The sequence below is a fragment of the Aquimarina sp. AU474 genome (assembly GCF_900312815.1).
Classification (GTDB): Bacteria; Bacteroidota; Bacteroidia; order Flavobacteriales; family Flavobacteriaceae; genus Aquimarina.
Genome location: NZ_OMPE01000005.1, coordinates 115,343 through 173,013, shown reverse-complemented (window position 1 = coordinate 173,013; position 57,671 = coordinate 115,343). Strand labels below are relative to the sequence as shown.

The 57,671-nt window shown below is 34.0% G+C and carries 50 protein-coding genes and 3 tRNA genes (2 of these 53 running past the window's edge); 25 read left to right on the top strand and 28 right to left on the bottom strand.

Annotated features, from left to right (window positions below; all coding sequences use genetic code 11):
- Positions 1–108, top strand: the 3' end of a protein-coding gene (locus DK508_RS03555) for a S8 family serine peptidase (protein WP_160114548.1). The gene continues 1,161 nt to the left of window position 1, outside the view; the window shows 108 of its 1,269 coding nt (coding positions 1,162–1,269); its start codon lies beyond the left edge, outside the window; it ends in the stop codon at positions 106–108.
- Positions 109–178: 70 nt separating this feature from the next.
- On the opposite strand, the gene DK508_RS03550 is transcribed toward DK508_RS03555, so the two are convergent.
- Complete coding sequence (locus DK508_RS03550) at positions 179–568, bottom strand: Fur family transcriptional regulator (protein ID WP_109299370.1); 390 nt, start codon at positions 566–568, stop codon at positions 179–181.
- Positions 569–779: 211 nt separating this feature from the next.
- On the opposite strand from DK508_RS03550, the gene DK508_RS03545 reads away from it, so the two are divergent.
- Positions 780–1,289 (top strand): hypothetical protein, encoded by a 510-nt coding sequence (locus DK508_RS03545; RefSeq protein ID WP_109299369.1) that lies wholly within the window; start codon positions 780–782, stop codon positions 1,287–1,289.
- 276 nt (positions 1,290–1,565) lie between these two features.
- On the opposite strand, the gene DK508_RS03540 is transcribed toward DK508_RS03545, so the two are convergent.
- A tRNA-Arg gene (locus DK508_RS03540) sits at positions 1,566–1,639 on the bottom strand.
- A gap of 282 nt (positions 1,640–1,921) precedes the next feature.
- Here DK508_RS03540 and DK508_RS03535 point away from each other — a divergent pair.
- Positions 1,922–2,434 (top strand): adenine phosphoribosyltransferase, encoded by a 513-nt coding sequence (locus tag DK508_RS03535; RefSeq protein ID WP_109299368.1) that lies wholly within the window; start codon positions 1,922–1,924, stop codon positions 2,432–2,434.
- 58 nt (positions 2,435–2,492) lie between these two features.
- Here DK508_RS03535 and DK508_RS03530 read toward each other — a convergent pair whose 3' ends face one another.
- From DK508_RS03530 to DK508_RS03515, 4 genes are all read right to left on the bottom strand, one after another.
- Positions 2,493–3,311: a hypothetical protein gene (locus DK508_RS03530; RefSeq protein ID WP_109299367.1), complete on the bottom strand. Its 819-nt coding sequence runs from the start codon at positions 3,309–3,311 to the stop codon at positions 2,493–2,495.
- A gap of 116 nt (positions 3,312–3,427) precedes the next feature.
- On the bottom strand, positions 3,428–3,580 hold the full coding sequence (locus tag DK508_RS21410) for an SsrA-binding protein (RefSeq protein ID WP_109299366.1): 153 nt from the start codon (positions 3,578–3,580) through the stop codon (positions 3,428–3,430).
- Between the two features lie 182 nt (positions 3,581–3,762).
- Complete coding sequence (locus DK508_RS03520) at positions 3,763–5,400, bottom strand: M56 family metallopeptidase (RefSeq protein WP_109299365.1); 1,638 nt, start codon at positions 5,398–5,400, stop codon at positions 3,763–3,765.
- A 3-nt stretch (positions 5,401–5,403) separates the two neighbouring features.
- Positions 5,404–5,760, bottom strand: coding sequence for a BlaI/MecI/CopY family transcriptional regulator (locus DK508_RS03515; protein WP_109299364.1), 357 nt, complete (start codon positions 5,758–5,760; stop codon positions 5,404–5,406).
- Positions 5,761–5,932: 172 nt separating this feature from the next.
- Between DK508_RS03515 and DK508_RS03510 the strand changes: the two genes are divergently transcribed.
- Positions 5,933–6,886, top strand: a complete 954-nt coding sequence (locus tag DK508_RS03510; protein WP_109299363.1) for a calcium/sodium antiporter — start codon at positions 5,933–5,935, stop codon at positions 6,884–6,886.
- A gap of 112 nt (positions 6,887–6,998) precedes the next feature.
- Here DK508_RS03510 and DK508_RS03505 read toward each other — a convergent pair whose 3' ends face one another.
- Positions 6,999–8,024: a glutamine synthetase beta-grasp domain-containing protein gene (locus DK508_RS03505; RefSeq protein ID WP_109299362.1), complete on the bottom strand. Its 1,026-nt coding sequence runs from the start codon at positions 8,022–8,024 to the stop codon at positions 6,999–7,001.
- Positions 8,025–8,243: 219 nt separating this feature from the next.
- Between DK508_RS03505 and DK508_RS03500 the strand changes: the two genes are divergently transcribed.
- The 8 genes from DK508_RS03500 (at position 8,244) to DK508_RS03465 (ending at position 18,483) form a co-directional block, all read left to right on the top strand.
- Complete coding sequence (locus DK508_RS03500) at positions 8,244–10,430, top strand: glutamine synthetase III (protein WP_109299361.1); 2,187 nt, start codon at positions 8,244–8,246, stop codon at positions 10,428–10,430.
- A 331-nt stretch (positions 10,431–10,761) separates the two neighbouring features.
- The gene (locus DK508_RS03495; RefSeq protein ID WP_109299360.1) at positions 10,762–12,276 is read left to right on the top strand and encodes a hypothetical protein; all 1,515 of its coding nucleotides are present in this window, start codon (positions 10,762–10,764) and stop codon (positions 12,274–12,276) included.
- 98 nt (positions 12,277–12,374) lie between these two features.
- Positions 12,375–12,899 (top strand): hypothetical protein, encoded by a 525-nt coding sequence (locus tag DK508_RS03490; RefSeq protein WP_109299359.1) that lies wholly within the window; start codon positions 12,375–12,377, stop codon positions 12,897–12,899.
- Positions 12,900–12,922: 23 nt separating this feature from the next.
- Entirely contained in the window at positions 12,923–13,651 is a 729-nt protein-coding gene (locus tag DK508_RS03485; RefSeq protein WP_109299358.1) for a CsgE family curli-type amyloid fiber assembly protein, read from the top strand.
- Positions 13,652–13,696: 45 nt separating this feature from the next.
- The gene (locus DK508_RS03480) at positions 13,697–14,098 is read left to right on the top strand and encodes a curli production assembly/transport component CsgF (protein ID WP_109299357.1); all 402 of its coding nucleotides are present in this window, start codon (positions 13,697–13,699) and stop codon (positions 14,096–14,098) included.
- A 6-nt stretch (positions 14,099–14,104) separates the two neighbouring features.
- Positions 14,105–15,580, top strand: a complete 1,476-nt coding sequence (locus tag DK508_RS03475; protein ID WP_109299356.1) for a CsgG/HfaB family protein — start codon at positions 14,105–14,107, stop codon at positions 15,578–15,580.
- 102 nt (positions 15,581–15,682) lie between these two features.
- Positions 15,683–17,173 carry a carboxypeptidase regulatory-like domain-containing protein gene (locus DK508_RS03470; protein ID WP_235016268.1) on the top strand — a complete coding sequence of 497 codons (1,491 nt, stop codon included), beginning with the start codon at positions 15,683–15,685 and terminating at the stop codon, positions 17,171–17,173.
- 128 nt (positions 17,174–17,301) lie between these two features.
- Positions 17,302–18,483, top strand: coding sequence for an AIR synthase related protein (locus DK508_RS03465; RefSeq protein ID WP_109299355.1), 1,182 nt, complete (start codon positions 17,302–17,304; stop codon positions 18,481–18,483).
- A gap of 2 nt (positions 18,484–18,485) precedes the next feature.
- Here DK508_RS03465 and DK508_RS03460 read toward each other — a convergent pair whose 3' ends face one another.
- The 3 genes from DK508_RS03460 to DK508_RS03450 form a co-directional block, all read right to left on the bottom strand.
- Positions 18,486–18,977, bottom strand: a complete 492-nt coding sequence (locus DK508_RS03460) for a peptide-methionine (S)-S-oxide reductase (protein ID WP_109299354.1) — start codon at positions 18,975–18,977, stop codon at positions 18,486–18,488.
- A gap of 70 nt (positions 18,978–19,047) precedes the next feature.
- Entirely contained in the window at positions 19,048–19,245 is a 198-nt protein-coding gene (locus tag DK508_RS03455) for a hypothetical protein (RefSeq protein WP_109299353.1), read from the bottom strand.
- A gap of 102 nt (positions 19,246–19,347) precedes the next feature.
- On the bottom strand, positions 19,348–19,737 hold the full coding sequence (locus DK508_RS03450) for a hypothetical protein (protein WP_109299352.1): 390 nt from the start codon (positions 19,735–19,737) through the stop codon (positions 19,348–19,350).
- Positions 19,738–19,855: 118 nt separating this feature from the next.
- Between DK508_RS03450 and prfA the strand changes: the two genes are divergently transcribed.
- The 4 genes from prfA (at position 19,856) to DK508_RS03430 (ending at position 32,334) form a co-directional block, all read left to right on the top strand.
- Complete coding sequence (gene prfA / locus DK508_RS03445) at positions 19,856–20,932, top strand: peptide chain release factor 1 (RefSeq protein WP_109299351.1); 1,077 nt, start codon at positions 19,856–19,858, stop codon at positions 20,930–20,932.
- A gap of 389 nt (positions 20,933–21,321) precedes the next feature.
- Complete coding sequence (locus DK508_RS03440) at positions 21,322–29,343, top strand: PKD-like domain-containing protein (protein ID WP_109299350.1); 8,022 nt, start codon at positions 21,322–21,324, stop codon at positions 29,341–29,343.
- A gap of 60 nt (positions 29,344–29,403) precedes the next feature.
- A complete protein-coding gene (locus DK508_RS03435) occupies positions 29,404–30,351 on the top strand; it encodes a type IX secretion system membrane protein PorP/SprF (protein ID WP_109299349.1) in 948 nt (315 codons plus the stop codon).
- 15 nt (positions 30,352–30,366) lie between these two features.
- Positions 30,367–32,334, top strand: a complete 1,968-nt coding sequence (locus DK508_RS03430; RefSeq protein ID WP_109299348.1) for an OmpA family protein — start codon at positions 30,367–30,369, stop codon at positions 32,332–32,334.
- Between the two features lie 24 nt (positions 32,335–32,358).
- On the opposite strand, the gene DK508_RS03425 is transcribed toward DK508_RS03430, so the two are convergent.
- A complete protein-coding gene (locus DK508_RS03425) occupies positions 32,359–32,787 on the bottom strand; it encodes an Lrp/AsnC family transcriptional regulator (protein WP_109299347.1) in 429 nt (142 codons plus the stop codon).
- 105 nt (positions 32,788–32,892) lie between these two features.
- Between DK508_RS03425 and DK508_RS03420 the strand changes: the two genes are divergently transcribed.
- A complete protein-coding gene (locus tag DK508_RS03420) occupies positions 32,893–33,609 on the top strand; it encodes a sulfite exporter TauE/SafE family protein (protein ID WP_109299346.1) in 717 nt (238 codons plus the stop codon).
- Between the two features lie 39 nt (positions 33,610–33,648).
- On the opposite strand, the gene DK508_RS03415 is transcribed toward DK508_RS03420, so the two are convergent.
- The 5 genes from DK508_RS03415 to folE form a co-directional block, all read right to left on the bottom strand.
- Complete coding sequence (locus tag DK508_RS03415; protein WP_109299345.1) at positions 33,649–34,695, bottom strand: glycoside hydrolase family 5 protein; 1,047 nt, start codon at positions 34,693–34,695, stop codon at positions 33,649–33,651.
- Between the two features lie 67 nt (positions 34,696–34,762).
- Positions 34,763–35,698 carry a prolipoprotein diacylglyceryl transferase gene (gene lgt / locus DK508_RS03410; RefSeq protein WP_109299344.1) on the bottom strand — a complete coding sequence of 312 codons (936 nt, stop codon included), beginning with the start codon at positions 35,696–35,698 and terminating at the stop codon, positions 34,763–34,765.
- Positions 35,699–35,754: 56 nt separating this feature from the next.
- Positions 35,755–36,003, bottom strand: a complete 249-nt coding sequence (gene yidD, locus DK508_RS03405; protein WP_109299587.1) for a membrane protein insertion efficiency factor YidD — start codon at positions 36,001–36,003, stop codon at positions 35,755–35,757.
- A 24-nt stretch (positions 36,004–36,027) separates the two neighbouring features.
- Entirely contained in the window at positions 36,028–37,524 is a 1,497-nt protein-coding gene (gene cysS / locus DK508_RS03400) for a cysteine--tRNA ligase (RefSeq protein ID WP_109299343.1), read from the bottom strand.
- 35 nt (positions 37,525–37,559) lie between these two features.
- Positions 37,560–38,237, bottom strand: coding sequence for a GTP cyclohydrolase I FolE (gene folE / locus DK508_RS03395; protein WP_109299342.1), 678 nt, complete (start codon positions 38,235–38,237; stop codon positions 37,560–37,562).
- A 341-nt stretch (positions 38,238–38,578) separates the two neighbouring features.
- Here folE and DK508_RS03390 point away from each other — a divergent pair, with 341 nt between their 5' ends.
- Positions 38,579–40,030: a T9SS type B sorting domain-containing protein gene (locus DK508_RS03390; protein WP_160114547.1), complete on the top strand. Its 1,452-nt coding sequence runs from the start codon at positions 38,579–38,581 to the stop codon at positions 40,028–40,030.
- Positions 40,031–40,103: 73 nt separating this feature from the next.
- On the opposite strand, the gene DK508_RS03385 is transcribed toward DK508_RS03390, so the two are convergent.
- Both DK508_RS03385 and DK508_RS03380 read right to left on the bottom strand, forming a co-directional pair.
- Entirely contained in the window at positions 40,104–41,618 is a 1,515-nt protein-coding gene (locus DK508_RS03385) for an OmpP1/FadL family transporter (protein ID WP_109299340.1), read from the bottom strand.
- Between the two features lie 100 nt (positions 41,619–41,718).
- A complete protein-coding gene (locus tag DK508_RS03380) occupies positions 41,719–42,813 on the bottom strand; it encodes a hypothetical protein (protein ID WP_109299339.1) in 1,095 nt (364 codons plus the stop codon).
- Positions 42,814–42,912: 99 nt separating this feature from the next.
- Here DK508_RS03380 and proS point away from each other — a divergent pair, with 99 nt between their 5' ends.
- The 4 genes from proS to rpsT all read left to right on the top strand — a co-directional run bounded on the left by proS (position 42,913) and on the right by rpsT (position 44,967).
- The gene (gene proS, locus DK508_RS03375) at positions 42,913–44,391 is read left to right on the top strand and encodes a proline--tRNA ligase (protein WP_109299338.1); all 1,479 of its coding nucleotides are present in this window, start codon (positions 42,913–42,915) and stop codon (positions 44,389–44,391) included.
- An 80-nt stretch (positions 44,392–44,471) separates the two neighbouring features.
- A tRNA-Glu gene (locus tag DK508_RS03370) sits at positions 44,472–44,543 on the top strand.
- 68 nt (positions 44,544–44,611) lie between these two features.
- Positions 44,612–44,683: transfer RNA gene (locus DK508_RS03365), tRNA-Glu, on the top strand.
- Positions 44,684–44,718: 35 nt separating this feature from the next.
- Positions 44,719–44,967 (top strand): 30S ribosomal protein S20, encoded by a 249-nt coding sequence (gene rpsT, locus DK508_RS03360; RefSeq protein ID WP_109299337.1) that lies wholly within the window; start codon positions 44,719–44,721, stop codon positions 44,965–44,967.
- Between the two features lie 138 nt (positions 44,968–45,105).
- On the opposite strand, the gene DK508_RS03355 is transcribed toward rpsT, so the two are convergent.
- From DK508_RS03355 to DK508_RS03345, 3 genes are all read right to left on the bottom strand, one after another.
- Positions 45,106–46,347, bottom strand: a complete 1,242-nt coding sequence (locus DK508_RS03355) for a glycosyltransferase (RefSeq protein WP_370443815.1) — start codon at positions 46,345–46,347, stop codon at positions 45,106–45,108.
- A 225-nt stretch (positions 46,348–46,572) separates the two neighbouring features.
- Positions 46,573–47,349 (bottom strand): zinc ribbon domain-containing protein, encoded by a 777-nt coding sequence (locus DK508_RS03350; protein WP_109299335.1) that lies wholly within the window; start codon positions 47,347–47,349, stop codon positions 46,573–46,575.
- Positions 47,350–47,352: 3 nt separating this feature from the next.
- Positions 47,353–48,447: a Nif3-like dinuclear metal center hexameric protein gene (locus DK508_RS03345; RefSeq protein ID WP_109299334.1), complete on the bottom strand. Its 1,095-nt coding sequence runs from the start codon at positions 48,445–48,447 to the stop codon at positions 47,353–47,355.
- A gap of 81 nt (positions 48,448–48,528) precedes the next feature.
- Here DK508_RS03345 and lpxK point away from each other — a divergent pair, with 81 nt between their 5' ends.
- Complete coding sequence (gene lpxK, locus DK508_RS03340) at positions 48,529–49,545, top strand: tetraacyldisaccharide 4'-kinase (protein ID WP_109299586.1); 1,017 nt, start codon at positions 48,529–48,531, stop codon at positions 49,543–49,545.
- A 91-nt stretch (positions 49,546–49,636) separates the two neighbouring features.
- Here the strand turns inward: lpxK and DK508_RS03335 are convergent, their stop codons facing one another.
- The 3 genes from DK508_RS03335 to lipA are packed head-to-tail and all read right to left on the bottom strand — an operon-like array spanning position 49,637 to position 53,794.
- The gene (locus tag DK508_RS03335) at positions 49,637–51,859 is read right to left on the bottom strand and encodes a response regulator (protein WP_109299333.1); all 2,223 of its coding nucleotides are present in this window, start codon (positions 51,857–51,859) and stop codon (positions 49,637–49,639) included.
- 30 nt (positions 51,860–51,889) lie between these two features.
- Positions 51,890–52,894 carry a type I glyceraldehyde-3-phosphate dehydrogenase gene (gene gap, locus DK508_RS03330; RefSeq protein ID WP_109299332.1) on the bottom strand — a complete coding sequence of 335 codons (1,005 nt, stop codon included), beginning with the start codon at positions 52,892–52,894 and terminating at the stop codon, positions 51,890–51,892.
- Positions 52,895–52,921: 27 nt separating this feature from the next.
- Positions 52,922–53,794, bottom strand: a complete 873-nt coding sequence (gene lipA, locus DK508_RS03325; protein ID WP_109299331.1) for a lipoyl synthase — start codon at positions 53,792–53,794, stop codon at positions 52,922–52,924.
- A 281-nt stretch (positions 53,795–54,075) separates the two neighbouring features.
- On the opposite strand from lipA, the gene DK508_RS03320 reads away from it, so the two are divergent.
- Both DK508_RS03320 and DK508_RS03315 read left to right on the top strand, forming a co-directional pair.
- Positions 54,076–54,732 carry a hypothetical protein gene (locus DK508_RS03320; protein ID WP_109299330.1) on the top strand — a complete coding sequence of 219 codons (657 nt, stop codon included), beginning with the start codon at positions 54,076–54,078 and terminating at the stop codon, positions 54,730–54,732.
- 154 nt (positions 54,733–54,886) lie between these two features.
- Positions 54,887–55,117, top strand: a complete 231-nt coding sequence (locus tag DK508_RS03315) for a hypothetical protein (RefSeq protein WP_109299329.1) — start codon at positions 54,887–54,889, stop codon at positions 55,115–55,117.
- Between the two features lie 27 nt (positions 55,118–55,144).
- Here DK508_RS03315 and DK508_RS03310 read toward each other — a convergent pair whose 3' ends face one another.
- The 4 genes from DK508_RS03310 to DK508_RS03295 all read right to left on the bottom strand — a co-directional run.
- Positions 55,145–55,717 carry an RNA polymerase sigma factor gene (locus DK508_RS03310; RefSeq protein WP_235016267.1) on the bottom strand — a complete coding sequence of 191 codons (573 nt, stop codon included), beginning with the start codon at positions 55,715–55,717 and terminating at the stop codon, positions 55,145–55,147.
- A 32-nt stretch (positions 55,718–55,749) separates the two neighbouring features.
- Complete coding sequence (locus DK508_RS03305; protein ID WP_109299327.1) at positions 55,750–55,956, bottom strand: membrane or secreted protein; 207 nt, start codon at positions 55,954–55,956, stop codon at positions 55,750–55,752.
- 147 nt (positions 55,957–56,103) lie between these two features.
- Positions 56,104–57,117: a UDP-N-acetylmuramate dehydrogenase gene (murB, locus tag DK508_RS03300; protein ID WP_109299326.1), complete on the bottom strand. Its 1,014-nt coding sequence runs from the start codon at positions 57,115–57,117 to the stop codon at positions 56,104–56,106.
- A protein-coding gene (locus DK508_RS03295) for a pyridoxal phosphate-dependent aminotransferase (RefSeq protein WP_109299325.1) crosses the window boundary here: on the bottom strand, positions 57,117–57,671 show its 3' end. Its footprint extends 636 nt past the window's final position; the window shows 555 of its 1,191 coding nt (coding positions 637–1,191); its start codon lies beyond the right edge, outside the window — the gene reads right to left on this strand; it ends in the stop codon at positions 57,117–57,119. The genes murB and DK508_RS03295 overlap by 1 nt, the downstream gene beginning before the upstream one ends.

Here is a 57,671-nt window from a genome sequence, read left to right as displayed (position 1 = left end):
ATGGCATCTCCGCATGTAGCAGGAATTATGCACGCAAGAGGAAATGGACCAAGAACTTCAGGTTCTGTAAATAATAGAGGAGAAAACTATCCAATAGCTGTAAGATAAAAGGTATTTGTCATCTTACTTACGTCGAGGATGTGTAGTTACGAAACCACTAGCTGGAGAGCTGGTGGTTTCACTTTTCTTTACATTTATTGCATATACCAATAACTAAAAACTGAGTTTCCTGTATGGTAAACCCTTTTAAGTTTGGTACATGTAAAGTATTTGGTTGACATGTTACTTCTTTACAATTTTTACACTCAAAATGTATATGGTTATGAATTTGATGAGATGTACCACAATTATTACAAAGTGCATAATATGCTTTTCCATTTTTACCAGTAATGAAATGAACTTCACCTTTTTCTGAAAATCGATCTAAAATCCTGTAAATGGTTGTTTTATTAACTTTTATAGGCATAGCAGCTATAATATCTTCGGCAGACATGGTATGTTCGGTTTTAGATAAAATATCTCTTACAAGATTTTGCTTTTCGGTATTTCTTGTCTTCTTAATTTCCATAATACAGCACTCGAATTCATTTACTTTTATCTAAATTAATATTTTTTTATCCATTCACCATATTTTAATTAAATTGAAAGCATAGTTTTTTTTAAAGATTTGAACCGTTCCTTTTATCATGACAGATATTTTTAAGTCATTTAAGGAAATATTTTATAAAAAAAATAGTTTTATATACATCTAAATTTTAAAACCAGTTAACTAAAAAATCATGAAAACACGTAGTCTATTAACAGTAATTGCAGCAATTTTTTTCTTTGTTTCATGTAAACAAAATCCAGCAGAAACTCCCGAACACAAAACAATGGTAGAGAAGCATGCAGAAATGGAAGAGTCTCATAGCAAAATGGAAGCAGAACATGGCGCTATGAAAGATGATCATCAACAAATGGTAGATAGTCATAAAGCCGTAGAAAATGATTCTCTGCACGTATTAACGGAGCAAAATCATAAAAACATATTAACGAAGCACGGAGAACTTATTACAGCTCATAAAACATTATTAGAAAAACATGCCGAACTAGAAACAAAACATGCTTCAGGAGAGATTACATTAGAACAGATGACATCAGAACATGAATCTATGAAAAGTGAGCATGACAATATGGAGAAGGAGCATCAACAAATATCGACCGAGCATAAGCGTATTACAGAAGAAGATCAAAAAATGATGAAAGAAGATAAAGAAAAAGCTTCAGAAGAAGAATCTGATCAAAAGTAAATCATCATACTAGATTTAGTTATTAGCATGAAAAGGCCGAGTTGAAAATTGAAAGTTCAACTCGGCCTTTTCGTAATACTTATTTTAAGGGTTCGATAATTTCTACTCTATACCATAAAATAAAATCCTATTAGAAAAATTACCCAGGAACTACGTGTTTTTTATATTGTAGTAATAATGCAAAATTCAAGTAATTAAGCGTTTGAAAAGAAACATCAATTCAAATAAATAAAAAAACCTGTAACTACTTAAGTTACAGGTTTTCTAGAATTTTTGTGACCTCGGCAGGATTCAAACCTGCAACCTCTTGAGCCGTAATCAAGTGCACTATTCAGTTATGCTACGAGGCCGTTTTGCGGGTGCAAATATAAACGTTTTTTATAATGTTGGCAAAATTTATATAGACTTTTTAATAACTAAAAAAAGACACTCTGCGCACTCTCAAAAAATAAACATAAAGATATAGTTATGTTGTTATGTGTAATGTGTTAGTAATAAGTGTCTAAACCGAGATGGTTGTCTTTGGGTAAGCTTAGTTTTATCTTTATTTTTTTGGTAATATGTACTAAGCAAAGGCAATAACCCCAAGTGCTCTTTTGGGTTTGTTTTTTTATTTTCATTACTTTCGGCCGATGAATTTACAAGATTTTATTAGAGATATTCCTGATTTTCCTAAAGCGGGAGTTTTGTTTAAAGATATAACACCATTACTATCTAATCATGAAGCTTTGATTAAATGTGCGGATACATTGGCAGGGTATTGTCCTAGTGATATAAAAATTGATAAAGTAATAGGTATTGAGGCAAGAGGTTTTATTTTGGGCGGAATGATTGCAGAGCGTTTGGGAGCTGGCTTTATACCCGTGAGAAAAAAAGGGAAGCTTCCTTACGAAGTGGTTTCAAAAAGTTATGGTCTGGAGTATGGTCAAGATACTTTAGAGATACATATTGATGCTATTAAACCGGGAGAGCATATTTTAATACATGATGACGTATTGGCAACGGGAGGTACGGCTCAAGCTGTATATCAATTGATCGAAGAGGTAGGTGGAATAGTAGTGCAATGTAATTTTATTATGGAATTAGATTTCCTTAATGGGAGAGATAAACTCAATGCCCCGGTAGTTTCAGTGCTAAATTATTAAAACAAAAAAGGCCTTCAATAGAAGACCTTTTTAACACAATAAATATAAAGAATACTACCTACTTTTTGGTAGTTGCGATTATAGCTCCGTCCTTGGCCTTTTCCCCATACACACTTATAGCGGTTTCCGGTTTAAGAAAATCTACTTCTGCTAACTCATCTGATTTTGCCAAGGTGTCTAATGTATTGAAATCGGCTTCTTTTCCATCAATAATAATTAATTTTTCAATATCTGGATTGTCTATGAAATTATATCGTTGACGCATATTATTTCTAAAAGAAGGAACTTGTTGCCCATTAAAAAAGAAATTTCCTTTTTCATCTTCTTTAAAAGTGAAAGATCTTAAGATTTGATCTTTAAATCTCTTGATGTCCATATTTCCTTTAAAAAATAAAGAATCTTTATCCTTGTCAAAATTAAAATTAAAAGCAAAGCCGTGCTTTTTTGTAATACTATCCATATTCATAAATTGATGAGGTAGATTTGATTGACCGCTCCATGCGGTAATATCAAACATGCCAGAATTTGTTATGTATAGATTATCATTTTTGTATCCAAGTTCTATTTCTGAAATTGGAGTATTTGATGAAGATGAATATTGACTTTTTGTATCTCCTTTTTTGAGTATAATACTTAAACTTACAATTTCGTTTTGATCATTATATGCTATTTTTTTGATGACAAGTTCAATGTTGTTTTCAGAAAAAAAAGTTTTTAAATCATCAAGTTCTTGTTCCGTAGTATTTTTATTAATGATAGCAGTGATCTCGTCTGACTGATTGTTATCTAAAACAAAATGTCTATCGGGATGATTGGTAAATGAAGTTAGGGAAAGCATACCTAGTATACCGACTCCCAAAAAGATCCATTTTTTCATGCTAAATATTTTTGGTTATTCATTATATGGGATATTAGATGTTCACCTTAATTACGAAAATTTGTAACCGGTGTTGCAAAATGAAAGTTTTTAAGAAATAAAATATACAAGAAGTCTTAGGATAGAGCTCTTTTGGTAACATACAATCTCCAACCAAATATGAGAAGTTGTAATTTTGAAGCTTTGCTAAGATCTAATCGTCTTTTAGTAAAACTCGGCAGGATGAGTTTGTTTAATTTGGCTAGTATAGAAAACAGTGTTTTTTTCATGTTTCAAAAATACACAAAACCCACCATAATCAGGCGGGTTTAGATTTAAAAAAAATATGATAAATTTATTTTTTTGTCCTGTAAAATCCATACTTCGGACTCGGAGCAATCAATTATAGTGGTCAAATGTTTTCTTAAATATATGAACCAGGAAATCTTCCATTCGTTGTTTTGAGTATTGATTAATCTTTTTTGGTAATCACTACAATCACTCCATTTTTTGCTTCTTTTCCATATTTTTCTACAGCATTCTTACCTTTTATTACATTAACGCTTTCGATCTTATCTGAGTCCAATTTTTCCATTTCTTTTTTGGTGGATTTTTCACCATCAATAATAATTAGTGGATCTCCTTCATGATCTCCAGTTACAAAAGCAAAAGTTTTGTGATCCTCAGTATGTACCTCAAAAGTATTGTCATCATCATCTCCATGAAATTCTTCTATAATCACTTCTCCATCTTTAACAATTTTTGTTTTAGTACCATTAGTGAATATGAATTTGTGTTTTCCGTCATGATCTTCATCTTCGTCTTCGTCATAATTCGTATGAATTTTGATAGATTTGCTATTGCTATTGCTATTGCTATTGCTATTGCCTTTGCCATTGCTAGTTACCGAAACAAAACTGTGTGTGTCAATCGATTGAGTGCTAATTTTAGTTTTGTTAGTTTTTGTGTCGTATGAGATAATAAAGGGTTTGATAGGGGTGTTATTCGAGATTTTATAATTGGTATTACTGTTTTTTGAAACCAAAACTACTTTTATACTAGTAATCTCATTATTCGAATTTCGTTTTATACTTGAAAACTTTACTTTAACATCGTATTCATTTTGTAACGTTGTCTTTATTTTTTCTAGTTCAGCCTTAGAAGAATTTTTGTTGACCATAAATTTTGTAGTCTTTTCTTCTCCTTTATCAGACGCGTAATTAGTTTCATATACAATAGGGTCATTAGGCTGAAATTTGATTATTTCTTTGGTGTTAAAACCCCATAAAAATAAACTTAACATAGGGAGAACAACAATTGTTTTCCAGGCATTTTTCTTTTTAGAATTTGTTTTGTTTAACATAACGATTCGTTTTTTGATTAATGATTGATAAAAATTATTTACAATGGTAGAGTAGTTGTTTGCAGATACTCTTACCAATGTAAGTTGATATTCTTTTTTAGAATCTACTTCGTTTATAGCGCCTCGATCGGCAATAAATTCTAAGTTTTGTTCCAAACTCCTTTTGTATAACCAAACAAGAGGGTTAAACCACTGCGTGATCATAAGTAGATTAACCATTAATAAATCAATTGTGTGGTATTGTTGGGCATGGATTTTTTCATGAGAAATAATCATTTCCATTTCTTGAGTACTGTGCAGATCTCGATTATACACGATGGTGTTAAAGAACGAAAAAGGGGATATATTTTCTTTTACTTCTACCAGAGTAAATCTTCCTTCTTTGATGGTTGGGTTATGAATTAATAACTTTTTTAAAGAAAACAATTGAATTCCAAAACGTATTAAAAATACCATAACTCCAAGACCATAAACTAACGCTCCTACTTGCCACCAATTAATAATTTCGGTAACTATAGCGATTTGGTTTATGTCTGTAGCTTGTATTGTATAAAAGTTAGGACTTTCAATAAGCTTTATGGTTGTAAATTCTATGAAAGGTAAAGCAAAAGAGGTAAGGATACCTGTGAGTAAGAAATGCCTGTTTGTAGTAAAAAAAGTGTCTTTTCTGAGCATGAAGTGATAAACTATATAAAATATAGAGAGTACAGCACTTGCCTTACATATATATAATAAAAGAGCATCCATAGCTTATTTTTTTTGTTCAATTACTTGTAAAATTTCTCTTAGCTCTTCTGCTGTGATTTTTTCTTCTTTTGCAAAAAAGGAAACCATATTTTTATATGAGTCGTTAAAATATTCTTTCATTGCCTTGCTCACAAAACGACTTCTATAGGCCTCCTTGGTAATCACAGGATAATATTGATGTGTTTTGCCAAATGCATCATGCTTTATATACCCTTTTTCTTCTAGGTTACGAATTATTGTGGATACCGTATTGTAATGCACTGTATTGCCTAACTCGGCTTGCACTTCTTTGGCAAAAGCTTTTTCTAGCTTCCATAATGCTTGCATGATTTCTTCTTCCTTATTTGTAAGTTTTTCCATGAGAAAAATATTAAGTGTTGTCAAATCTATAACTATATTTTTAGTTTTACAACTATTTTTTTAGTTATGTAACTATTTTTTTAGTTTTTAACGAGAGGATTGTATAAAAATATTTCGTTTGCTGTGAGCTAACAGATACATATTATATATATTCGCAATCAAATAATAGGCAATGATATTAAGTATATTTTATGTGTTAATTGGGTTCGTACTTCTTGTGGTAGGTGGAGAATTTTTGGTACGATCATCTGTAGCGTTATCCTTTAGGTTAAAGCTCTCTAAAATGGTAATTGGATTAACTGTAGTTTCATTCGCTACATCCGCTCCAGAATTATTAGTGAGTGTTCAGGCTGCCTTAGGCGGGCTATCTGATATTTCTTTGGGAAATGTGGTAGGTTCTAATATTGCTAATATTGGTTTGGTACTTGGGATTACTGCTATTATAGGCCCACTGGCAATTGATAGAGATTTTTATAAGTTTAACTGGCCGGTAATGCTGTTGTTGTCATTTGCTCTTTATTTCGTGTTGGATAATGATGGAGTCTTAAGTCGATTAGAAGGGCTTATATTCTTTTTGTCACTACTTCTGTATCTTTTCTTATTGATTAGAAGGTCAAGAAAATTATCTGGTGCTGTGTCGGATGAAGTAGACGATGCACTTGAGAAGACATCCAACTTTAAAATTTTTATTTGGCTACTTATCGGGGGGTGCGCATTATATTTCGGATCTGAGCTGCTGGTTAACGGGGCAGAGCATATTGCCTTAAAAATGGGGGTGAGTGAGGGTGTTATTGCAGTAACACTTATTGCTGTAGGAACAAGTGTTCCGGAGTTGGCAGCATCGGTTATAGCGGCATTAAAACAGGAAAAAGCAATCTCGTTAGGAAATCTTATAGGATCTAATATCTTTAATATTGCATCAGTATTAGGTATTACTGCAATGATACAACCAATAGCTGTAAAAGATGAAGCTTTGATGGGAGTTAATATTTATTGGATGTTGGGTTTTGCAATGATTTTACTTCCTTTGGCGTTTATCCCTAAAAAAATGATTTTAGGCCGTCCTAAAGGGCTTTTAATTTTTGTAGGATACTGTGTTTTTATCGCATTAGTATTTTTAAAATAGAAAGTACATAGTAGAATAAGATTAAAAACGAATAATAATAAAAAAACCTCTAAGAATTTTCTTAGAGGTTTTTTGCGTTTAACTAACAATCTAGGTTAGTTCATGTATTATATTATGCTAATAATGCTTCTACGTTAGCAGTCTTAACTGTAGTAACAATTCTTGCAGCAATTTTATATGGATCTCCATTAGAAGCTGGACGACGATCTTCTAACCATCCTTTCCATCCGTTTTCTACAGTGATAATAGGAATTCTTATTGATGCTCCTCTATCAGACACACCAAATGAGAATTCATGAATAGATTGTGTTTCGTGCTCTCCAGTTAATCTTTGATCATTAAACTCACCATATACTGCGATATGCTCTTTGGTAACAGGTCTAAAAGCTTCACAAATTGTTTCATATATTTCTTTAGAACCGCAAGTTCTTAATACTTCATTAGAGAAGTTAGCATGCATACCAGAACCATTCCAATCACCTTTGATTGGCTTAGGGTGGTATTCAATATAGTATCCATATTTTTCGGTAAGACGATCTAATAAGTAACGAGCTACCCAAATTTCATCTCCTGCTTTTTTGGCTCCTTTAGAGAATAATTGAAATTCCCACTGTCCACTTGCAACTTCTTGATTGATACCTTCAAAATTAAGTCCAGCATCTATACATAAATCTGCATGTTCTTCAACAAAATCTCTTCCATGAGTATTTCTACCCCCTACAGAACAGTAGTACATTCCTTGAGGTCCAGGATAACCACCAACAGGAAATCCTAAAGGTAATTGCGTATTTCTGTCCATGATAAAGTATTCTTGCTCAAAACCAAACCAGAAATCATTATCATTATCATCAATCGTTGCTCTGGCATTAGACTCATGAGGTGTACCATCTGCATTTAAAACTTCTGTCATTACAAGAAATCCGTTTCTTCTTGTAGGGTCAGGGTAAATAGCAACTGGCTTTAATAAACAATCAGAAGAACCACCTTCTGCTTGTCTTGTCGAACTACCGTCAAAAGACCATACAGGACAATCCTCAAGCTTTCCACTAAAGTTTTCCTCAACTTTTGTTTTACTTCTTAGATTAGCAGTTGGTTTATAACCATCTAACCAAATGTATTCTAATTTAGCTTTACTCATAATTAATACTTTATAAATTAAACTCTTAAGGGTGCAAAACTACTTTTTCTTTTTGTATAACCAAAAAAAATAGGGGTGTTATCGTTTAATTTATCGTCATTTTTATCAACACCCTACTTTTTTAGGGGGTATTTTTAATTATATTCATTTTTAAAAGAATATAATTTTCATATTTACAATCTAAACTTGTTTTATATTTGTAATAAAACTTACTCAATTATGTCTACACTCCGATTTCAAGCTTTAAAAGAGACGTTAAATCGTGATTCTGTTATAGTTAAAGAAACAGAACGCAGATCTGTGCTATTTGGCGAAAATGTGTTTAATCAAACAACAATGATGCAATCGTTAACCACTGATGCTTATAATAGTGTAATGAATGCTATAGAACATGGTTCTAAAATTGATCGTAGGATTGCTGATCAAATTGCTTCTGCTATGAAAGATTGGGCCTTAGCAAAAGGAGTAACTCATTATACACATTGGTTTCAACCGCTTACAGGAGCTACTGCCGAAAAACACGATGCTTTTTTTGAAACCATTGGTAATGGGCAAGCTATAGAGAAATTTGGAGGAGGTCAGTTAGTACAACAAGAACCAGATGCGTCCTCTTTCCCTAATGGAGGAATCCGGAATACTTTTGAAGCAAGGGGATATACGGCTTGGGACCCTACGTCTCCTGCATTTATCTACGGTACGACTTTGTGTATACCTACTGTATTTGTAGCATATACCGGTGAAGCATTAGATTATAAAACACCTTTGTTAAGAGCATTGCAAGCGGTCGATAATGCAGCTACCGCTGTATCTAAGTTTTTTGATAAAAACGTAAAAAAAGTAAATGCTTCTCTAGGTTGGGAACAAGAGTATTTTTTGATCGATAGTGCCTTGGCATATTCTAGGCCTGATATCGTAATGACTGGTAGAACTCTTTTAGGGCATTCATCGGCAAAAGGACAACAATTAGACGATCATTATTTTGGTAGTATTCCAACAAGGGCGCTCAACTTTATGATGGATTTAGAAGTCGAATGTATGTTGTTAGGTATTCCGGTCAAGACACGTCATAATGAAGTTGCACCTAATCAATTTGAATTAGCTCCGATTTATGAAGAAACTAATTTGGCTGTTGACCATAATTCTTTGTTAATGGATATTATGGGTAAAATAGGAGCAAGGCATAATCTTAGGGTATTACTTCATGAAAAACCTTTTGCTGGAGTAAATGGATCTGGTAAACACAATAATTGGTCGTTGGGTACTAATACTGGAGTCAATTTGTTAAGTCCAGGAAAAACACCAATGAGTAATCTTCAGTTTTTAACATTTTTTGTAAATACTATTAAAGCAATTAATGATAATGAAGAGTTGATGAGAGCAGGAATTGCTTCGGCTAGTAATGATCATAGGCTAGGCGCAAATGAAGCACCTCCTGCGATAATGTCGGTGTTTATTGGAGAACAGTTAACTGCAGTGCTTAAAGAGTTAGAGGGTGTTACAGATGGGAAATTGTCTCCTCAAGAAAAGACTGATCTTAAATTAAATGTTGTGGGTAAAATCCCTGAAATCCTATTAGATAATACAGATAGAAATAGAACATCTCCTTTTGCTTTTACGGGTAATAAATTTGAATTCAGAGCTGTGGGATCTAAAGCTAATTGTGCTAATCCTATGACTATCCTCAATACAATTGTTGCAAAACAGTTGGTTGATTTTAAAAAAGAAGTAGATGCATTAATCGATAAAAAAGGACTCAAAAAAGATGAAGCGATCTTTAATATATTGAGAGAATATATAAAGAAATCTAAAAATATTCTTTTTGAAGGTAATGGGTATAGCCAGGATTGGGAGAAAGAGGCAAAAAAGAGAGGATTGAGTAATAATAAAACAACGCCCGAGGCTCTTAAAGCCAAAGTGTCTGAAAAAAATATTACCCTTTTTGAAAATATGGGGGTAATGAATAAGATTGAAGCCGAGGCCCGTTATGAAATTGAAGTCGAAGAATATGTAATGAGAATTCAAATTGAAGGTAGAGTTTTAGGAGATATTGCTAGAAATCATGTTATTCCCACTGCAATTCGATATCAGAATATGCTAATTAGTAATGTTTCGGGTTTAAAAGAACTTTACGAAAAAGATTTCAAAAAATATGCTCAGGAACAAATGGAGATTATTGAGGAAATTTCTCAGCATATTGGAAAAATAAATACTAAGGTTAATAAGATGACCGAAGAAAGAAGAAAAGCAAATAAATTAGAAGACTTAGAGAAGAAAGCTTCGGATTATTGCAAAAAAGTAAAACCTATATTTGACGAAATACGTTATAGTTGTGATAAATTAGAGTTGTTAGTCGATGATGAGTTATGGCCATTGACTAAGTATCGTGAGCTTCTGTTTACTAGATAGGTAAGAAATAACTTACAGACCTAATATTAGTGCCATTTTTAACATAATAATAATAACTGTTAAACTATTAATAAAACCGTAGGAAAAGTTAATTTCTACGGTTTTTACGTAATGTATTTTGTCGAATTCTTAAGAAACCTTTAAAATCGCCTTAATATTTTTATAAATTTGTCAACGTCAAAATAGATGTATTTTGATGAAAAACCCCCTAGAGTCCCCAAACATACTTTTATACTTACTGCCTAAAAGGATTAGGATATTCTAATCATATATTGGTTTGTGCTAAAAGATAAATAAGTAACTCACATTAATCATTTTAATTATATTACGTATGAAAACAGTAATTCTTAGTCTAGCAACTTTATTAAGTGCTACAGTGATGGTTGCGCAGTCAAACTCAAGCGACGTTAACCAAACAGGGGACGAAAATTTAGCTACTATTACTCAAGTAGGAGCAACCAATTCTTCAATAACAGTACAAGAAGGAATGGGAAACAATGCGACGGCACTTCAAGGAAGTGAAGATTTTAGTTCTACAAGCGGAACAGTTCAGCAAACGCAAATAGGAAACAAAAATACCGCTTTTGCTCAACACGAAGAACTTTTAAACTCAGTTACTCAAGATCAAATCGGTGACGGAAACTCTGCAAGTGCTACACAAAATTTGGCATTTACAGGTGGAGGTAACCAAGCAACACAATTACAAGAAGGAAATGGTAATACAGCTGTTATTTCTCAAGAAGGGATTTTAAACACAGCATTCCAAACTCAGATTGGAGATGGTAACTCTGCTACTGCTTCTCAAGAAGGAACTTTTAATGTTAGTGATAGTAACCAAGATGGTGTATTTAATACCGCTACTATTACGCAAGTAGGAGACAATAACTCTTCTAGACAAAATCAACTAGGTGAAGCTAACTTAGCAGCCGGAGAGCAATTTGGACCAGATAACGTTTTGATCCAAGATCAAGATGGTGGTGGTAACACGGCTACTTCTATTCAAGGAAGCAGTATTTTTGAATCTAGAGGTGGTGAAGTACAACAAATTCAAATTGGTGATGAGAATAATGCATTCGCTAACCAGGAAGAAGATAACAACACAGCACTTCAAGGACAAGCTGGAGATGCAAATGATGCAAGTATTACTCAAAACTTAGGTTCTTTTGGTGGAGATAACTTTGCAATCCAAATCCAAATTGGTAACGGTAATATTGCTGCAGCTTCACAAAACGGAAGTACTAACTCTTCTGATCAATCTCAAAGTGGAGACGAAAATGTTGCTAATGTAACGCAATCAGGTACAGATAATGTAGCTGTTCAAAGCCAAACAGGAGTAGGAAACAATGCAGAAGCTGTACAAGGAGGTCTTTTCTTTACTTCTAGAGGTGGTTCTATAAACCAAAATCAGACTGGTGATAGTAATGATGCATTTGCAAGACAAGAAGAAGATAATAACGTAGCTGCACAAACTCAAAATGGTGTTGGTAACAGTGCTTCTTCTACTCAAAACATTCTAACTTTTGGAGGAGAAAATGTTGCAGATCAGTTTCAATTTGGAAACGGTAACATTTCTGAATCTTCACAAGAAGGATCTGGAGCTATATCTGGAGAAAGTAACTTAGTAATTCACTTCCAATTTGGAGATGAGAACATCGCTAACTCTGATCAAAATGGAGCTACGAATACAAGTGATATCTTCCAATTCGGAAATGGAAACTTAGCTGAAGATTTACAAACTGGTGTAGATAACAATACTTTTGTTACTCAGTTAGGAGATCTTAACACAAGTACTATTATTCAAGCAGGAACAAATAACTCTGCTGTAGTGACTCAAAATGGATTTTAATCAAACAAATCTGATTAAAATTTAATATCTTTAGAAAGAGTTATGCTTGTGTAAAAATAAGCATAACTCTTTTCTCCATTTTTTAATTCTGATAAACAATGAACACGAATACTATATATATTAAGATTTTCGCATTGTTGATGTTTTCTTCTACGGTATCATTCGCTCAAGACAATGATAAGGAAGATGAGATTTTGATTACAGATCAAGATAAATTCATAACCCTGTCACAGTTAAATGCTGTAACATCTCAAGATACAAGAAGTTTGCCTTCTGTTGCAGAGAGAGGGAATTCTGTTTTTATACAACAAATAGGTACAAATAATGTTGTAATTTCTAATGTTGTTTCTCAATCTTCTGATATTAAGATATTTCAAGATGGAACAGAAAATAATGTTGAAATAAATGAAACTGCAAGAGAAATTGATAAATTGATTACGCAAACAGGAAACAATAATAGCGTTGTTGATTTTTCATTTAACCCTAACATATCTACCAATTTAGAACTAATTCAAGAAGGAAACAACCTTATTTTTGAACGTTTTGGAACCAATGAATTGTCAAAAAACCTAAAATTTAAGATGACTGGTGATGCCAGAACTATTGTTATTAGAAGTTTTTAACCTTCTCAATTAGATTATATTTTATGAAACCAAAAATTATCTTTTTTTTTATTTTGGTTTTCCAGATGGTCAGTGGTCAACAACACACAAATACGGATGTTGTTGCTAAAATAAAATTAGAAAAAATAGATGGTACGATCTCATTAACCGGTACAGCTGCTAATACTACAGAAGTATATAAAAGTTTAAAATATACTTTTACTGTTTTTAGAACAAATGCTCAAAACAACCTTTCGAAAAACAATCAAGAAGGTAGATTTACTTTAGAAGCCAACGAGACTAAAGAGTTATCGGTAACATCTATAAATATTGAAGAGACAGATAAAATCATAGTGCTTTTATTGATTTATGAAGAGGGTACTATCGTAGGCAAAGATCGTATAGCATTTAATGAAGAAATCAAGAAAAAGCCAGAAAAAGTTGAGGAAGAATCGTCTGATGATGGAATAGAACTTAAAGGGATCGTCATAGAAGAAACCAAAACGAAACCTGGAAGGGATTTTTACGAGTTTTTCTATAGTTCTTACACACTTAATCAAATAAATGGAAATAAAATAGTAGGCATATATGAAACATTAAGTTTTGGCCGTACTACAATACTACAGGTAAAAGTAGAGGACAACATTATTCATCAATTTATTGGGAAACCGGATTTGGAATATTTAGAACAAATGTCGAAACTTGCAATTCGAAAGGTGTACAAATATTTTAAAGATCTTAAGAAACAGAAAAATGATATTTTTCAGTATTAACTAAGGTACTGTGCTATTCGATGGCTGAAATAATTATAAGAACACATGAAATCATTTGCAATAACAATATTTTTTGCTTTTTTCGCCTATAACTTTTCTTTTGGACAAGATTTAGTCTATAGACCTAAAAACCCTGCTTTTGGAGGGGATACGTTTAACTATCAATGGTTGTTAAGCTCTGCAGAAGCTCAAAATAAATTTACAGATGAAGATGCATCTGGAGATGATCGATCTGATTTAGAAAGGTTTACTGAAAATTTAAATAATCAATTGTTAAACCAAATATCCAGAACGTTGTTTAATCAACAATTTGGAGATGGTCTTACAGAAGGTACTTTTAGTTTTGGTACATTATTTATAGAAATCTTTCCCTCAGGAGAAGGCCTAGTGATCAATATCCTTGATACAAGTACAGGAGATCAGTCTCAAGTAATAATTCCTAATTAATTTTTAATGTACTATAGATTTTATAGAATAATCGCAGTTATTTCTTGCGTGCTTTTGTTATCCGGATGTGGGGCATATTTTAATCAACCTTTTACTATTGAAAATGCTAGAATCGGTGAGGATACAGATGCTACTAAAACACTTAGAGATTTCCCTGCACCGGTAGAACCGGTTGTTGTAGGAGTATACAAATTTAGAGATCAAACGGGTCAATATAAACCAACAGAAAGCGGAAGTACTTTTAGTACTGCAGTTACCCAAGGTGCGACTACAATATTAATAAAGGCCTTAGAAGATTCTAAATGGTTCGTCCCGATAGAAAGAGAAAATCTAAGTAATTTATTAAATGAACGTAACATTATTCGTTCTACACGTAAAGAATACAGGAAAACAAAAAACCCTAATGAACCTCAATTACCACCTTTACTATATGCTGGTATAATTCTAGAGGGAGGTATTGTTTCTTATGATTCTAATATAATTACAGGAGGGTTAGGAGCAAGATATTTTGGTGTGGGAGCATCAACGCAGTATCGCCAGGATCGAATAACTATCTATTTAAGGGCAGTTTCTACTTCGAGCGGTAAAATCTTGAAAACAGTCTACGTATCAAAAACAATTTTGTCGCAGGCTCTGGATGCCAATTTCTTTAGATATGTTAGATTTAGAAGATTGCTTGAAGCCGAAACAGGATTTACGAAAAATGAGCCTGCTCAATTAGCAGTTTCTGAAGCAATTGAAAAAGCTGTAGAATCCCTTATTGTAGAAGGAATAGAAGATAAATTGTGGGCAGTAAAAGCATCACCCGATGTGGTAAACAATTTGATACTTGATTATCGTGCAGAAAAAGAAGAAGCCCAAAATACAGCTCTATACGACAGGTATTTTAAAGAAAGAAGAGGAAAGAAATCCATATATCTACAGGGAGGAACAGCATTAATTGGAGGGGATTATAATAACTCAGAATTATCATATTTTGCTAAGGCAGGTGGTCGATGGTATTTTAATCCGTACTTAAGCGCTAATGTTGGTATAAGTAAATTTGAACTCAATAATGAAGCTGCTTTTTCTGAAGGGTTTAATGCAATAGATCTTAATGCCGAATTAACCTTGTTGCCTTTTGAAAAACTCTCGCCTTTTTTCTTTGGAGGTTTCGGAAACGTGAATAGTGATTCTTTTGATAGAACATTTTTTAAACTTCAATACGGTGGAGGGTTAGAGTATTTAGTTTCAGAAAAAATAGGTGTTTCTTTAAATGCCACTCATAATGTTGTTTTTGGAGATGAACTCGATAATATTGTTCAAGGAAAACGTGATGATCAATATTTTAATTTTTCTTTTGGACTGAATTGGTATTTTGATAATCCAATAAAAATGAAAAAAGATGCTAGACAAGAGAAAAAAAGAAAAGATAAAGAACTTAGTAAATTAAGAAAGCGTAATAGAAAAGTTCGAAAAGATGGTCTTACTCCAGAAGAGTAAAATTAATTAGATTATCTAAAATAATAGATGTAATCGAATGTATCTCATTCAGTATTGTTACAAAACAAGTATATGAAGTATGAGAACTAAAATTAAAATAAAGTGAAAAGATTTATCATTAGATCAATAGTAATTTTGTTAGTTTTTACTACAGTTTCATGTAGCGAAGACACAATTGATATAGCGGGTTTAGGTGCTGTAAAAGGAAGAGTAGTTAGAGTAGGAACAAACGAACCTCTTGAAAATGTAAAAATATCAACCAATCCGGGTACAAGTACAGTATTTACAAATGCCGAAGGGTTTTATGTGGTAGAGAATGTTCCTGCGGGTGATTATTCGCTCTCTGCACAACGAGAAGGTTTGTTAGCGGTTTTTGAAGGTATTACTGTAATCCCAGATGTAGAGTTGGAAGTGGTTTTTGAAATGGATATAGAAACAGCTGGTAATCGTCCTCCAAATGCAGCAACTCTTGTAACACCAGTAGATAATGCAGTTGAGGTTCCTTTAGATATAGAATTGGTATGGAGTATTAGTGATCCTGATGATGATGATCTTACTTTTACGGTAAGCTTACGAAATGAAGAAAATTCTAATGTCGAATTGTTTGAAGGTATTACCGACACTACATTTACACTTTCTGGACTTTCTTTTAACACCAAATATTTTTGGCAAGTAATTGCGTCAGATAGTATAAATGATCCTGTTAATAGTGCCACATTTGCTTTTGAAACGGCGGCCCCGCCAAACAATAGGATTGTGTATACTAGATTAGTTGAAGGAAATAGTGTTATTTATTCGGCAGATGAAAGTGGTGGAACCGAAATCGCACTTACAGCTTTATCCAAAAATAGCTTTAGACCTAGAAGAAATGCGGCTACCGGAAAAATAGCATTTTTACAATCAGTTGGTTCTCAGATTCATTTATTTACCATGAATGAGGATGGTTCTCAAATTAAACAAGTCACATCTCAAGTAGGTGTAGCTGGGTTTAATCTTGAAGAAATTGACTTTTCTTGGGATGCTAATGGCGCTAAGTTATTATTCCCTAATCAAGATAGATTATATTCAATAAATGCAACAGGTAGTGGTTTAAGCCAAATTTATCAAACGACTAACGGCAACCTTATTACCGAAATTGATAAAAACGAAAACACAGGGATAATCGCTTTGAAAACAAATGATTTGAACGGATATGCGGTAGAGATTTTTACAATTAATACAGCTGGTGTGGTACAAGAAACTGTTTTAACTGGTGTTAGTGGAGCAGCAGGGGGTATAAACCTATCCATAGATGGTACACGATTATTATATACAAGGGATGTGTCGGGTACAGAAAACACAAATTATAGAAGATTAGATTCTCATGTGTTTATTCATAATTTTGGTGGTGGTGCAACCATTGATGTATCTACCGATAAGCCATCTGGGACTAATGATTTGGATCCAAGATTTTCTCCAAATGAGGCCGGAGTAATATATGTAAATACATCTAATGATGGTATTTCTGTAATGAATATTCAAACAGTATTGATTACTGACCTTAATTCAAGAACTACCTTAATTGAAAATTCTGCTATGCCGGATTGGGAATAAGGTTAAAAGAAATAAAACATCTTCAAGTTCCAAATTCCAATGTATAACAATTGGAATTTGGAATTTTGTATTTTCAGTCTAGTCTTTGAACTAAATTGGATTATCTTTGCGCTTTAATTTTCAATCTAATGAGCCAAGAAGTAAGCAAACGTTATGCACAACGAGGGGTTTCAGCATCTAAAGAAGATGTGCATAGCGCAATAAAGAATATAGATAAAGGTCTTTTTCCGAAAGCATTTTGCAAAATTGTTCCGGATTATCTAACCAATGATGAGGAGTATTGTTTGATAATGCATGCAGATGGAGCGGGTACAAAATCTTCTTTGGCATATATGTATTGGAAAGAAACAGGTGACCTTTCGGTTTGGAAAGGTATTGCTCAAGATGCTTTAATCATGAATATCGATGATTTGTTATGCGTAGGAGCAACCGATAATATCATGTTATCTTCTACTATTGGTCGAAATAAAAACTTAATCCCAGGAGAAGTAATTTCTGCTATTATTAATGGTACCGAAGAGTTGTTGGAAGAACTTAAGAGCTTTGGGGTACAGATTCATTCTACAGGTGGTGAAACCGCAGATGTAGGTGACTTGGTAAGAACAATTATAGTGGATTCTACAGTTACCGCTCGTATGCAACGCAAAGATGTTATTGATAATGCGAACATACAGGCTGGAGACGTTATTGTAGGTTTAGCTTCTTTTGGTCAAGCTAGTTACGAAAAAGAATATAATGGCGGTATGGGAAGCAATGGCCTTACATCTGCTCGTCATGATGTATTTAATAAAATCCTAGCAGAAAAGTATCCAGAGAGTTTTGATCCTTCTGTTCCTTCAGATTTAGTATATTCGGGTAAAACAAAACTTACGGATAAGGTTGATAAATCTCCTATTGATGCTGGTAAATTAGTATTATCCCCAACCAGAACATATGCGCCTATAATTAAAAAAATATTGTCAAGTTTTGATAATGAAACTATTCATGGTATGGTGCATTGTAGTGGGGGTGCACAAACTAAGATCTTACATTTTATAGATAATTTACATATTGTAAAGGACAATTTATTTGATGTGCCGCCTTTGTTTAAATTGATACAAGAAAACTCTGGTACAGATTGGAAAGAGATGTATCAAGTATTTAATATGGGACATCGTATGGAGTTATATGTAGCTCCTGATGTGGCAGAAGAAATCATTTCTATTTCTAAAAGCTTTAATGTTGATGCGCAAATAGTGGGTAGAGTAGAAGCTTCTGAAGAAAAAGAATTAACTATCAAGAGTGAATTTGGTACATATACGTATCGCTAATACTATTTTAGTGATGTAGAGTATTTCTTTTTAAGAATTTCTATTTTGGGATGGATATATTTTTTACAGAATGGTTTTTCGGGATTCTTGTAAAAATAATTATGTAACTCTTCTCTAGAAGGAGAAAATTCTTTAAACGGTAGAGTTTGTGTAATTAGTGGTGCCTCAAAATTTTTCTGTTGCTCTTTTAGAATTTGCATGATATGCTCCTTAAGTGTATGATCAAAATAATAAATAGCACTTCTATATTTTTTTCTAAAACTATGATCGACAGTACTGTTGTGAGTATGTAGGTGTATTTCTATCAGGTCTTTTAAAAGTATTTTTTCTGCATCATAATGAACAATTACCGCTTCAGAAAAGCTTTGATGCTCTTCAATACTTTTTATATAACCTTGTTCTACCTGTACTACTCCTAGTAAAGATTGAAAAATAGCTTCTGTACACCAATGACAGCCGCCACCAAATCCTATTTTTTTAAAATTGCTTATCATGACTTAATAAGTCGTAAAAATATCTAAATCCAAAATAAAATCATGATAAACAATTTTTGAATATGAATTATTATGAATTTAATTCCTCACCTAATTTTTTAGTCTCAGCAGATGTGTCATCTTCTTTTTGTTCTACTTGTTCTATAATATGGTCATCATTAAATTTTCCATCTTTTTTGGGTAAAAAAACGGGTACTGGTATAAGTGCGGCCATGATGATAAGTAGTATTAAGGTAAACCGACGTAATGTTTTTTTGAATTTTTCCATTCTAAAGGTATAAGTAATGATGCTAAGTCTCTGTAAAGAGAGACAGCATTTTTTTAATAAAAGTTGTTAAACGTTACCTCTTAGAGGCATTGGGCATAGAAATCACCCAAGTAATGAATGGACGGAATCTTCTTCTGTAAAATGTACCTTGTTTTGAGAGATAAATACATCTTGGTATAGAGAAGGAATAAAACAAGTAGCAAATCTCTTGATTGTGTTCTTAGTTAACTCAGAGTGTCGCACAGATACAAATTTTAAAAATGTGATCTGTTTATTCTGAAGAGTACAGTGATCTGTTTTGTTTTGCGAAATATTTTGAAAACGAAAAGTACGTTGCTGTTCTTCTTTCGATGTAATAATGAGCTCGGTAGTATCGAGTTTTGCTTTTGGTGGAGTATAATTGGTATATCCTCCAAAACTGAATAAGGCTGCAATTATAAAGAACCATTTTATAACTGAAAGATGTTGGTATGTAGCCTTGTGATTTTTCATGTATTGTTCAAAAATACGATTTTTATAGCAGAAAAGAGTATTTAGATTAGTAAGAGGGTATAGGCTTTTGTACAAAAAAGCTTACTTTTGTATCTTCCACGTTTAGGATAGAAGTACTATGATTGATAAATTAAATATTGTAAAGCAACGATTTGATGAGGTTAGTGATCTAATCATACAACCTGATATTATTGCGGATCAAAAAAGATACATTAAGCTTAATAAAGAATATAAGGATCTTAGAGCTCTAATGGATGAGAGAGAGCGTTATATCGAGCTTACAAATAACCTTAAAGAAGCCGAAGAAATTATAGCAGATGGAAGTGATGCCGAAATGGTTGAAATGGCCAAAATGCAAATGGAAGAGGCAAAAGAAGAATTACCAGAATTAGAAGAGAAAATTAGATTCATGTTGGTTCCTAAGGATCCAGAAGATGCTAAAAACTGCGTTGTAGAAATCCGTGCAGGAACAGGTGGAGATGAAGCAAGTATTTTTGCAGGAGATTTATTTAGAATGTATACTAAATATTGCGAAGGCAAAGGATGGAGTGTAAGCGTTGTAGATTTAAATGAAGGTACTAGTGGTGGCTATAAAGAGATAATTTTTGAAGTAAATGGTGAAGATGCATATGGCACAATGAAGTTTGAAGCAGGGGTTCATCGAGTGCAACGTGTACCACAGACCGAAACTCAAGGCCGTGTACATACTAGTGCTGCCACGGTAATGGTATTACCCGAAGCCGAAGAGTTTGATGTAGAATTAGATATGACAGAAGTGAGGATCGAAAGAACGACTTCGACAGGTCCAGGAGGACAATCCGTAAATACTACCTATTCTGCTATTAAATTACATCATGAACCCACGGGAATGATTGTAAGTTGTCAAGATCAAAAATCTTCGCATAAAAACTTAGAAAAAGCATTAAAAGTATTGCGTTCTAGACTTTATGATTTGGAATTGGCTAAGAAACAAGCCGCAGATTCAGAAAAACGTAAGAGTATGGTTTCTTCGGGAGATCGATCTGCAAAGATTAGAACGTATAACTATCCACAAGGTAGGGTGACTGATCACCGTATAGGATTAACATTATACGATTTAGGAAATATTATAGATGGCGATATTCAAAAAATTATAGACGAACTTCAATTGGTAGAAAATACCGAAAAATTAAAAGAATCTAACGAGGTGTTCTAACCTTTATAATTCTTATTAATAATACAATTATAAGGCGTTTCAAATCTGAAACGCCTTTTTTATACAATATTCCCGGTTTCAGCAGGTTTTTTGAATAAACCCTAAAAGAGAAACATGAATGTTTAATAGCTGTAATTTCATTAAAACACCTTTTTTTACAGTGGCTTAAGTGTTAACAGTTATTAGTTTGCGGTAATGCCATATAGCTTATAATTTTAATTCCTTTAAATTTGATAACACTCTTTTTTTTAACAATTTATCGCTTGTTTCATCGATGATATATGTTTTTTATCGATAAAACTGTGTTTTTGAAATCAATAATTAAAGTGTTTGATCGTGTAACAAATTACTTTTATAGAATTATCCCATAGTAATAAGCAACTGTCAAAATGAACAAAACTTACACTGTTTTTCTTATCACGATATTGTCCTTTTTTTATGGGCAGGCACAACTTAGTAATGTACATTATTTACCGCCTTTAAAACAAGGGGGTAATAATCAAGCAATACGCCAGCAGGCATTCTATTTATCCACTCCAGAGACTACTGCTTTTGATGTCAATGTATTTCAAGGAACAAATGCTACTGCCGTTGCTACGCTTAATATTTCTAATACTTCTCCAGGTAAATATAACGTTGCAGATGGCGATAATAATATAACCTTAGTTACAAATACGAATACTGGTGTTGTTTTGAATAATAGTGGCTTACGTTTTGAGTCCGTAGGTGGCGAGAAGTTTTACGTAAACTATAGGGGAAGATCTAATTCGCAAGCCACATCATTAACGTCAAAAGGAAGGCAATCTATAGGTACCTTGTTTAAGTGGGGAGGTAGACCTAATTATGGTAATGGGCAGAATAGTCTTAATGCTACATTAGGAATTATGGCAACAGAGGATAATACTACAATAAATATTTTTGGGTATGGTACGGATTGTGAATTTCGATTACAAGGTGATAATGATGGAATTACAGATGATACTATATCTGTTCTATTAAATAAAGGACAAACATATGTTTTAGAAGCATGGCGAAATGCAACCATTGCGAATATAGATTGTTGGTTGGGAGCAACAATACAATCTAATAAAAAAATAGCCATTTCTAACGGGAATCTAAACGGAGCACCTAGAATAGGATCCAATAATAGAGACGCATTGATCGATCAACCTGTACCAGAAAATGTTTTAGGTCGAGAATATATTTTTATTCGTGGTAACGGAGTAAATGATATTGAGACTCCAATTATTATTGGTACACAAAATGGGACTGATATTTCTGTAGGAGGAACCGTTGTTGCTACTATTAATACGGGTGAATACTATGTTATTAATGGTAGTAATTATACACCGGCTTCAGTAGGAGGTAATATGTATGTAGAGGCAACCAAAGAGGTATATGCTTATCAACATTTATCTGGAGCTAGTGGAGCTTTTACTGGTGGTTTAAATTTTATAGCACCGGTAAATTGTTTATTACCTGATAATTTGAGTAATATCTCTAATATCAGAGACGTTGATGGTAGGAATTTTGATGGAGGAATTACTATAGTTGCCTCTACGGGTACAGTTAATGGTGATATAGAAGTTAGAGATGATACAGGGCTTGTTTCATTGGTTAATGAACAATCCGTAAATGGTACTCCAGATTGGAAAACATTTTATATTCCTGGTTTAACAGGTAATGTTTCTGTAAACTCAAAAGGCCCCATTGCCGTTGGTTTTTTGGGAGTAAGTGGTGCTGCAGGAATTGCAGGTTATTTTTCTGGATTTGATTCTGTTCCAGTGGTCGAATTAGATGTTACTGGTGGTGGATGTTTACCCGGTGCTGATGTTTTCGAGATTTCCGGAAATTTTGAGGCCTATCAATGGTTTCAGAATGGTGTAGAAATAGCAGGAGCCATTACTAGTGCTTTTACACCTACAGAACCAGGTGATTTTTTTGTTAGAGTAACCAAAGGAACTTGTACGTATAACTCTGCTATTTTATCTGTATATAATTGTGTTCCGGAAATTGTAATTTCAAAAACAGTAGATACTAGTCCTGTTATCGAAGGAGATACAGTTACTTTTACTGTTACTGTAGAAAGCCTTGGAGTGGATTCTGTAAGTAATTTGGTGATTAATGATGCGTTACCTCCAGAATTGTCCTTTATTAGTGGAACACCAAGTTTTGGTACTTGGACAGCTCCTGATTGGACCATTGGTGATATGTTTAGTGGAGAAGTTCATACGCTCACTATTCTTGCCTCGGTAAATGAAGTTGATGCAAATACTACCGTAACTAATACGATATCCAATACACAAACAGAGACTGAAGCAGATGCCTTACCAGATGACCCAACCGAGGATGTAGCAATAATTAATAACGAATTAGAAATTACTAAAGAAGATCGTTTGCCTCTAGATGGGAGTTATGATACCGTGGGAGAGGTGATTACTTATGATTTTGTGGTAACTAATACAGGTAGTCAAATTATCCCTAGTGTTACAATCGATGATCCAAATATTGACTCAGGAAGTTTAACCCCAGCATCAGTAACTAATCTAGGTATTGGAGCATCTGCAAACTTTACAGCAACTCATACTATTACTCAAGCAGATATCGAAGCCGATCAGGTAGTTAATACTGCAACGGCTCAGGGTACATTGGTTAATGGATTTGTAATATCTGATGTATCCGATGATTTACCAAATACCATCCCAAATGACAATGATCCAACTATAACACCAATAGAACAAAAAGGAGCATTGGTTTTAGAAAAAATTGCATTACCCGCACCAGATGGATTATATGATAATATGATTGGAGGATCACCAGCGGTAGAAACTATCACATATGAGTTTACAGTAATTAATACAGGAAATGTTAGTTTAAATAATATAACTATTACCGATACTAACATTGATGTAGGTAGTTTAACACCTACTTCTGTTGCAAACCTTCCTGCTGGTCAATCAACAACATTTACGGCAACACATACCATAGTAGCGCAAGATTTTACTAACGGAAACGTAACCAATTCGGCAACCGCTTTTGGCGAAGAACCGGTTGAGGGAACAGTAGTAAGCGATGTATCTGATGACCCCACAACTTTAGCTGTAAATGATGCAACTATTGTGTCAATCCCTCAAGTTGGTCAATTGGAGGTAACCAAAGTTGATGACGCGCCAACAAATGGACCTTATACAACTTTAGGAGAAACTATAACATATACAATTATAGCGACAAATGTCGGTAATGTGCCTTTAACTAATGTAAATGTTGTTGATCCAAATGCAGATACAATTACTTTAATGAGTACGACAGGAACAGATGATGGATTGGACGATGTAGTTGATCAATTAGATCCTGCATCAGTATCTCCTCCTTCGGCAGCTCAAACAGCTACTTTTATAGCAACTCATGTAATAACACAAGAAGACTTGGATGCAGCAGAAGTTATAAATACAGCAATTGTTGGTGGGCAAGATCCTGGTTTAGGTAGTATTACAGATGCGTCTGATGATCCTGATGATATTACTTCAAGTATAGATGATCCAACCGTAGTACCATTGGGTGTTACCCCATCATTGATTGTAACTAAAACAGTGGATGATGATAGCAATGTAATTGAGGGACAAACATTGACATATACCTATATTGTTACGAATAATGGAAATGTTACTTTTGATGATGTTAGTATTGCTGATGTACATTCGGGAACAGGAATTTTAACTCCATCATTACAAAGTACAACTGGAGTTGATGCAGATAATAGTGATAATCAAATTGACGAATTAGGACCAGGAGATACAGGTACTTGGACAGGTGCTTACGTGGTAACCCCAATAGATGTTACTAATCAAGCAGATATAACAAATACAGTTACTGCAACAGGAGCACCCAGAACAGGTAGTATTACAGATCCAACAGCGGATGAGGTGGTTTCTGTAAATCCAATTGAAACGATCTGCGGAGGTATAACTTTGGCTCACGATTTAACCGCAGATGTAGATCCAGCAGTTGTGAGTTTTAGTTGGTCGGCAGCGGCTAATCCCTTAGTTTCGGGTGAAACCACATCTAATTCAATAGATACTGAAATTACAGATACGTTACTAAATAGTACAACAACGGATCAAGTAGTCATATATACCATTGAAGGGTCTAATGCAGGAGGAACAGTTTTGGATACGTATACTTATACTGTTACAGTGCAACCTGTGCCTACGATTTTGAACACAAGTAGAACTTTAGAAATTTGCTCAGGAGATAGTTTGAACCAAAATTTAATAGGTGATGTGGATAATTTTAACAGTGATGTTACTTTTACTTGGTCTGCTGCAGAGAATACAAATGTAACTGGGGAAACTACTAGTGCGTCAAATGACGACAGAATACAGGATATGTTGACAAATATTTCAACTTCTCCTCAAGATGTTATTTATACAATAACTCCTAATGCAGATGTGAATGGCTGCGATGGTACTGTATATACGATAACTGTAACTGTAAATGCCTTACCTATTGCTGCTGCAATTACTGGTCCAACCGAGGTGTGTATAGGAAGTACAATGAACTTAATAGAGGGTACGGCCGGAACCATAGTTTGGAGTTCGTCTAATACAGGGGTGGCTACAATTAATGGTTCAGGAGTAGTTACCGGAGTAAGTGCTGGTACTAGTGATATCACATATACAATCGAAGATGCTAATGGATGTGTTTCTACTTCATCCGCTGCATATACAATAACTGTAAACGCATTGCCAATCGCTACATCTATTACCGGCCCTACTGAGGTATGTGTGGATAGCACTATAGATTTAACCGAAGGTACAGTTGGAACGATAGTTTGGAGTTCATCAGATACAGGAGTCGCTACAATAGATGGTTCAGGAATCGTTACGGGAGTTAGTGCAGGAACCACTGATATTACGTATACAGTTGAAGATGCTAATGGATGTGTTTCTCTATCATCTGTAGGATATACAGTTACCGTAAATGCGTTACCCATTGCTGCTGCGATTACAGGTCCAACGGAGGTCTGCGTCGATGGTACTATAGATTTAACCGAGGGGACTTCTGGAACGATAGTTTGGAGTTCATCAGATACAGGGGTTGCTACAATAGACGGTTCAGGAGTTGTTACTCCAGTAAGTGTAGGAACTACTGATATCACATATACGGTCGAAGATATTAATGGATGCGTCTCAGTTCCTTCTGCAATATATACAATTACTGTAAATGCATTGCCAGTTGCTACGACTATTACCGGTCCTACTGATGTATGTATTGGTAGTACTATAGATTTAACTGAAGGTACCTCTGGAACCATAGTTTGGAGTTCATCAGATATGGGAGTTGCTACTATTGATGGTTCAGGAATTGTAACTGGCGTAAGTGCAGGTACTACAAATATTACCTATACAATTGAGGATGCTAATGGATGTGTTTCTAATTCATCTGCAAATTATACAGTTACAGTAAATGCTTTACCTATCGCTGCCGCCATTACGGGCTTGGCTGAAGTATGTGTAGGTAGTACTATAGGTTTAACTGAAGGCACATCAGGAACCATAGTTTGGAGTTCATCAGATACGGGAGTTGCTACTATTGATGGTTCAGGAGTAGTTACTGGTGTAAGTTCGGGTACGACCGATATTACGTATACAGTTGAAGATACTAATGGATGTGTTTCTCTATCATCTGTAGGATATACAGTTACCGTAAATGCGTTACCCATTGCTGCTGCGATTATAGGTCCAACGGAGGTCTGTGTGGATAGCACTATAGATTTAACCGAAGGTACAGTTGGAACCATAGTTTGGAGTTCATCCGATACAGGAGTCGCTACAATAGATGGTTCAGGAATCGTTACGGGAGTTAGTGCAGGAACCACTGATATTACCTATACAATCGAAGATGCTAATGGATGTGTTTCTCTATCATCTGTAGGATATACAGTTACCGTAAATGCGTTACCCATTGCTGCTGCGATTACAGGTCCAACGGAGGTCTGTGTGGATAGTACTATAGATTTAACCGAGGGGACTGCTGGAACGATAGTTTGGAGTTCATCTGACGTGGGAGTCGCAACTATAGATAGCGCCGGAATTGTTTCTGGTATAAGTGCAGGTACTACTGATATTACATATACAATTGAGGATGGTAATGGATGTATTTCTTTGCCTTCTGCAGGATATACGGTCACAATAAATCCTTTACCAGTTGTTGTAAACTTACCAATTGATACAATTTGTAGTGATATAGCATTAAGTCATGATTTAACTACAGATGTAAACTTAACAGGAGGTAGTTTTAGTTGGTTAGCTACAGATAATTCAAATGTAACAGGAGAAACAACGACAGCTTCTACAACTACAAGTATTACAGATGTATTGATTAATACTACTGGATTAATACAAACAGTTGTCTATACGATTACTCCAACAAGTGTTGAAGGATGTGTTGGAAACGAGTATATATATACAGTCACCGTGCTGCCTCGAGCAGAACTGATGGTTTCTAAAACGGCATTACCTTCTGTAGATGGAACTTATGATACGTTGGGAGAAATAATTAATTATGAAATTAATATTCAAAACCCAAATGCTGTTGATATAAATAATATTATTGTAACAGATGATAATGCTGATTCAATAAGTACAACAAATATTCCGGTATTAGCAGGAAATTCTTCTATAACAATAACTGCTACTCATAACATTACACAACAGGATCTCGATAATGGAATTGTAACTAATGTGTTAACAGTCCAGGGAGTAGATCCTTGTGGAACCCCAGTGGCAGATGCATCAGATGATCCTAATACAACAACTCCTAATGATCCAACAATTGTAATGTTGAATCAGATTTCTGAAATGAATCTTATCAAGTCTGCAGATGTAGCACCAGATGGTTTATGGGACGAAGTTGGTGAAATAATTACGTATACCTTATCATTGACAAACACAGGAAATGTTACACTAACCAATGTATTGATTTCTGATAATAATGCAAATGTAGGTAGTGTAAATCCTAATAATGTGGCAATAATTTTACCAGGTGAAACAGTAACAATAACGGCTAGTCATACCATTACGCAATCAGATTTAAATGCAGGTAGTGTAATCAATACAGCTTCGGTAACCGCAGAAGATCCAAATGGGCAGCCCGTTTCGGATTTGTCTGATGATCCTAATAATTTAGATGATATTGATACAAATGGAAATGGAAATCCAGATGATGTAACAATTACAAGTACTCCGCAATTCGCATCATTAGATATAACAAAAGTAGTAGGGGATAGAACGTATACTGCTATTGGAGATGTTTTAGAATATACTTTTGAAATAACAAATACTAGTAATGTGACATTGTTTGATATTACAATTGATGATCCTATGGTAACTTTTGTAACCTCAAATTCAATAGTATCACTTTCTCCGGGTGCTTCATTTACGGTAAATGCAAACTATACCATAGTTGCACAAGATCTTACTAATGAGATTGTAGTAAATACAGCTATAGTAAATGCATTTTTACCAGATAGAACAACACCCATTTCAGAAGATTCTGATGACCCTAATGATCCTACAAATATAGATTTGGATGGTGATGGTGATTTTGATGATCCAACGATAAGCTTTTTGGATACAGATGGGGATGGTATACCGAATATAGAGGATTTTGATGATGATAATGATGGGATTACTGATGTAGAAGAACAGAATGGAGATCCTTTGTTGGATACAGATGGAGACGGTATCATTGATAGCTTGGATCTAGATGCAGATGGAGATGGAATCTATGATTATATCGAGGCAGGACATGGTGGTGTTGATTCTGATGGAGATGGAACCGTAGATGGTCCTTTTGGGGATGATGGAATCCCTAATGGGGTACAAGATAATCCAGATAGTGGCGAAGTAAATTATGACCCACAAGATACAGATGGTGATGGTATTGATGATTTTCAGGATATAGATGATGACAATGATGGTCTTTTAACCGAAGATGAGAATCCGGATCCAAATGGAGATATGGTTCCTAATGATGCATTTGATTCTGATGGGGATGGTGTTCCAGATTATTTAGAACCTAACAACTTTGATCCCAATGCCGAAGATGATATAGAAGTGTTTAATGCGGTGACTCCAAATGGTGATGGGGATCATGATGTGTTGACTATTGCTAATATTGAAAAATTCCCGGATAATGAATTGAATATATTTAATAGATGGGGAGTGTTGGTATATGAAGCTCGAGGGTATGGACAAAATGGCCAATATTTTAGAGGAGAATCTAATGGTAGGGCTACTTTTAATAAAGAAAAGCAATTACCTGTAGGGACTTACTTTTATATTCTTACGTATAAGAAAAACAATGATGAAACGGTAAAAAGGTCTGGTTATTTATACATCAATAGATAAAAAAAGAATTTATTAAGCCTTCCTTTTTTTTAGGATGCTTATCAATATAAACCCAACGAAATGAATAGAGCTTATCTACTAACGCTTATTTTTACTTTAGTATTAACAAAAGTTGAGGCTCAACAAGATGCACAATATACGCAATACATGTACAATACTATTAGCGTAAATCCGGCGTACGCTGGTTCTAGAGATGCAATAAGTATAACAGGTTTGTATAGAAATCAATGGGTAGGTATAGAAGGAGCGCCAGTTACTCAAACATTAAATATACATTCTCCTATTGGCGCATCAAACAAAGTGGGTCTTGGGTTATCTATCGTTAATGATAAGATTGGACCAACACAAGAAACTTACTTTGATATCGATTTTTCATATACGATTAATACTTCAACAACTGGACAATTAGCTTTTGGTGTAAAGGCAGGAGGACACTTATTAGATGTCAATTTTAATGATTTAAATCAATATACAAATACAGACATACTTTTAAACACAGACGTAGATAATAAATTCTCTCCTAATGTGGGTATAGGTGTGTATTACCATGCTGAAAAATTGTATTTAGGGGTGTCTGCACCTAACCTCTTAGAAACTCAACATTTTGATGAGTCTGCAGATGATAATAGTAGTGCTTTATCTTTTTTAGCGGAAGAACGAATTAATTATTATTTGATGGGAGGATATGTTTTTGATATTAATGAAAGTTTAAAACTTAAACCAGCTGTGTTATTTAAAGGAGTTTCGGGAGCTCCGCTCCAGGCGGATGTATCTGCTAATTTTTTATTTAAAGATAAATTCACTTTAGGAGCGGCATATAGATGGAGCGCTGCATTTAGCGTTCTTGCTGGCTTTCAGGTTTCCGACGAAATAATGCTGGGATTTGCGTATGATTGGGAAACAACAGCATTGGGTAATACAGAGTTTAATGCAGGATCTTTCGAGTTCTTTTTACGATACGAAATATTTAAGAAAAACGATAGAATTTTATATCCAAGATTTTTCTAAATACGATTAAAACTTATGATAGAATATAATAAAATACCATTCCTTATTCTTTTATTGCTCAGTAGTACGGTTTTTTCGCAAAGCGGCTTACTGAAAAAAGCAAATGAAGATTTTAATGATTACGCCTATCAGGATGCTATCAAAAAATACGAAAGTATTGTTACAAAGGGTGAAGGCACATTTGGTATTTATCAAAAATTAGGAGATGCTTATTATTTTAATTCGGATCTCGAAAATGCTTCGAAATGGTATGAAAAAATGATCGCTAAGAAAAGTGAATTAGAAGCAGAAGGGAAAGATACTTTGGATATTAATTTTGAACATTATTTTCGTGCAGCGCAATCATTAAAATACCTTAAACGCTATAAGGAAGCAGATGAATTAATCACCAAGAATACAGATCAAACTAATATTGATTCGAGAATAGTAAGGTTGTTGAAAAATCCAGAATACCTTAAAGATATCAAAATTCAATCTGGCAGATATAGTATAGAGAACTTATCAAAAAACTCTTTGTACACGGATTTTGCGCCATCAATATATAAAGATAATTTGGTGTTTTCTTCGGCAAGAAAAAAAGTAAGATCTCATAGCAATCATAATCAATGGACTAAGCAATCATATCTTAATTTATTTAGTTATTCATTAAAAGATACGTTAGGTTTTTCTTTTCCCGAAGAGTTTTCCGAAAAATTAAGTTCAAGGCTACATGAGTCAACATCTTCGTTTAATAAAGAGGGAACAGTAGTTTACTTTACTCGAAATAATCTAACAAAATCAAAGTTGAAAAAAGATTCTCTTGGAGTAAGTAGATTGAGAATACTTCGAGCAAAATTAGATAATGAATTGCAATGGTCTCAGATTGAGGATTTGCCATTTAATAATGATAACTATTCTATTGCTCATCCTTCGCTTAGTGCAGATGGTAAAAAATTATATTTTGCTTCGGATATGCCTGGTGGGTATGGGATGTCTGATATATATGTTGTTGATATTTTTGAAAATGGAAACTTGGGTGAGCCTCAAAATTTAGGACCAATAATTAATACTGAAGGAAGAGATACTTTTCCTTTTATCAGTACAAATGGTGTATTATATTTTTCGTCTGATGGGCATTTAGGATTAGGGGGATTGGATATTTTTACAGTGATACCTGAGAATAGTGATGGGAGAGTGTATAATGTGGGAGAACCAGTGAATAGTTATGCAGATGATTTTACTTTTATTATAAATGACCAGACTCATACAGGTTTCTTTGCTTCTAATCGTGCCGAAGGAAGAGGAGATGATGATATTTACAGTTTTATAGAAAATACACCTTTAATTACTACCTGCGAAGGAAGGATTAAAGGAAGTGTATTCGATTTTAAAACGGAAAAAGAAGTGATTGGAGCAGTAGTAGTTATTAGAGATAAGAATGAAGATATTGTTTTTTCAGGTAAAACAAATGAAAAAGGAGAGTTTAAGGAACCCATAGATTGCGATAATAAATCTTATAAGATTAGTATACAAAAAGAAGGGTATGAACAAGAAATAGAAGAAGTTAATGTTAGTAGAAAAAAAGGAATAATTTCTCATATTTTTAAACTTAAGAGAAATGTGCCTGCTAAGGGAATTGATCTTGCGAAATTATTAGATTTGAAACCAATATATTTTGCTTCTAACAAAGCTTTGATTCTTGGTGAAACTGCTGGGGAATTAGATAAGATAGTGTCTTTTATGAAAAAACATACTTCTATACGTATTGAAATTGGATCACATACTGATAGTAAAGGGAGTGATGTTTATAATATGAAATTATCAAAAAGAAGAGCCGTTTCAACTGCTAATTACATTATTAGTAAAGGCGTTGATCCCATTCGTGTTCGGAGTAGAGGGTATGGTGAAACGGTATTAATAAATGAATGTGGTAATGGTGTAAAATGTGACAAAGAAATGCATGCTAAAAATAGAAGAAGTGAATTTATAGTCACAGAAAATTAACCAGCCCTCTACATTTTATAAAATTTATCCTGGGTTACTGTTGCCAAGGTCAGAAAGAATAAGATGAGTAGTGGGTTCACCATAGATAATTAGTTTGTCTATAAATTTTTGTAGATGAATTTGATCCACTACGATGGCTTTAAGAAAAATATTATAGTTACCTGTAACCCGATATAACTCCTTGATTTCTGATAAATTATTCCATTCCTTAGAAAATTGATCTAGTTTACCGCTATACAATTTTAGCATTATAAAAACTTCTAGCCCATATCCTAATTTAGAGTGGTCTAAAATTACCCCGTACTTTTTTATGATTTGTTCGTCTTCCATTTTTTTTATGCGTTCTCGCACAGAAGAAGGAGATAATCCTATCGTATTACCTAATTGTACATAGCTCACTTTGGAATTTTCGACTAGAGCATCAATTATTTTTAAATCTAATGAATCTACCATTTAAATTTTGGTTTTATGTAAAAATAAGAATTTTTAATCGGTAAAAAGAGTAAAAATGAATAGATTGAACTTTTGGTTAAGGTAGTCGAGAGCTACCTTTGCCGGATGGATACTTTTATTGTTGTTTTGGCTTTAGGGATTTTTATTGGATTTTTTATTCAAACAATCCTTGGATTTGGTGGTGCATTGGTTGCATTGCCTATATTGTTGTATACGATGTCGTTATCAGAGGCAATAGCATATTTGTCAATTTTTTATATGTTGTCGAGCATTTATTTGATGCGCAAAGAGTGGGAATACATAGATAAAGGTTTACTAAAGAAAATGACCTTATCATCTTTGATCGGTGTTGGGATAGGGATTCTTATATTGAGTTTTGCTAAGCCTCTTTTGTTAAAAAAAGCATTAGGACTTTTTATCATTTTATATGTGGTTTACAAACTAAAATCTAATAAATCATTTACATTGCATGGCAATGTACAGTTTATATTGGGGTTATTAGGAGGTTTTTTTTCGGGGTTGTTTTCTACCGGTGGGCCACTATATGTGGTGGTGGTAAATGCATCCACACCAAATGTTCATACGTTTAGGGCAACTATGTTTGGTATTTTGGCACTGGTTACCTTTGCTAGAATTCCTTTATTAGCAATTGGAGGTATACTAGAGACAGAACAATTTGTGTATTCACTACAAGTGTTACCCTTTTTTATTGCAGCTCTATTCTTGGGTAAATGGGCGTATAAATTAATTAATAAAGTTCTGTTGAGTAAAATGATTATTGTGGTATTATTGATATCAGGTATTGTCCTACTTATAAAATAAGGTTCGGCCTGTTATAAGATAATTTGAAGCTTTACAAGGCTAAGGGTTTTTTTCTTTAATCTCAGCTCGTATCATTTTACCAGAATCTGTAAGCTCGTCATCAGCCCAATTTCCTAATCCACTAGCGCCCGATTTAAGAGCAGCAGAAAGTTCTTGTTTATCTGCAATAGACCAGTTGCACCATGATATTTTATTTTGATCTAAAAAATCCCACCAGATTTGAGCTTCATTGGTATCAATGGAACCATCTCCGGATGCTTCAGTAATACCATATTCTGTTACAAAAATAGGAATCCCGGCGTCCAAGGCTTTTTGAGCTTTGTCCCTAAGAAATTGCTTATGTGTTGCAGCATAGTAATGAAGAGTATAGGCCACGTTATTATCGTTAATAGTATTACCTATAACCTCGTCTACATCCTGAGACCATGTTCGAGTACCACAAATAATCATATTATCAGGGTCATGTGCTCTAATAGCTGCAATAACCTGTTCATGATAGGGCTTTAGAACATCGACCCATGATACATTAAGAGGTTCGTTGTATATTTCGTATATAATATTGGGTTGGTCACCATATTTTTGAGCAATCTCAGAAAAGAAAGACTTGGCATCCTCTACATGATCTTCGGCGTGATGACTATGCCAATCTACAATAACATAAATCCCCTCTGCTATAGCAGCATCAATAACAGTAAATATTTTTTGTTTTTCAGTTTCTTTATTGGTCAAATATCCATCGCTATCCTCTACTCCCATAGCGGCTCTAACAATATTACATTTCCAATCTTCTTTTAACCATTTTACAGTTTCTGAGGTATAATATTGCCCCATCCATTGACTCCAGAATAAGGACATACCCCTTAATTGAATACTGTTATTATTTTTGTCTACAATTTTATTTCCTGAAACCTTTAAAAGACCGTAGGTGTCTACTATAGACGAATTTGTGTTGGGATTACCAGTGGGCTCTTCACTACCATCACCACCATCTTGATCAGTTTCGGGTAAAGTACCCGAGTCAGACTCACAAGCGGTCATTAACGAAATAGTTAAAAGAAATACAAATAATGTGGTTAATATTCTCATATCTTAAAATATCTAAATGCTACGTTGATAACGAGAAGATATTTTGTTTAGTGTGAGAAGAGGTGTTTTACGAAATGTTTTCTTTCTTTTTAAAAGACATAACAATAAAATAAATACCAGCAATTATGAAAGGAATACTTAACCATTGCCCTGTAGATATTGCATCTCCTAAGGAATCTTCAAATCCACCTTGGCTTTTTTTAACGTATTCGACAAGAAATCTAACGGTCCATAATAGAATTAGAAAAGCTCCAAAAAGAAACCCTGGGTTATGTCGTTTATCTGTTTTCCAATACACAAACCATAAAATTAGAGCTACAAAAATATATCCAAATGCTTCGTACAATTGTGCAGGATGTCTGTAAGGAATAGATTCTAGTAAATTCGAAAATTGAGGATTGTCGACTACTGCTGCATAGGCTTCATTTACATTTTGTATTCCTGTCTCCTTTACTACTTCATATTTTTTTAATCCATCTCGCACAAACTTAACTCCAAAAGGAGAATCTCCTGATTCTTTTCCAATAATTTCTGAGTTAAAAAAGTTACCCAAACGAACAAAGATAGCTCCGAACGAAACAGGGATTACAATCCTGTCAAGAATCCATAGAATATGTTTTTTAATTACATTTTTAGAATAATAATACATAGCAACAATGATCCCTATAGCAGCACCATGACTGGCTAAACCTTGAAATCCAATGAACTCAAACTCTGGTTTAAACCTAAAAGGCAGTATGATCTCTAGTAAGTTGTTTTTGTAATATCCCCAATCATAAAAGAACACATGTCCAAGACGGGCACCTACAAGAGTTGCGATTACAGCATAGATAAAAATAGAATCTAATTTTTCTATAGAAACATTTTCACGCACATAGATTTTTTTCATGAGAAACCAGCCCAAAGAGAATGCAACAACAAACATTAAACTGTAAAAGCGAATTACAAAAAAACCAAGATCTATACCTTCAATAGGGTTCCATAAAATTTTTGATAATATCATGTGTGAGTTTTATTTTTCGAGAGTAAATATAGGTATTTATATATGAAACAAAATGGTCATTTTTTTACAGGATTATTATCAACTTCGGGTACAGGGTCATAACCACTCCCGCCCCAGGGATGACAACTAAAAATACGCTTAATAGATAATAATCCACCTCTAAACAATCCATGTTTTTGCAATGCTTCTAAGGTGTAATGAGAGCATGTTGGTTGATATCTACAAGTTGCGGGAGTAAGTGGAGAAATCAAATTTTGATATAGCTTTACTATTATCACAAACGGAAATATTAAAACTTTTTTTATGGTGCTCTTAAAATCCAAAATGTTCTAATTCAGTAAAAAAGTAGTGCCCTCGCGACTATCTTTTAGTTGGATGCCAATTTCTAATAATTCGTCTCTGATTTTATCACTAGTAGCAAAATCTTTATTTGCTCTGGCTTCGGCTCTAAGTTTAATTAATAATTCAACTGTTCCTGATAGTTTATCACCAACATCAGACGATACTTCATTACTATCTACTAAGCCTAGAACATCAAAAATAAAACCTTTCATGGTTTCACGAAGTAGTTCTAAATCGTCATTTGAAATCGATGCCTTTTGTTCTTTAACAGAATTAATGAATTTTACAGCATCAAAAAGTTTCGCAATTAAAATAGGGCTATTAAAATCATCATTCATTGCTTCGTAGCACTCAGACCTCCATGCAGCTACATCCAGTCCTTCAGATTTAGAACTTGCCTCTAATCTTTCTACGACGTGTAATGCATCCATCAATCGATTAAATCCTTTTTCTGAAGCTTCTAATGCATCATTAGAGAAATCTAAAATACTACGATAATGTGCTTGCATCATAAAAAAACGTACAATAGACGGGTCAAACGGTTTGTCAAGAACGCTATTATGACCAGTAAACAATTCTTCGGGAGATATAGTATTACCCGTAGATTTAGACATTTTTTTACTGTTAAGAGTTAGCATATTGGCATGCATCCAGTAATTAACAGGTGTTTGACCACAAGCAGCCTCTCCTTGTGCTATTTCACATTCATGATGAGGAAATTTTAAGTCCATACCGCCACCATGAATATCAAAACGTTCACCAAGGTATTTGGTGCTCATTACAGTACATTCGAGATGCCAACCCGGGAAACCATCACTCCATGGCGAAGGCCAGCGCATAATATGTTGTGGATCGGCTCTTTTCCATAGTGCAAAATCTTGTGGGTTTTTCTTATCAGTTTGAGCTGATAACTCACGAGTATTTGCAATCATATCTTCTAGATTACGACCGCTTAATTTTCCGTAATTATTGGTTTCGTTAAATTTTTGAACATCAAAATATACAGATCCGTTAGATACATAGGCAAAACCATTATCAATGATAGTTTTAATAATTTCGATTTGTTCTACGATATGACCTGTAGCAGTTGGTTCTATACTTGGAGCAATAGTATTAAATTTTGACATTACATGATGGAAATCTAAAGTATAACGTTGTACAATCTCCATAGGTTCCAATTGCTCTAACCTGGCTTTTTTTGCAACTTTATCTTCTCCTTCGTCAGCATCATTTTCTAAATGTCCTGCATCTGTAATATTTCTTACATAGCGTACTTTGTATCCTAAATGTTTTAGGTATCTAAACACTAAGTCAAAAGAAATAAAAGTACGGCAATTTCCTAGATGTACGTTACTGTATACGGTAGGACCACATACATACATACCTATATTACCCTCGGTAAGAGGAATAAATACTTCTTTTTGCCCAGAAATTGAATTGTAAATCTTTAGTTCTTGTGTTTTGTACAAAGGAGTTGCCGCCATAATTTAAATGAATACTACTATTGTTTGTTGAAAAATTAAAATGTTGTGTCTAATTTGATGTAATCCAAAAACTCTCTTCTCACAGATTCTTCTTTAAACTTACCTCCAAATTCACTGGTAACGGTACTGCTTTCTATATCACGAATCCCTCTAGAGTTAACACATAAGTGCTTAGCATCTATTACACAGGCAACATCCTGAGTGTTTAAGACAACTTGTAGATCTTGTACAATTTGCATAGTAAGACGTTCCTGTACTTGCGGGCGTTTTGCATAATAATCCACAATACGATTCATTTTGGATAAACCTACAACAGTACCATTAGAAATATATGCTACATGTGCACGTCCAACGATAGGTAATAAATGGTGCTCACAAGTAGAGTATACTGTAATATTTTTTTCAACCAACATTTCTCCATACTTATAATGATTATCAAAAGTAGAGGCATCTGGTTTTCTTTGAGGATGTAATCCTGAAAAAATTTCATTCACAAACATTTTTGCAACACGTTGTGGTGTGCCTTTTAGACTATCATCATTAAGATCTAGTCCTAAGGTTTCCATAATATGTTTAACATCTTCTTTAATCAAAGCAATTTTTTCTTTGTCACTAAGTTTAAAGGCATCTTCTCTAAGAGGAGTAGTTGCGCTAGTAGCTACATGATTATCACCTAGCGCTTCAATAGCTTCAAGGGCCTTGTCAATTTTCACACTTCAAAATTTTAGTATTTAATAAAATTCCAATATGAGCAGTAGATTAGTATAAAAATTCCTGAAAACAGTACTTAGTTTCATCCCAATTTACTTTTCTTTTGGATATATAAACAGGTATATACAATAATACCTGTTTAATATGGTTTGCAAAGATACGATTTTGTTGTTTTAGTTAGTGAAAGCAATGTTAAACAATTACCGATACTAGTTTTCTTCAATAAGTTCAGTATATTTAAATCCCAAATTTAACCTCAATACAAGAAAATCGTAGTTTTTAACGTTATAAAGAAATGGCAAAAAGAATACCTCAAATTTCGTTATTTTTAATTTTTGTTTGCATGAGCAATTTTTCTGGATTTGCTCAATTAGACTTTGATGTGGCCTGTAGGACTGCTCAGCCTTTTTGTTCAGATGCAGCGCAAGAATTAACTTTCCCAAATATCACAGGCGAAGATATAAGTTTTCAAGGCTTAGGTTGTTTAGATAGTACTCGTAATTCTTCATGGTATTTTCTAAGAATTGATGAAGCAGGAGAGCTTATTTTTGATATCCAACAGTGGGTTGATGGTAATAATAATAGTAATTTGGATAGAGGAGAACGGCAATTAGATGTAGATTTTATTGCTTGGGGTCCTTTTACTACTTCCTTTATTAATTGTGAAGATGCTCTGGCAACAGGATGTGATACTGCCGGAGATGATACTCCACGTCCTGCTGAGTGTGTGAATAATGTAGATGATCCTGATTTTTATACAACAGGACCTTTAGGTTTAGATAATACAAATATTGTAGATTGTAGTTTTGCTAGAAATCCAGGAGAAGGTATTTTTACAGAGACCTTTACTATCCCCAACGCTCAGTCTGGAGAATATTATTTCATTTTGATTACTAATTTTTCTGATGAAGCAGGAGTTATTCAATTACAACAAACAAACCTAGATGAAGATAATGCAGGTACTACTGATTGTACTATTCTAGAACCTGGAGTAGGACCAGATATTGCTACATGTGGTGATTTTCCTGTTACTATTGAAGGTCGCTTTCCTGGAGCGGTTTCTTATCAATGGGAAAGAGCAGACTTAGGATCAACAAACTTTACACCGATAGGAGGAGTAACACTGACTCCCGTTTTAGATGTTACTACCCCAGGGGTATATCAATTGATAGGCTACTCTGATACTGCCGGTACTGTTGAGGTGGGAAGAGATGATTTAACAGTAGTAGATGTATCGGCTATAGAAATAACAGTAAGTGAAAATATCACCGAAGAATCTTTTGCAGGAAGTTATACGATTACTGCCGAAATAACTACAGCTCCTATTGATATTCAGGCTTTAGGGTTTACAGATTTTGAATATAGATTGGATAGAGATATTGGCAATGGTTTTCAAGAATATAGAGAATATCAATCCTCTCCTGTATTTTCGGATGTACCTCCTGGAGATTATCGAATAGCAGCAAGATATGCTAATTGCCTTGTGAGTGAAAGAGAATCTGAGATCTTTATGATTTTAGGATACCCCAAATATTTTACGCCTAACGGAGATGGTTTTCATGATACTTGGAGTCTTATAAATATCGAAAATCAACCAGGAGCGCAGATTTATATATTTGATCGATATGGTAAATTGTTAAAACAGCTTAGGCCTGGAGGAGCAGGTTGGGATGGAACATATAATGGAAAGATTATGCCTTCTTCAGATTATTGGTTTAGAGTAGAGTTTAATGAACCTAGAGATCCCAATATGAGAAGAAGAGTTTTTGCAGGGAGTTTTTCCTTAATACGATAAAATAATAATACAACACATAAAAAAAAGAGCTTCTTTCTCAGAAGCTCTTTTTTTTATGTGTTGTGTGTATGAATTAAAAATTCATTCCAAGTGTAAAAGTGTAATTATCTCGATAAGTATCTACTACAGCAAAGTTTGTAAAACCAGAATTTGGAAAAAATTGCTCTTCTCTTTGTTGCTCTGTGTAATCATAAGCAAAATCAAACCTAAACTGTCCAAAATTATATCCTAGGCCAAATGAAAATCCATTCTTATCACCTAGTATTAAATCATTTTTGTAAGGGCTTTCTTCAAAACTAAACCCTCCTCTAAAACTCCAATTGCCATTTCTCCATTCAGAACCAATTCTTATTGTAGAGGCGCCTTGTAGTAAATTGTCGATATCACTATTTAGGTTAGAGAAATTAACTCCTTCATCAGAACTGACATCTATAGAGGCATAATCTTTATATGAATAATCTATACTAATAAGCCCTTCTTGGCCAAATAATATCGCTGCACTACCCGTATAACTGGCGGGAGTACGTAATTTGTATTCCGGAAAAATATTAATTACATCAGGGTCTACTATAGCTCTTCCGTCGGCATCGCTAACTGTTTCTAATCGTTGAACAGTTTCTTCTTCTATGTAGTACCATGTTGGTGATTCATAAGATGCGCCTAAACGTAATATTTCAGAAACCTTGGCAATACCTCCTATCTGAAGAGAGAAACCAGCTCCAGTAGTGGATAGTCTATTGGTAAACAATACTTCATTTACATTGCTGCCCGTATTATTGTTTCCTTCAAAAAATTCAGTAACTCTGTCGTAATTTATAAAATGAGAATTTAGATTAAGTCCTATGTAAAAATCTTGATTTATTTGGGCACCTCCATTGATTGTAAATTTACCATTAAGTCCAGTGCTTTCATAGATATATTCTTGATCAAAAAAACCCGATGCGATATTAGAAGAATATACGGTATTATCAGGATTATTTGGGTCGTCTGCTTCAATTACAAAAGCTTCATGTCCTAAAAATGCTTGTTGCACGCCAACTCCTTGGGTTTCTCCAAGAAAGCCATAAAGATCATCAATCGATTCTCCTGTTCTTCTAGTTATCAAATCTAGAGGAACTCCTTGCGCTTCTTCAAGGAAAAAATTGTCTATAGAATTTGTGCTCCTTCCAAAGGCTATTAATTGATCTGCGTTATCTGCGGTTTGTTCGTATGTTAAACCTAATGATAAACGATTAACTCCCGTAGAATTATCATCGTAATTATTGTAAACAAGAATGGTTCCTAACTGATTGAAATTGATATTCGTAGAATTTTCAGATGCAAACCCATTAAAATAATTAGCTTCATTGGTAATTCTTGATGAAGAAAGCGTTAATGATCCATACGAATTTAAAAAGACTGCCGATCCAGCAGGATTAATTTGTATAGAAGATACATCTCCTCCCAAGGCTCCAAAAGCTCCGCTCATTCCCTTAAAACGAGCTGTTCCTAAGATATTTTGCTGAGAGTATCTAAGCGCATCGGTAATATCTTGAGCGTTCAGAAAAGACATAGAAAGTACACCTATGAATAAAAATAGTTTTTTCATTTACGTATAATTTTTTGAATTACAGAATGTCAGTTTTTTGACATTCTAGAGAGCTGCCCGATAATCCTTGACTTTTGCTTGGAGCCAAGAGTTTAAGTTTTTATCCTCTTCCTCTTCCTCTGCTACCGCCACCTCTGCTACCGCTACTTCTAGATGAAGATCTACTTCCTCCAGAACGAGAATAACTACTGCTTCTAGAAGAGCTTCCTCTCGAATATCCAGAACTTCTACTTCTAGAAGAACCAGAAGAAGGTGTGTATGATCGACTTCTGCTCGAAGAAGAACTGCTTCGCGCTCTTGTACCTGGACCAGAATATCTAGAATTACCTCTATTTACAGAAGAAGATGATCTTGATCTTGATCCGTAAGTATTAGATCCGTTCGAATATCCAGAATTTCTTGATCTGCTCGCATTTGCGGATACTCGTCTTCTGTTTGAGTAACCTTGCCTGCTTCTGCTACTATAATTTCCGTTACGTGATCGTGTAGAATATCTAGCGTTGGAATTTCTATATCGACTTCTTGAAGCATATGCGTATCCATTTCTACTACCGCGATTGTATGCATAGTATCTATTACCTCTATAATAAGGATATCCTCCATAAAACCCACGGTAACCTCTGAAGCCTCCATAATATCCAGCATAAAAGGGAGGGCAATAAAAGCCTCCGTAACCGAATCCAAATCCACCAAAACCGAAGCCTCCAAATCCAAACCCAAAATTAAACGGATCGTAGAAACCTCCATAACCATACGGTCCATAAAAACCACCATATCCAAAGCCAGCTCCCCAAAATGGGCGATTCCATCCGGTATTAATTATATTAATACTTACTTCGTCATAATCACTACCCCAAGATGGTTGTCCAACTTCATAATTTAATGCAGTTGCTGTAGTATCTGCAGAATTATATCCTTCACTAGAATAAGAATCTATATCTGTAAAAATTACATCATCTTCAATCGCATTATCAATTTGTGATGATTTTTCCGAAAAATAACTAGAATAATAGTTTGATTTTTCTGGTGTTCTATTTGGAGGCGTTTCAATATTTCTTTGGCTTCTTGCTTCTGCATATATACCGTCATTATAAGGTACATAGTCATAAGATCCACAAGACGTCAACATAAATACGCTAGCCAATAGTAAAACTCCAATGGCGCCATTTCTATGAAAATAATTTTTAGATCGCATATCTTCTTATTTTATTGTTGAACATTACAAATTTAGTTAGTTTTGCGCTAATTAAATTATATTTAACAGAGTCACAACATTTGTGCCAAATAGTAGTTTATGAGCAAGAATTTAACAAAGCGTAGCGAAGATTATTCAAAATGGTATAATGAATTGGTTGTTAAGGCAGACTTAGCGGAGAATTCAGCAGTAAGAGGGTGTATGGTAATTAAGCCGTATGGGTATGCTATTTGGGAAAAAATGCAGGCAGAATTAGATAGAAAATTTAAAGAAACGGGGCATCAAAATGCATATTTTCCATTATTTGTACCGAAAAGTCTCTTTGAAGCCGAAGAAAAAAACGCGGAAGGGTTTGCAAAAGAGTGCGCGGTAGTGACACATTACAGATTGAAAACAGATCCTGATGATGCATCTAAATTAATTGTTGATCCTAATGCCAAATTAGAAGAAGAACTTATTGTGCGTCCTACTTCTGAAGCAATCATTTGGAATACTTACAAAGGATGGATTCAGTCTTATCGAGATTTACCAATTTTAGTAAATCAATGGGCTAATGTTGTACGATGGGAGATGAGAACTCGTCTTTTTCTTCGAACTGCAGAGTTTTTGTGGCAAGAAGGACATACAGCTCATGAAACTAGAGGAGAAGCGATAGCCGAAACCGAACAAATGAACAATGTGTATGCAGATTTTGTAGAGAGTTTTATGGCAATCCCAGTGATAAAAGGTCGAAAAACTGAAAGTGAACGTTTTGCAGGAGCGGAAGATACATATTGTATCGAAGCCTTAATGCAAGATGGTAAGGCTTTACAGGCAGGAACATCACATTTTTTAGGTCAAAACTTTGCAAAGGCATTTGATGTTAAGTTTACTTCAAAAGAAGGAAAACAAGATTATGTATGGGCGACCTCTTGGGGTGTTTCTACTAGATTGATGGGAGCCTTAATTATGACACATAGTGATGATAACGGATTGGTTTTACCTCCTAATTTAGCACCTATACAAGTGGTTATAGTGCCAATTTATAAAGGAGAAGAACAATTAGAAAAGATTTCTGAAGTGGCTAATGAGTTAGTGAATGATTTAAGATCAAAAGGCATTTCGGTAAAATTTGATAATCGCGATACGCATAGACCAGGAGCTAAATTTGCTCAGTATGAATTGCAAGGAGTACCTTTACGAATGGCAATTGGTCCAAAAGATCTTGAAAAAGGTACTGTAGAGTTAGCGCGTAGAGATACGTTAACTAAACAATTTGTAGCAAAGGATGAGGTTGTTGCTACAATAGAATCCTTGCTGAAGCAAATCCAGGAAGAACTGCATCAAAAAGCAACTCAATACAGGGATAGTCATATTACCGAGGTAGATACTTTTGATGAATTTAAACAAGTTTTAGAGGAAAAAGGTGGGTTTATCTCTGCACATTGGGATGGAACCGCAGAGACCGAGCAAAAAATAAAGGAGCTTACCAAAGCAACAATTAGATGTATCCCTTTTGATGCCAAAGAAGAAGAAGGCAAGTGTTTTTATACCGGTAAACCTTCCAAAATCAGGGTGTTATTTGCAAAGGCGTATTAAGTTTTAGAAAAAAATAAAATAACACTTGCGCCATTAAAAAATAGTTGTATTTTTGCATCCGCAATTAGACAAACAACTATGGCCCGTTCGTCTATCGGCTAGGACGCCAGGTTTTCATCCTGGTAAGAGGGGTTCGATTCCCCTACGGGCTACGAATTATAAAATTAATTGCAAGTTTGGAGTGAAAACTATAAATTTGCAATCCTTGAAAAAGGGAAATGGCCCGTTCGTCTATCGGCTAGGACGCCAGGTTTTCATCCTGGTAAGAGGGGTTCGATTCCCCTACGGGCTACAAATTTTAGTAGTAAGAAATTTAATAGAAGAGAGATGGCAAATCATAAATCTGCATTAAAAAGAATTAGAAGTAACGAGACAAGACGTCTTAGAAACAGATACCAGCATAAAACAACACGTAATGCTATAAAAAAATTACGTGAAGCTGATAAGAAAGAAGCAGAGACTTTGTTTCCTACTGTTGTTTCTATGCTTGATAAATTAGCTAAGAATAATGTTATTCATAAGAATAAAGCAGCTAATTTAAAATCTCAGTTGGCAAAACACGTTGCTGCTCTATAAGTTAGTAGTGTAACGTTTTATAATATTACTTAAGCTTTTCCACAATGTGGAAGAGCTTTTTTTGTTCCCTAGACTCTATTGCGAATCATAACAAGAAATGTTCTAACCATTTTTTGTTTGTTATTGTATTAAAGTTAGCTACCTCTTGTTCTTTTCTTCTATCCATCTTGCCATGAACTCTGTGCTCCTAAGTGTGTGGTGTTGAAGCATGCTTCCAATGAAATTATTGGATCGATGATGTTGTAGGTCGTTTTGAAGCTGTGTTATCTTATCAATTATAGCGGTGGTATGTGCGCTTTTTTGAAATCTGGTATTGATGATTTCTATTCCATTTTGCTGTGATTGTTGCCATAAATTCTTGTTTTGATACAGTGTGATCGCTGATTTGGCGAATTTTATAGGATCATCTGTGATAAAGCCATTCCAATCAGATTCTTCATTAAGCATACCTTCGGCGCCAATTTTGGTAGTAACACTAGGAGTGCCGCAACACATAGCTTCTACGAGTTTTCCTTTGATACCGGCTCCAAAACGCAATGGTGCTAGACATACTTTTGCTTTCATCATGATTTCTTCAGAACTTTTTGCTCTACCCTTGATAAGAAAGCCTTCTTGGGGATTATGAAGTTGGGTTACCTTTGGTGAAGGGTAAGCTCCATAAATTTGTAATGTAGCTTTTGGAAGTTCTTTTCGGATTAAAGGCCAAATAGTTTCTTTTAGATATAAGATACTATTCCAGTTAGGTTGGTGAAGAAAGTTTCCTATCGTAACAAAATTACTTCTTTGTTCGTACGTGTGCCATTTTGTTTGGATTTCTTGGGTGATCGGAGTTAATAAAAAAGGTAAGTAGTGTAAGTATTGATCATGGATATTAAAAACTTCTTTAAGCAAGTTTATTTCGAAATCAGAAATCATTAAAGAGAGATCGCAACGATAAATGCTTGCTATTTCTCGCTTTGTAACATCATTTTTTATAAGATGATTTATTGTAAACTCAGTTTTATTCTTAAAACATTCTTGTCTGGTTTTTCTTAAGCAATGTAAGTCTTCAGTGTTTAGGATTCTTAACGTATTTGGGCATTCTTTTGCGATTCTCCATCCAAACTGTTCTTCTGTCATAAACCTATCGAAAATTACAATATTTGGTTTTAATTTTTTTATGAATACATCAAAATTAGAATTATTAACCTCTATGGATGTCTTTGAAACACCTATTTCTTCTAGATTAACCATGTATTCGCTCTCTTTGGCTGCACAAGCAAATGTTATTTTCCATTCTTGTTGTAGCATAAGTTCAATGAGTTGCAACATTCTGCTTCCGGCAGCAGAAGAATTGGGTTCTGGCCATACGGTGCCTATTATTAAAAGTTGTTGCATCATAAGGTTCTTTATTGGGGTAATCTACAAGAATTAATTTAATATATAAATTAAGTAAAGTTTTTGAATATAATTACAAATTATGTGCACTCTTGTATGGTTTCTGAATAGTTAAGAAGGAAATAGTATTGAAGTTTGTGTATTTCTTCTTGAGTACAAGGAATGTGTGGTATAAAAAAAACCTCAAGAATTAACCTGAGGTTTGTGATATTATGATATTAATCTTTCTTATAATTTAGAAAAAAGGGTGTTCATTTTTTCTTTTTCTTCTCTTGCTAATTCTTGATCGACAAGAATTCGACCACTATGCTCATCAGTAATAATCTTTTTGCGAGAAGCAATTTCCATTTGAACCTGTGGAGGAATAGTGAAAAAAGAACCTCCAGATGCTCCTCTTTCGATAGGAACAACGGCTAAACCATTTTTTACGTTATTTCTTATTCTCTTGTAGGCGTTTATAAGACGATCTTCGATATCTTTTTGATAATCTTCAGATTTTGCTATTAACGCTTGTTCTTCTTTTTCAGTCTCTGCTAAAATTGCATCGAGCTCACCTTTTTTGTGTGAGAGGTGTTGGTTACGCTCTGATAATTTATCTTTAGTTTGACCTATGATTTCATTTTTCTGTCCGATTTGAGCCTTATGTTCTTTGATGTGCTTTTCAGCTAATTGAATTTCTAATTCCTGAAATTCAATCTCCTTGCTCAAAGAATTGTATTCTCTATTGTTACGAACATTTTTTTGTTGTTCTCCGTATTTTTTGATTAGAGTTTTAGCTTCTTCTATTAAGTTCTTTTTAGCCTTAATACTATCATCAATAGACTCAAGATCGTTATTTAACTTCTCTAATCTTTTATTTAATCCGGCTACTTCATCTTCTAGATCTTCAACTTCTAAAGGTAGCTCTCCGCGTACGTTTCTGATCTCATCAACTCTAGAGTCAATTAATTGCAAGTCGTATAACGCTCTTAATTTTTGCTCAACAGTAACTTCTTTCTTTGCCATATTTTAAAGATATTGAATAGGATTGGTGTTTTTATCCGATAAAATGATTGCAAAATTACTGATTTTTTTTCTAAGATAGCTAACAATTAGGTTTTTTGTGTATTGTTCGCTTTCATAATGACCGATATCAGCAAGAATTAAACGTTTTTCGGCCTCATAGAATTGATGATATTTTAGATCAGCCGTAATAAAAATGTCTGCTCCTGCTCGTTGCGCATTTTTAATTGCAAAGCTACCACTTCCGCCTAATACAGCTACTTTTTTGATCGGCTTATCCAATAATTCGGAGTGTCGGACACATCCTGTTTTAAAAGTTTCTTTTATATGTTTTAGAAAACTAACTTCTTCCATGGGTTCAACTAGTTCCCCGATCATTCCCATTCCTATATGTTGGTTGTTGTTCTCTAGAGATGTAATTTCATAGGCTACTTCTTCGTAAGAATGATTTTCGAAAAGTGCTTTTATAATTATTCTTTCAAGATGTTTGGGATAGGTAACCTGAATTTGAGTTTCGTTTTCATAATGAGTCTTTCCAATTTCTCCCAAAGTTGGATTTGCTTTATCTGAGGCACGGAAAGTTCCTATTCCTTCTGAGGAAAAACTACAATTAGTATAATTTCCAATAGCACCAGCACCAGCCTTGAAAAGCTTAGTTTTTAATTGTTCTGCTTCTTTAGTAGGAGCAAATGTGATTAATTTTTTTATGTTTCCACTTTGTGGGATCAATATTCTACGATTTATAAGCCCCAGTTGCTCGCATATCATGTCATTTACTCCTTGTAAAGCATTGTCAAGTGCAGTGTGAATGGCATAGATGGCGATGTCATGTTTTATAGCCTTCATAACTACACGTTCGACATAATTGGTTCCATTGAATTTTTTTATTCCTTTAAACACAATTGGATGAAAACTTATAATTAAATTACAGTTGTTTTCTATCGCTTCATCCACTATGATTTCAAGAGTGTCCAGAGTTACCAAAATTCCTGTAACGGTTGTGTTAGAATTTCCTACTAATAAACCAACATTATCAAAATCTTCTGCATAAGCCGTTGGCGCCAAAACCTCTAAATGTTGTATAACTTCTTCTATGAGCATAGTGTTGCGTTTTCTATTAAAAAAATGAATGTAAAAAAACTTTTAGCAATAATCAAAGTTTCGTTTTATACTTTTGTGAACATGAATTTATTTCGAAAGATATTATTGCCCATTGTTCCTATATATTACATTGTAACTTGGTTGCGCAATAGAATGTACGATCTGGGGATTAAAAAATCTAAAAGGTATGATTTTTATATAATTGCGGTTGGGAATTTAAGTGTAGGAGGTACTGGGAAATCTCCTATGGTAGAATATCTAATTCGTTTATGTAAAGATAAAATTAAGCTCGCAACGCTTAGTAGAGGATATAAGAGAGAGACAAAAGGGTTTCAACTGGTAAGTTCTTCTTCGACAGCCAAAGAGGTGGGGGATGAACCTCTTCAATTTAAAACTAAATTTGATGATATTACAGTTGGGGTAGATGCAGACAGGCGTAATGGGATTGATGAATTGAGATTATGTACGCCTACTCCTGAGTTGATTATTTTGGATGACGCATATCAACATCGTAAAGTAAAGGCGGGATTTTATATTTTACTCACGGCATATTATGATCTTTATAGTAGCGACATTGTATTGCCCACAGGAAATCTTAGAGAGCCCAGAAAAGGAGCGAATAGAGCTGATGTTATTATTGTAACCAAATGTCCTGAGGACATTTCTAGTGAAGAAAAAATAAAAATCAAGAAAAAACTTAATATAAAACCTAATCAGCTTTTATTTTTTGCCTCTATTGGTTATGAAAAAGAGGTGATCGGCACTTTGGGTACTACATCTATAGATCAATTTAAAAATAAACCTTTTACTTTGGTAACTGGTATTGCGAACCCTAAGCCTTTAATAGAATATTATCAATCTTTGGGCTTAGAATTTAATCATGTTAGTTTTCCTGATCATCATAACTTTTCTTCGCAAGAATTGGAGGCTTTAAAAAAGTTGAAATATATTATAACTACAGAAAAAGATTATGTTAGACTAGCGCCTAATTTTTCAAAAGATGCTGCGTTATGGTATCAACCTATAGCAATGAATTTTATAGAAGGAGGAGGTGATTTTGATAACAAAATACTAGAGTATATAAAAAATGAGGCGTAGTACACCTCATTTTTTTATGTATTCTGGCTAATTCAAATATGCTTAACATTATTAAGCTTGATTAGTAAGTATCAATAGTTGTGCCAACCTATTAAGTTGTGGTTTGTTTTTTGACTAATGCTTTATGAAGTTTGGTAAAAAACTCTTCAGTTTTATATGGTTTAGGGATGATATCATTAAATCCGTTATCATAAAATTCATCTAGATTATCATCCAGTGTAACCGCGGTAAGAGCAATAACTGGTATTTCGGTGTTGAATTCTCTAATTTGCCTTGTCGCTTCTATACCACTTATACCAGGCATATGTATATCCATAAGTATAAGATCATAAGTATTCTCTTGTACTTTATGTACCGCTATATCACCATTATCGGCAACGTCACATATAATTTTACTTTTCTCAAGTATTTTTCTAGTGATGAGTTGATTGATTTTATTGTCTTCAACAATTAGGATATGTTTGTCTACTAATATATTATAATCTATTTTTTTTGCTTCTTCAGAATAATCAGCACTTTTATCTTCAAAAATTTCAAACTTAAGATCAAATAAAAACTTCGAGCCTTTGCCTAATTCACTTTCTAACCTAATTTCACTATCCATTAATGATAGTAGGTTTTTTACAATAGATAAACCTAGGCCAGTACCTCCAAATTTTCTGTTGATCTGTACAGAGCCTTGAGTAAAGTTTTCGAATATGCTTTGTTGTTTCTTTTCTGAAATTCCAACTCCATTGTCTTCGATCTTGAAGTTAAGGAAAACTTTATTGTCAATTTTATTAATCAGTTTGACCTTAATAGAAATGTCTCCATTTTGGGTGAATTTTATAGAGTTCCCTATTAGATTAATCAGTACTTGAGAAACTTTTAATGGATCTCCCTTTAGTTTTGCAGGTATGGCATTGTCAAACTCGTAATGAAGTTTGTTATTACGATCTTTTGCTGATTTGCCTAAAGCTATTAATACATCGTTAATTCGTTTCTTAAGGTTGAAAGAAGTGTTCTCTAATTCTACCTTGTTAGCTTCGAGTTTATTAAGGTCTAAAATATTATTTATTAAAGACAAAAGGTATTCTCCAGAGAATTTAAGAGAGTTTAGATGTTCTTTTTGGTTAGGAGTAGGACTTTCTTCTAGTAAAAGATGTGTTAACCCAGTTACAGCATATAAAGGAGTCCTTAATTCGTGTGTAATGGTTGACAAGAATTGTACTTTTGCGGCACTCGCTCTCTCTGCATTTTCTTTGGCTAGAATCAGTTCGGTATTTTTGTTTTGTAGCAACTCGTTAGCTCTGGCTCTAAGATTATTGTTTTTATATAAAGAAAGAGTTAGTAACGATAATATAGTTATCAGGGCGATACTTAATATTGTTGTAAGACGACCTAATTTAAGTGATTTTTGTTGCTGGATATTCTCTTCGGTTAATTCTTCAATCAATACATTATTCTCACTTAAATTTAATTTTGCTCCAGCTTCTTGGGCGATAATTTCTTTGTTCGTATTGAATAATGAATCCTTTATTTTTTGATGGATCTTAAGGTATGCTAAGGATGTTGGAAAGTCCTCTTTCGTTTCATGTATTTTACTATAAAGTTTATAGCATTCTGATTGTATCTCTGTATAATTTTTTTCTTTTCCAATCTGTAAAGCCAATTCATTTGTAAGTATAGCTTCATCCGGTTTTCCTACTTCTAATTGCGCTCTTGCTTTGCAGGTGTATAGCTTTGCTTTAAAATAATGCATTTTATATGACTCAATGGTAGGGAGTCCGCTATTAAAATGTTTTATTGCAATCTTTGGGTTACCCAAAGATAACTCCAACACCCCGATATTAACATTTATGGGCCCTGCAAAAGGTTTGAGGTCATTTTTTTTGGTGAGATCCAAGGCAGATAATAAAACTTCTCGGGCTGTATCGTATTTTTTTAATCTTGTAGCAATAGATCCATAGGTCATTAATGAATGAGCAAGCATATTCTCATCATTTTTTTCTTTGTGTACCTGGATTGCATCTAGAATTTCTTCTTCAGCTTTTTTTAGATCTCCTAATTCTCGATAAAGTTTGGCGAGCACCATATTTGTTCTTGCAATATAGGTGCGATTTTGATTTTGAAGAGCTATTTCTTTGGCTCTTACAATATTAGAAAGTGCGAGTTCTAGTTTTGTTTGATTTATTGCAGTAGAAGCTCTACTTAAATAAATTTCAATAGAATCCTGTACCTGTTGTTTAGGAATACTTTCGATCGTTTGTGATGAAGCATAAAAACAACAAATAAGTAAAAATTTTACTGTAAAAAATCTGATTTGGGTTGGCATTTTTCCTCTGAAATATCTCAACTAATATAGTTATTTCTTACAAATGTTAATAATTAAATCAATTATTCTATTACTATATCCTATTTCGTTGTCGTACCATCCTATGATTTTGACCATTTTTCCGATGACCGAAGTCATTAGCGAATCAAATACGCAAGAGTACGGGTTTCCTAGTATATCCACAGACACAATAGGGTCTTCAGTATATGCTAAAATTCCTTTTAAATGGGTGTTAGATGCATTTTTAAAAGCGAGGTTAATTTCTTCTATAGAGGTTGGGCTTTTAACATTAAAAGTTATATCTGTTAATGAACCATCTGGTACAGGAACTCGAATACCACACCCACCAATAACATTGCTTAATTCTGGAAAAATTTTGGTTAACGCTTTTGCAGCTCCCGTCGTTGTGGGTACTATAGATTGACTAGCGGCTCTTGCTCTTCTTAAATCTCTATGAGGTTGATCATGCAAACTTTGATCTGTGGTGTAGCTGTGTATAGTAGTTATATAAGCTTGTTCTATACCGCAAAGATCGTTTACCACTTTAATCATTGGAGCTGCATTATTAGTGGTACACGAAGCATTAGATATTATAGTTTCGGAACCATCTAATATATTTTCATTTACCCCTAAAACAACTGTTTTGATATAATCTTCTTCTGGAGGTACGGATAGAATGACTCTTTTTGCACCAGCGGTTATATGCTTTTCTAATATGGATTGGGATTTAAAACGACCTGTTGCTTCTACTACAATATCCACATCATATTCCTTCCAATTCCAGTCATCAGGATTTTTCCTATTGGTTAAAGGTATAGGAGTTTCATTAACAAGGATAGTGTTTTCGGTATAGTCAACCTCTAGAGGTAAAACACCATGAATACTATCATACTTTAATAGATGGCTTAATGTCCTAGAATCGGCAAGATCATTTATTGCTACTACTTGTATTGTTTGATGATCGATAAGTAATCTAAAAAGATTACGTCCTATTCTTCCAAATCCATTAATGGCGATTCTTATGGGTGTATTCATTTTGCCTTTAGCTGGGGTATTAGTAGATTATGTTAAATGTTTTTGGGCTTTATAAGAAGATCTTACCAAGGCTCCACTCTCCACATGTCTGAATCCCATTTCTAAACCAATTTCTTCATATTTCTTAAATTGATCCGGAGTAATAAACTCTTTTACCGGAAGATGTTTTTTGCTAGGCTGTAAATATTGACCAATGGTAACAATATCTAAATTAACACCTCTAAGATCTTTTAAGGTTTGTATTACTTCTTCTTCTTTTTCCCCCAAACCTAACATAATTCCACTTTTGGTGCGATTAATTCCGCTCTCTTTTAAGTAATTAAGGACTTGCAGACTTTGTTCATATTTAGCTTGAATACGAACTTCACGAGTTAATCGTTTTACGGTTTCCATATTATGAGAAACGACCTCTGGTTTAACCGCTACAATTCGATCAATATTTTTAGTTTTTCCTTGAAAGTCGGGAATTAAAGTTTCTAATGTGGTTTCAGGATTCATTCTACGAATGGCCTGTATAGTTTCTGCCCAAATAATCGAACCTCCATCGGCTAAATCATCTCTGTCGACAGATGTGACTACCGCATGTTTAATATTCATTATTTTGATAGACCTAGCCACTTTTTCAGGTTCTTCCCAATCTACAGTTTCTGGCCTTCCTGTTTTTACTCCACAAAAACCACAAGAACGCGTACAGATATTACCTAGGATCATAAAAGTGGCTGTTCCTTCACTCCAGCATTCTCCCATATTAGGACAACTACCAGAAGTACAGATGGTATGTAAATTGTATTTATCTACTAACCCTCTAAGTTCTGTATATTTTTTACCTGTTGGAAGTTTAACACGTAGCCATTTCGGTTTTCCCTTTGGCGGAGCTACGGTTTTTACATCAGTATTCATACAAGCAATATTTTTAGCAAAAATACAAAGAAAGGTTCGATTACAATCTAGTTAATTTAAAAGTTGTGATATAAATAAGCTTTTAGGGTAAATGTTACCGATTTAACCCGCTCACTTATAGGTATTCATCCCTTTTAAAATTAGTTTATTTCCTTTATTGATTTAGTTTTTAACTCCTTGAATGTTGATATTCAGCATTTTACATTTGATGCTCTAAATATTTAGGAAGGTGTTTTCTGAAAAACCTTAATAGAGTAGGATAACTTTTAAAACTAGTAATTATGAAAAAAGTATCATTAATTATGATGATCATGATGTTCTTTGTGTTTGCAGCATGTGAAAAAGAAACTGTGTATCAAGAACAAACCAATGCGATTGATCAAATTGACCAAGAAAAAGACATCAATGAAACCGTTGATGGTAAATGGGGAGGTGAATGGTGTATTTATTTTATCGAATACGGAAGATGGCAACTTACCTCTTCAGGTTTGAGATGTAATGATAATTTACCTGGAATTTGTAGTATTCGAAAATTTTGTATCCCTAAATTAGTCATTGATCCTTGCTGGTTGATTCCTTGCTGGATAGATATCTTTGATCCATGGATCATTTATGAAAAATTTGACCCTAGAGATTTTGGCTCATTTAGAGATAAACTAGAGTTGGATATTGATCCGAGGATTACATCAGTTCCTTTTGCTTTAAATGAACAGGTTATGGGGCTTCAATTCTATGAGAAAAATGAATTAATGTCTATAGAAAATAGGGAATCTGGAGTATTTTATTTAGAAACAGATTTGGTTTTAGATAAAGAAACCAGTGAAAATCTGGGACTTCAAGGAAATATAGTAAATGCAGGAAAATATCCTATTTTAATTAACCCAGAAAACGAAACATTTAATGTGATTCTTTCTGTAGAAAAGGGTTTTAAACGATAATTCATCAATAATTTTAATAGATTAAGGATTGGTGTTTATGTTTATAAACACCAATCTTTTTTATGTAAAAAAAACTTAACATTAGGTTAAAATTAAGTTAACATAAAATTTTTTCTCTATTTGATAGTTATCACTCTAAAAAAGGGGTAAAATCATGCAGGAGGAATTGGTAAGTCCTAAAAAAAAACACAATAATAGAAAGCGAGTAGAAAAGTGGTTGATTAACAATCACCGGTACATTAATATAACTGCAATAGAAAAGGAAATATCTGCGCCTAAAGGATTGGTGCAAAAATTTGTTAAGTATGATAAGAAAATCAATGACAAATGGATTGATCCGTTATTTAATGTTATTAAAAGATTTACTTCCTTTAACCTACGGTAATTGCATATGCACCGTTTGTGCGAAAAATTAAGTCTTCGGAGTGTTGATGATTTCGGCTAATAGCTTTTTAGCCCGTAACAGTTTTACCTTAATATTGTTGATAGGTTCGTTAAGATTTTCTGCAATTTCTTTATAACTTAATTCCTGGAAATAACGTAAATTAATTACTTGCTGATAATGAGGTTTTAATTGCTTTATATACCGAAGTAGCTGTGCGAGATTTTGTTCGGTGATTAGTTTGTCTTCTGGAGTAGGGTTATCATCAGCGATTTTATATACAGAATCATCAACTTGAGTAGTTGTTTTGGACTGTATAGAGGCATTTTTTTTTCGTAATAAATCAATATGAATATTTTTAGAAATTTGGATCAACCAAGTCTTAAAATTATATTCTTCGTTAAACGTATTGATCTTGTCAAATGCTCTAGAAAAACTTTGAATAGTAATATCCTCGGCTTCATATTCGTTTTCAGTTCTTTTTAATTGAAAATTATAAACGTCATTCCAAAAAGTGTCCAAAAGATAATTAAAAGAAGTTTGCTTTCCTTCTTTTGCATTACCGATATGCTCTTCTAACGAAATACGATGTTCTTTTTTCAACGACTTATTTTTGAATAGGAAAGTTGAGATGATTATTTAGAATGTTCGCTCTCATTACATCCCGAAAACTCATCTGGTGTTTTACCACAAAGAGAACAAGATTCTCCTTCTTGATTTAGAAAAGGACTTTGGCTTGCACAAGTGCCGGCAAACTTTCCGTCTTTTTTGGCCCATAATTTAATGGCAATTCCTGCAAATGCGATTAATAAGAGGCCAACTGTAAGTAATAAAAGTTTCATAACTAAATAATATTGTATCTAAAATAGGCTGCAAAGATACAAAGAATGTCTGTCTATGACTATGATAAACATAAAATTAAGTCTCAAATCATTGCCAAAATAAGAAAATAGCTATGTTGACCGTCTTTAGTTGTTTGTATTCAATATCTAGATAATATTAACTTCCGTTTCGAGTTTTATATCAAATTTTCCCTCGATTTCTTTCTGAATTTTTTTTGCGAGATCTAATATTTCTTTGCCTGAAGCATTATCATAATTTACTAATACCAAAGCTTGTTTTTCATGAACACCAGCATCGCCCCATCTTTTTCCTTTGAAACCACATTGTTCAATTAACCAACCCGCAGGTACTTTAATGTTGTTTTTATCTATTGTGTAAGACGGGATTTGTGGATACGAATTTTGTAGTTGGGTAAAGTGATTTGTAGAAATAACAGGGTTTTTAAAAAAACTACCGCTATTGCCAATTTCTGATGGGTCGGGAAGTTTACTTTTTCGTATTCGAATTACAGCTTCCGAAACATCTCTAATTGTGGGATTCGTTATTTTGTGATCCGCGAGCGCGTTTTCAATAGCACCATAAGTAGTGTTAAGGGTATGATTTTTTTTACTCAATCTAAATGTTACCTTAGAGATGATGTATTTACCTTTTTCTTCATTTTTAAAAATAGAATTGCGGTATCCAAATTTACAATCTTCATTAGCGAAAATATGTTTCTTACCAGTGCTTATTTCGTAGGCTTCGCAGCTTAACAAAGTATCCTTAAGTTCTACACCATATGCACCTATGTTTTGGATAGGGGCGCTCCCGACATAACCAGGGATTAATGATAAATTTTCTAAACCTCCATAATCATGATCAATACAATATTGAACAAAATCATGCCAGTTTTCACCTCCATTTGCAGATACTAAAACTGTGTCGTCAGAGTCTTCTGTGCAGGTAATTCCTTTTATGAGTAGGTGTAATACCAGTACATTTATATCCTGAGTTAAGAGCATATTGCTACCACCACTCAATACAAACAACTCTTTTTGATTTTTTTTTGAAAGAATGTTTATTAGTTCAGATTCAGAAGTAATTTCCGCAAATTCTGACGCAATAACATTGATACCAAATGTGTTGTATTCTTTTAATGATTTGTTTTGCTCGATCTTCATTAGGCATTATATTTTTCTAAAGCGAGTCTTAATATTTCTATTGCTTTTGTTAGATCTCTTCTGTTTAATACGTAAGCTATTCTAACCTGATTTCCTCCTTTATTTGGGCTTGAATAAAAACCTGAAGCCGGAGCAACCATTACGGTTTGATTATTTACATCAAACTTATCTAATAACCATTCAGCAAAATGATCTGCATCCTTTACAGGTAATTCTGCAATGCAATAAAAAGCACCCTTAGGCATAGCGACTTTTACTCCCGGGATTTTTCTAAGTCCAGAGACTAAGGTGTCTCTTCTAGATTTATATTTAGCTACAGTATCTTTATAATATGAGTCTGGTGCTTCTAAAGCAGCTTCGCTGGCGATTTGTGCAAAAGTCGGAGGGCTTAATCTCGCCTGAGCAAATTTCATAGCTGTTTCCATAACACTTTTATTCTTGCTTACCATGCATCCAATTCGCGCACCACACATGCTGTATCGTTTTGATACCGAATCTACAACAATTGCATGATCGTTTAAATCTTTTTCTTGAAGTATAGAATAATGTTCTTT

What these genes read in the sequence shown, in the direction of transcription:
- DK508_RS03550 (WP_109299370.1), bottom strand. Translation starts at nt 568, where the DNA reads ATGGAAATTAAGAAGACAAGAAATACCGAAAAGCAAAATCTTGTAAGA.
- DK508_RS03545 (WP_109299369.1), top strand. Translation starts at nt 780, where the DNA reads ATGAAAACACGTAGTCTATTAACAGTAATTGCAGCAATTTTTTTCTTT.
- DK508_RS03535 (WP_109299368.1), top strand. Translation starts at nt 1,922, where the DNA reads ATGAATTTACAAGATTTTATTAGAGATATTCCTGATTTTCCTAAAGCG.
- DK508_RS03530 (WP_109299367.1), bottom strand. Translation starts at nt 3,311, where the DNA reads ATGAAAAAATGGATCTTTTTGGGAGTCGGTATACTAGGTATGCTTTCC.
- DK508_RS21410 (WP_109299366.1), bottom strand. Translation starts at nt 3,580, where the DNA reads ATGAAAAAAACACTGTTTTCTATACTAGCCAAATTAAACAAACTCATC.
- DK508_RS03520 (WP_109299365.1), bottom strand. Translation starts at nt 5,400, where the DNA reads ATGGATGCTCTTTTATTATATATATGTAAGGCAAGTGCTGTACTCTCT.
- DK508_RS03515 (WP_109299364.1), bottom strand. Translation starts at nt 5,760, where the DNA reads ATGGAAAAACTTACAAATAAGGAAGAAGAAATCATGCAAGCATTATGG.
- DK508_RS03510 (WP_109299363.1), top strand. Translation starts at nt 5,933, where the DNA reads ATGATATTAAGTATATTTTATGTGTTAATTGGGTTCGTACTTCTTGTG.
- DK508_RS03505 (WP_109299362.1), bottom strand. Translation starts at nt 8,024, where the DNA reads ATGAGTAAAGCTAAATTAGAATACATTTGGTTAGATGGTTATAAACCA.
- DK508_RS03500 (WP_109299361.1), top strand. Translation starts at nt 8,244, where the DNA reads ATGTCTACACTCCGATTTCAAGCTTTAAAAGAGACGTTAAATCGTGAT.
- DK508_RS03495 (WP_109299360.1), top strand. Translation starts at nt 10,762, where the DNA reads ATGAAAACAGTAATTCTTAGTCTAGCAACTTTATTAAGTGCTACAGTG.
- DK508_RS03490 (WP_109299359.1), top strand. Translation starts at nt 12,375, where the DNA reads ATGAACACGAATACTATATATATTAAGATTTTCGCATTGTTGATGTTT.
- DK508_RS03485 (WP_109299358.1), top strand. Translation starts at nt 12,923, where the DNA reads ATGAAACCAAAAATTATCTTTTTTTTTATTTTGGTTTTCCAGATGGTC.
- DK508_RS03480 (WP_109299357.1), top strand. Translation starts at nt 13,697, where the DNA reads ATGAAATCATTTGCAATAACAATATTTTTTGCTTTTTTCGCCTATAAC.
- DK508_RS03475 (WP_109299356.1), top strand. Translation starts at nt 14,105, where the DNA reads ATGTACTATAGATTTTATAGAATAATCGCAGTTATTTCTTGCGTGCTT.
- DK508_RS03465 (WP_109299355.1), top strand. Translation starts at nt 17,302, where the DNA reads ATGAGCCAAGAAGTAAGCAAACGTTATGCACAACGAGGGGTTTCAGCA.
- DK508_RS03460 (WP_109299354.1), bottom strand. Translation starts at nt 18,977, where the DNA reads ATGATAAGCAATTTTAAAAAAATAGGATTTGGTGGCGGCTGTCATTGG.
- DK508_RS03455 (WP_109299353.1), bottom strand. Translation starts at nt 19,245, where the DNA reads ATGGAAAAATTCAAAAAAACATTACGTCGGTTTACCTTAATACTACTT.
- DK508_RS03450 (WP_109299352.1), bottom strand. Translation starts at nt 19,737, where the DNA reads ATGAAAAATCACAAGGCTACATACCAACATCTTTCAGTTATAAAATGG.
- prfA (WP_109299351.1), top strand. Translation starts at nt 19,856, where the DNA reads ATGATTGATAAATTAAATATTGTAAAGCAACGATTTGATGAGGTTAGT.
- DK508_RS03440 (WP_109299350.1), top strand. Translation starts at nt 21,322, where the DNA reads ATGAACAAAACTTACACTGTTTTTCTTATCACGATATTGTCCTTTTTT.
- DK508_RS03435 (WP_109299349.1), top strand. Translation starts at nt 29,404, where the DNA reads ATGAATAGAGCTTATCTACTAACGCTTATTTTTACTTTAGTATTAACA.
- DK508_RS03430 (WP_109299348.1), top strand. Translation starts at nt 30,367, where the DNA reads ATGATAGAATATAATAAAATACCATTCCTTATTCTTTTATTGCTCAGT.
- DK508_RS03425 (WP_109299347.1), bottom strand. Translation starts at nt 32,787, where the DNA reads ATGGTAGATTCATTAGATTTAAAAATAATTGATGCTCTAGTCGAAAAT.
- DK508_RS03420 (WP_109299346.1), top strand. Translation starts at nt 32,893, where the DNA reads ATGGATACTTTTATTGTTGTTTTGGCTTTAGGGATTTTTATTGGATTT.
- DK508_RS03415 (WP_109299345.1), bottom strand. Translation starts at nt 34,695, where the DNA reads ATGAGAATATTAACCACATTATTTGTATTTCTTTTAACTATTTCGTTA.
- lgt (WP_109299344.1), bottom strand. Translation starts at nt 35,698, where the DNA reads ATGATATTATCAAAAATTTTATGGAACCCTATTGAAGGTATAGATCTT.
- cysS (WP_109299343.1), bottom strand. Translation starts at nt 37,524, where the DNA reads ATGGCGGCAACTCCTTTGTACAAAACACAAGAACTAAAGATTTACAAT.
- DK508_RS03390 (WP_160114547.1), top strand. Translation starts at nt 38,579, where the DNA reads ATGAGCAATTTTTCTGGATTTGCTCAATTAGACTTTGATGTGGCCTGT.
- DK508_RS03385 (WP_109299340.1), bottom strand. Translation starts at nt 41,618, where the DNA reads ATGAAAAAACTATTTTTATTCATAGGTGTACTTTCTATGTCTTTTCTG.
- DK508_RS03380 (WP_109299339.1), bottom strand. Translation starts at nt 42,813, where the DNA reads ATGCGATCTAAAAATTATTTTCATAGAAATGGCGCCATTGGAGTTTTA.
- proS (WP_109299338.1), top strand. Translation starts at nt 42,913, where the DNA reads ATGAGCAAGAATTTAACAAAGCGTAGCGAAGATTATTCAAAATGGTAT.
- rpsT (WP_109299337.1), top strand. Translation starts at nt 44,719, where the DNA reads ATGGCAAATCATAAATCTGCATTAAAAAGAATTAGAAGTAACGAGACA.
- DK508_RS03355 (WP_370443815.1), bottom strand. Translation starts at nt 46,347, where the DNA reads ATGATGCAACAACTTTTAATAATAGGCACCGTATGGCCAGAACCCAAT.
- DK508_RS03350 (WP_109299335.1), bottom strand. Translation starts at nt 47,349, where the DNA reads ATGGCAAAGAAAGAAGTTACTGTTGAGCAAAAATTAAGAGCGTTATAC.
- DK508_RS03345 (WP_109299334.1), bottom strand. Translation starts at nt 48,447, where the DNA reads ATGCTCATAGAAGAAGTTATACAACATTTAGAGGTTTTGGCGCCAACG.
- lpxK (WP_109299586.1), top strand. Translation starts at nt 48,529, where the DNA reads ATGAATTTATTTCGAAAGATATTATTGCCCATTGTTCCTATATATTAC.
- DK508_RS03335 (WP_109299333.1), bottom strand. Translation starts at nt 51,859, where the DNA reads ATGCCAACCCAAATCAGATTTTTTACAGTAAAATTTTTACTTATTTGT.
- gap (WP_109299332.1), bottom strand. Translation starts at nt 52,894, where the DNA reads ATGAATACACCCATAAGAATCGCCATTAATGGATTTGGAAGAATAGGA.
- lipA (WP_109299331.1), bottom strand. Translation starts at nt 53,794, where the DNA reads ATGAATACTGATGTAAAAACCGTAGCTCCGCCAAAGGGAAAACCGAAA.
- DK508_RS03320 (WP_109299330.1), top strand. Translation starts at nt 54,076, where the DNA reads ATGAAAAAAGTATCATTAATTATGATGATCATGATGTTCTTTGTGTTT.
- DK508_RS03315 (WP_109299329.1), top strand. Translation starts at nt 54,887, where the DNA reads ATGCAGGAGGAATTGGTAAGTCCTAAAAAAAAACACAATAATAGAAAG.
- DK508_RS03305 (WP_109299327.1), bottom strand. Translation starts at nt 55,956, where the DNA reads ATGAAACTTTTATTACTTACAGTTGGCCTCTTATTAATCGCATTTGCA.
- murB (WP_109299326.1), bottom strand. Translation starts at nt 57,117, where the DNA reads ATGAAGATCGAGCAAAACAAATCATTAAAAGAATACAACACATTTGGT.